General features: G+C 58.3%; 54 protein-coding genes and 16 pseudogenes (1 of these 70 running past the window's edge). 34 read left to right on the forward strand and 36 right to left on the reverse strand.

The features are described from left to right. From ATY29_RS08040 to ATY29_RS08050, 3 genes are all read left to right on the forward strand, one after another. Positions 1-261, forward strand: a 261-nt coding sequence (locus ATY29_RS08040) for a BON domain-containing protein (RefSeq protein ID WP_097536054.1), incomplete at its 5' end; no start/stop codon positions are given. Between the two features lie 128 nt (positions 262-389). Further along, entirely contained in the window at positions 390-785 is a 396-nt protein-coding gene (locus ATY29_RS08045; protein ID WP_097535784.1) for a DUF1236 domain-containing protein, read from the forward strand. Between the two features lie 96 nt (positions 786-881). Beyond that, the gene (locus tag ATY29_RS08050; protein WP_097535786.1) at positions 882-1679 is read left to right on the forward strand and encodes a DUF1236 domain-containing protein; all 798 of its coding nucleotides are present in this window, start codon (positions 882-884) and stop codon (positions 1677-1679) included. Positions 1680-2139: 460 nt separating this feature from the next. On the opposite strand, the pseudogene ATY29_RS08055 reads toward ATY29_RS08050, so the two are convergent. The 6 genes and pseudogenes from ATY29_RS08055 to ATY29_RS37510 all read right to left on the reverse strand — a co-directional run. Then, positions 2140-2616 (reverse strand): annotated as a pseudogene (locus tag ATY29_RS08055) (nucleotidyl transferase AbiEii/AbiGii toxin family protein); the annotation flags it as partial. Further along, positions 2609-3202, reverse strand: a complete 594-nt coding sequence (locus ATY29_RS08060) for a DUF6088 family protein (RefSeq protein WP_097535788.1) — start codon at positions 3200-3202, stop codon at positions 2609-2611. The gene ATY29_RS08060 and the pseudogene ATY29_RS08055, both read right to left, overlap by 8 nt. Positions 3203-3339: 137 nt before the next feature. Further along, positions 3340-3546: a hypothetical protein gene (locus tag ATY29_RS08065; protein ID WP_097535790.1), complete on the reverse strand. Its 207-nt coding sequence runs from the start codon at positions 3544-3546 to the stop codon at positions 3340-3342. 823 nt (positions 3547-4369) lie between these two features. After that, positions 4370-4804, reverse strand: coding sequence for a type II toxin-antitoxin system VapC family toxin (locus ATY29_RS08070; protein ID WP_097535792.1), 435 nt, complete (start codon positions 4802-4804; stop codon positions 4370-4372). Beyond that, positions 4804-5046 carry a type II toxin-antitoxin system Phd/YefM family antitoxin gene (locus ATY29_RS08075; RefSeq protein ID WP_003567966.1) on the reverse strand — a complete coding sequence of 81 codons (243 nt, stop codon included), beginning with the start codon at positions 5044-5046 and terminating at the stop codon, positions 4804-4806. The genes ATY29_RS08070 and ATY29_RS08075 overlap by 1 nt, the downstream gene beginning before the upstream one ends. 114 nt (positions 5047-5160) lie before the next feature. After that, positions 5161-5401: pseudogene (locus tag ATY29_RS37510) on the reverse strand (integrase); the annotation flags it as partial. Between ATY29_RS37510 and ATY29_RS38615 the strand changes: the two are divergent. Beyond that, positions 5368-5844, forward strand: coding sequence for a hypothetical protein (locus ATY29_RS38615; protein WP_445764749.1), 477 nt, complete (start codon positions 5368-5370; stop codon positions 5842-5844). The pseudogene ATY29_RS37510 and the gene ATY29_RS38615 sit on opposite strands and share 34 nt — an antisense overlap. 45 nt (positions 5845-5889) lie before the next feature. On the opposite strand, the gene ATY29_RS08095 is transcribed toward ATY29_RS38615, so the two are convergent. From ATY29_RS08095 to ATY29_RS08110, 4 genes are all read right to left on the reverse strand, one after another. Next, on the reverse strand, positions 5890-6891 hold the full coding sequence (locus tag ATY29_RS08095) for a DUF3618 domain-containing protein (RefSeq protein ID WP_097535794.1): 1002 nt from the start codon (positions 6889-6891) through the stop codon (positions 5890-5892). After that, positions 6891-7307, reverse strand: a complete 417-nt coding sequence (locus ATY29_RS08100; RefSeq protein WP_097535797.1) for a phage holin family protein — start codon at positions 7305-7307, stop codon at positions 6891-6893. Before ATY29_RS08100 ends, ATY29_RS08095 begins: the two co-directional genes overlap by 1 nt. Further along, a complete protein-coding gene (locus tag ATY29_RS08105; RefSeq protein ID WP_097535799.1) occupies positions 7304-7858 on the reverse strand; it encodes a nutrient deprivation-induced protein in 555 nt (184 codons plus the stop codon). The genes ATY29_RS08100 and ATY29_RS08105 overlap by 4 nt, the downstream gene beginning before the upstream one ends. 746 nt (positions 7859-8604) lie before the next feature. Then, positions 8605-9006 carry a YybH family protein gene (locus ATY29_RS08110; RefSeq protein WP_003567948.1) on the reverse strand — a complete coding sequence of 134 codons (402 nt, stop codon included), beginning with the start codon at positions 9004-9006 and terminating at the stop codon, positions 8605-8607. A gap of 131 nt (positions 9007-9137) precedes the next feature. Between ATY29_RS08110 and ATY29_RS08115 the strand changes: the two genes are divergently transcribed. Continuing rightward, entirely contained in the window at positions 9138-10040 is a 903-nt protein-coding gene (locus ATY29_RS08115; RefSeq protein ID WP_003567946.1) for a LysR family transcriptional regulator, read from the forward strand. Between the two features lie 762 nt (positions 10041-10802). Here ATY29_RS08115 and ATY29_RS08120 read toward each other — a convergent pair. The 7 genes and pseudogenes from ATY29_RS08120 to ATY29_RS08150 form a co-directional block, all read right to left on the reverse strand. Then, positions 10803-11270 carry a response regulator gene (locus ATY29_RS08120; RefSeq protein ID WP_003567942.1) on the reverse strand — a complete coding sequence of 156 codons (468 nt, stop codon included), beginning with the start codon at positions 11268-11270 and terminating at the stop codon, positions 10803-10805. Continuing rightward, on the reverse strand, positions 11270-12691 hold the full coding sequence (locus ATY29_RS08125) for a sensor histidine kinase (protein WP_003567940.1): 1422 nt from the start codon (positions 12689-12691) through the stop codon (positions 11270-11272). The genes ATY29_RS08120 and ATY29_RS08125 overlap by 1 nt, the downstream gene beginning before the upstream one ends. Positions 12692-13088: 397 nt before the next feature. Continuing rightward, a pseudogene (locus ATY29_RS38320) lies at positions 13089-13306 on the reverse strand (class I SAM-dependent methyltransferase); the annotation flags it as partial. A gap of 110 nt (positions 13307-13416) precedes the next feature. After that, positions 13417-13830, reverse strand: a complete 414-nt coding sequence (locus ATY29_RS08135) for a nuclear transport factor 2 family protein (RefSeq protein ID WP_003567938.1) — start codon at positions 13828-13830, stop codon at positions 13417-13419. A gap of 49 nt (positions 13831-13879) precedes the next feature. Further along, positions 13880-14482 carry an NADPH-dependent F420 reductase gene (locus tag ATY29_RS08140; RefSeq protein ID WP_097535803.1) on the reverse strand — a complete coding sequence of 201 codons (603 nt, stop codon included), beginning with the start codon at positions 14480-14482 and terminating at the stop codon, positions 13880-13882. Between the two features lie 31 nt (positions 14483-14513). After that, entirely contained in the window at positions 14514-15266 is a 753-nt protein-coding gene (locus ATY29_RS08145; RefSeq protein ID WP_097535805.1) for an SDR family NAD(P)-dependent oxidoreductase, read from the reverse strand. Between the two features lie 47 nt (positions 15267-15313). Beyond that, positions 15314-16048 carry an SDR family NAD(P)-dependent oxidoreductase gene (locus tag ATY29_RS08150; protein ID WP_003567931.1) on the reverse strand — a complete coding sequence of 245 codons (735 nt, stop codon included), beginning with the start codon at positions 16046-16048 and terminating at the stop codon, positions 15314-15316. Between the two features lie 228 nt (positions 16049-16276). Between ATY29_RS08150 and ATY29_RS08155 the strand changes: the two genes are divergently transcribed. Next, positions 16277-17173 (forward strand): LysR family transcriptional regulator, encoded by an 897-nt coding sequence (locus tag ATY29_RS08155; RefSeq protein WP_003567929.1) that lies wholly within the window; start codon positions 16277-16279, stop codon positions 17171-17173. 84 nt (positions 17174-17257) lie between these two features. On the opposite strand, the pseudogene rsgA reads toward ATY29_RS08155, so the two are convergent. Then, a pseudogene (gene rsgA / locus ATY29_RS08160) lies at positions 17258-17693 on the reverse strand (GTPase RsgA); the annotation flags it as partial. Between rsgA and groEL the strand changes: the two are divergent. Continuing rightward, a pseudogene (groEL, locus tag ATY29_RS08165) lies at positions 17694-18785 on the forward strand (chaperonin GroEL); the annotation flags it as partial. Positions 18786-18873: 88 nt separating this feature from the next. Here the strand turns inward: groEL and ATY29_RS37515 are convergent. From ATY29_RS37515 to ATY29_RS08185, 4 genes and pseudogenes are all read right to left on the reverse strand, one after another. Next, a pseudogene (locus tag ATY29_RS37515) lies at positions 18874-19150 on the reverse strand (cupin domain-containing protein). Then, positions 19143-19315: pseudogene (locus ATY29_RS08175) on the reverse strand (cysteine hydrolase); the annotation flags it as partial. The pseudogenes ATY29_RS37515 and ATY29_RS08175, both read right to left, overlap by 8 nt. 49 nt (positions 19316-19364) lie before the next feature. Next, on the reverse strand, positions 19365-20180 hold the full coding sequence (locus ATY29_RS08180; protein ID WP_342210722.1) for a transglutaminase family protein: 816 nt from the start codon (positions 20178-20180) through the stop codon (positions 19365-19367). Positions 20181-20280: 100 nt separating this feature from the next. After that, positions 20281-20670 carry a response regulator gene (locus ATY29_RS08185; protein ID WP_244597370.1) on the reverse strand — a complete coding sequence of 130 codons (390 nt, stop codon included), beginning with the start codon at positions 20668-20670 and terminating at the stop codon, positions 20281-20283. A 660-nt stretch (positions 20671-21330) separates the two neighbouring features. Between ATY29_RS08185 and ATY29_RS08190 the strand changes: the two genes are divergently transcribed. Further along, positions 21331-21963 (forward strand): NmrA family NAD(P)-binding protein, encoded by a 633-nt coding sequence (locus ATY29_RS08190; RefSeq protein ID WP_425299304.1) that lies wholly within the window; start codon positions 21331-21333, stop codon positions 21961-21963. A gap of 193 nt (positions 21964-22156) precedes the next feature. Here ATY29_RS08190 and ATY29_RS08195 read toward each other — a convergent pair whose 3' ends face one another. Genes ATY29_RS08195 through ATY29_RS08205 form a run of 3 tightly spaced genes read right to left on the reverse strand, consistent with a single transcriptional unit; the run spans position 22157 to position 25284 of the window. Further along, positions 22157-23188, reverse strand: a complete 1032-nt coding sequence (locus ATY29_RS08195; protein ID WP_097535809.1) for an ankyrin repeat domain-containing protein — start codon at positions 23186-23188, stop codon at positions 22157-22159. 20 nt (positions 23189-23208) lie between these two features. Then, the gene (locus ATY29_RS08200) at positions 23209-24216 is read right to left on the reverse strand and encodes an alpha/beta fold hydrolase (RefSeq protein WP_097535811.1); all 1008 of its coding nucleotides are present in this window, start codon (positions 24214-24216) and stop codon (positions 23209-23211) included. Positions 24217-24231: 15 nt separating this feature from the next. Further along, positions 24232-25284 carry a saccharopine dehydrogenase gene (locus tag ATY29_RS08205; protein ID WP_097535813.1) on the reverse strand — a complete coding sequence of 351 codons (1053 nt, stop codon included), beginning with the start codon at positions 25282-25284 and terminating at the stop codon, positions 24232-24234. Positions 25285-25344: 60 nt separating this feature from the next. Between ATY29_RS08205 and ATY29_RS08210 the strand changes: the two genes are divergently transcribed. Then, a complete protein-coding gene (locus ATY29_RS08210; protein WP_097535815.1) occupies positions 25345-25956 on the forward strand; it encodes a TetR/AcrR family transcriptional regulator in 612 nt (203 codons plus the stop codon). 303 nt (positions 25957-26259) lie between these two features. On the opposite strand, the pseudogene ATY29_RS08215 reads toward ATY29_RS08210, so the two are convergent. Next, positions 26260-26518: pseudogene (locus tag ATY29_RS08215) on the reverse strand (DUF4158 domain-containing protein); the annotation flags it as partial. Between the two features lie 559 nt (positions 26519-27077). On the opposite strand from ATY29_RS08215, the gene ATY29_RS08220 reads away from it, so the two are divergent. The 11 genes and pseudogenes from ATY29_RS08220 (at position 27078) to ATY29_RS38480 (ending at position 34688) form a co-directional block, all read left to right on the forward strand. Further along, on the forward strand, positions 27078-28052 hold the full coding sequence (locus ATY29_RS08220; protein ID WP_097535817.1) for a CobW family GTP-binding protein: 975 nt from the start codon (positions 27078-27080) through the stop codon (positions 28050-28052). 45 nt (positions 28053-28097) lie between these two features. Next, entirely contained in the window at positions 28098-28598 is a 501-nt protein-coding gene (locus ATY29_RS08225) for a DUF1097 domain-containing protein (RefSeq protein ID WP_097535819.1), read from the forward strand. Positions 28599-28624: 26 nt separating this feature from the next. Further along, complete coding sequence (nthB, locus tag ATY29_RS08230; RefSeq protein ID WP_097535843.1) at positions 28625-29356, forward strand: nitrile hydratase subunit beta; 732 nt, start codon at positions 28625-28627, stop codon at positions 29354-29356. 40 nt (positions 29357-29396) lie between these two features. Then, positions 29397-30014: a nitrile hydratase subunit alpha gene (gene nthA, locus ATY29_RS08235; RefSeq protein WP_097535845.1), complete on the forward strand. Its 618-nt coding sequence runs from the start codon at positions 29397-29399 to the stop codon at positions 30012-30014. A gap of 11 nt (positions 30015-30025) precedes the next feature. Continuing rightward, complete coding sequence (locus tag ATY29_RS08240) at positions 30026-30352, forward strand: nitrile hydratase accessory protein (RefSeq protein ID WP_097535847.1); 327 nt, start codon at positions 30026-30028, stop codon at positions 30350-30352. A gap of 60 nt (positions 30353-30412) precedes the next feature. Then, the gene (locus ATY29_RS08245; RefSeq protein WP_097535849.1) at positions 30413-30601 is read left to right on the forward strand and encodes a CbtB domain-containing protein; all 189 of its coding nucleotides are present in this window, start codon (positions 30413-30415) and stop codon (positions 30599-30601) included. Positions 30602-30612: 11 nt separating this feature from the next. Further along, positions 30613-31338, forward strand: coding sequence for a CbtA family protein (locus tag ATY29_RS08250; protein ID WP_097535851.1), 726 nt, complete (start codon positions 30613-30615; stop codon positions 31336-31338). A 13-nt stretch (positions 31339-31351) separates the two neighbouring features. Beyond that, positions 31352-31657: a hypothetical protein gene (locus ATY29_RS08255; RefSeq protein ID WP_097535853.1), complete on the forward strand. Its 306-nt coding sequence runs from the start codon at positions 31352-31354 to the stop codon at positions 31655-31657. A gap of 6 nt (positions 31658-31663) precedes the next feature. Next, entirely contained in the window at positions 31664-32740 is a 1077-nt protein-coding gene (locus ATY29_RS08260) for a GlxA family transcriptional regulator (RefSeq protein WP_097535855.1), read from the forward strand. A gap of 662 nt (positions 32741-33402) precedes the next feature. Continuing rightward, positions 33403-33609 (forward strand): annotated as a pseudogene (locus ATY29_RS37520) (GNAT family N-acetyltransferase); the annotation flags it as partial. Positions 33610-33834: 225 nt separating this feature from the next. Beyond that, a pseudogene (locus ATY29_RS38480) lies at positions 33835-34688 on the forward strand (AraC family transcriptional regulator). A 190-nt stretch (positions 34689-34878) separates the two neighbouring features. Here ATY29_RS38480 and ATY29_RS08280 read toward each other — a convergent pair. Continuing rightward, complete coding sequence (locus tag ATY29_RS08280; RefSeq protein WP_097535857.1) at positions 34879-35775, reverse strand: LysR family transcriptional regulator; 897 nt, start codon at positions 35773-35775, stop codon at positions 34879-34881. Positions 35776-35881: 106 nt separating this feature from the next. On the opposite strand from ATY29_RS08280, the gene ATY29_RS08285 reads away from it, so the two are divergent. The 4 genes from ATY29_RS08285 (at position 35882) to ATY29_RS08300 (ending at position 39602) form a co-directional block, all read left to right on the forward strand. Further along, entirely contained in the window at positions 35882-36964 is a 1083-nt protein-coding gene (locus ATY29_RS08285; protein ID WP_097535859.1) for a 4-oxalomesaconate tautomerase, read from the forward strand. A gap of 45 nt (positions 36965-37009) precedes the next feature. Next, positions 37010-38008 (forward strand): ABC transporter substrate-binding protein, encoded by a 999-nt coding sequence (locus tag ATY29_RS08290; protein ID WP_165779406.1) that lies wholly within the window; start codon positions 37010-37012, stop codon positions 38006-38008. A gap of 63 nt (positions 38009-38071) precedes the next feature. Next, positions 38072-38839, forward strand: coding sequence for an ABC transporter ATP-binding protein (locus tag ATY29_RS08295; protein ID WP_165779412.1), 768 nt, complete (start codon positions 38072-38074; stop codon positions 38837-38839). Beyond that, a complete protein-coding gene (locus ATY29_RS08300) occupies positions 38826-39602 on the forward strand; it encodes an ABC transporter permease (RefSeq protein WP_097535863.1) in 777 nt (258 codons plus the stop codon). Before ATY29_RS08295 ends, ATY29_RS08300 begins: the two co-directional genes overlap by 14 nt. A 6-nt stretch (positions 39603-39608) precedes the next feature. Here the strand turns inward: ATY29_RS08300 and ATY29_RS08305 are convergent, their stop codons facing one another. Both ATY29_RS08305 and ATY29_RS36795 read right to left on the reverse strand, forming a co-directional pair. Further along, on the reverse strand, positions 39609-40166 hold the full coding sequence (locus ATY29_RS08305; protein WP_097535865.1) for a DedA family protein: 558 nt from the start codon (positions 40164-40166) through the stop codon (positions 39609-39611). 6 nt (positions 40167-40172) lie between these two features. Continuing rightward, the gene (locus ATY29_RS36795; protein WP_165779407.1) at positions 40173-40349 is read right to left on the reverse strand and encodes a hypothetical protein; all 177 of its coding nucleotides are present in this window, start codon (positions 40347-40349) and stop codon (positions 40173-40175) included. A 403-nt stretch (positions 40350-40752) separates the two neighbouring features. On the opposite strand from ATY29_RS36795, the pseudogene ATY29_RS37535 reads away from it, so the two are divergent. Then, positions 40753-41010, forward strand: a pseudogene (locus ATY29_RS37535) (cytochrome C); the annotation flags it as partial. A gap of 149 nt (positions 41011-41159) precedes the next feature. Continuing rightward, positions 41160-41651: pseudogene (locus ATY29_RS08320) on the forward strand (autotransporter outer membrane beta-barrel domain-containing protein); the annotation flags it as partial. Between the two features lie 219 nt (positions 41652-41870). On the opposite strand, the gene ATY29_RS08325 reads toward ATY29_RS08320, so the two are convergent. Next, positions 41871-42464, reverse strand: a complete 594-nt coding sequence (locus tag ATY29_RS08325) for a TetR/AcrR family transcriptional regulator (RefSeq protein WP_097535869.1) — start codon at positions 42462-42464, stop codon at positions 41871-41873. Positions 42465-42571: 107 nt separating this feature from the next. Between ATY29_RS08325 and ATY29_RS08330 the strand changes: the two genes are divergently transcribed. The 3 genes and pseudogenes from ATY29_RS08330 to ATY29_RS38485 all read left to right on the forward strand — a co-directional run. Next, positions 42572-43597, forward strand: coding sequence for an SDR family oxidoreductase (locus ATY29_RS08330; RefSeq protein WP_097535871.1), 1026 nt, complete (start codon positions 42572-42574; stop codon positions 43595-43597). 930 nt (positions 43598-44527) lie between these two features. After that, entirely contained in the window at positions 44528-44914 is a 387-nt protein-coding gene (locus ATY29_RS08345; RefSeq protein WP_310856056.1) for an SOS response-associated peptidase family protein, read from the forward strand. 4 nt (positions 44915-44918) lie between these two features. Further along, a pseudogene (locus ATY29_RS38485) lies at positions 44919-44999 on the forward strand (SOS response-associated peptidase family protein); the annotation flags it as partial. Positions 45000-45093: 94 nt separating this feature from the next. Here ATY29_RS38485 and ATY29_RS08350 read toward each other — a convergent pair. Continuing rightward, the gene (locus ATY29_RS08350; RefSeq protein ID WP_165779408.1) at positions 45094-45978 is read right to left on the reverse strand and encodes a DUF72 domain-containing protein; all 885 of its coding nucleotides are present in this window, start codon (positions 45976-45978) and stop codon (positions 45094-45096) included. Between the two features lie 146 nt (positions 45979-46124). Next, complete coding sequence (locus ATY29_RS08355; protein ID WP_165779409.1) at positions 46125-47009, reverse strand: patatin-like phospholipase family protein; 885 nt, start codon at positions 47007-47009, stop codon at positions 46125-46127. A 635-nt stretch (positions 47010-47644) separates the two neighbouring features. Here ATY29_RS08355 and ATY29_RS37540 point away from each other — a divergent pair. Beyond that, positions 47645-48259: pseudogene (locus ATY29_RS37540) on the forward strand (type IV toxin-antitoxin system AbiEi family antitoxin domain-containing protein). Then, positions 48252-49122, forward strand: a pseudogene (locus ATY29_RS08365) (nucleotidyl transferase AbiEii/AbiGii toxin family protein). Before ATY29_RS37540 ends, ATY29_RS08365 begins: the two co-directional pseudogenes overlap by 8 nt. A 222-nt stretch (positions 49123-49344) precedes the next feature. On the opposite strand, the gene ATY29_RS08370 reads toward ATY29_RS08365, so the two are convergent. Then, complete coding sequence (locus ATY29_RS08370) at positions 49345-50253, reverse strand: LysR family transcriptional regulator (RefSeq protein ID WP_003567881.1); 909 nt, start codon at positions 50251-50253, stop codon at positions 49345-49347. A gap of 99 nt (positions 50254-50352) precedes the next feature. Here ATY29_RS08370 and ATY29_RS08375 point away from each other — a divergent pair. Continuing rightward, positions 50353-51349 (forward strand): annotated as a pseudogene (locus ATY29_RS08375) (NADP-dependent oxidoreductase). 56 nt (positions 51350-51405) lie between these two features. Next, complete coding sequence (locus ATY29_RS08380) at positions 51406-51828, forward strand: hypothetical protein (protein ID WP_097535875.1); 423 nt, start codon at positions 51406-51408, stop codon at positions 51826-51828. Positions 51829-52401: 573 nt separating this feature from the next. On the opposite strand, the gene ATY29_RS08385 is transcribed toward ATY29_RS08380, so the two are convergent. Together ATY29_RS08385 and ATY29_RS08390 are read right to left on the reverse strand one after the other, a co-directional pair. Then, positions 52402-52875: an SRPBCC family protein gene (locus ATY29_RS08385; protein WP_097535877.1), complete on the reverse strand. Its 474-nt coding sequence runs from the start codon at positions 52873-52875 to the stop codon at positions 52402-52404. A gap of 38 nt (positions 52876-52913) precedes the next feature. Then, complete coding sequence (locus ATY29_RS08390) at positions 52914-53783, reverse strand: SDR family oxidoreductase (protein WP_097535879.1); 870 nt, start codon at positions 53781-53783, stop codon at positions 52914-52916. A gap of 104 nt (positions 53784-53887) precedes the next feature. Here ATY29_RS08390 and ATY29_RS08395 point away from each other — a divergent pair, with 104 nt between their 5' ends. After that, positions 53888-54778, forward strand: a complete 891-nt coding sequence (locus ATY29_RS08395) for a LysR family transcriptional regulator (protein WP_097535881.1) — start codon at positions 53888-53890, stop codon at positions 54776-54778. Positions 54779-54826: 48 nt separating this feature from the next. Here the strand turns inward: ATY29_RS08395 and ATY29_RS08400 are convergent, their stop codons facing one another. Next, positions 54827-54956: the 3' portion of an AraC family transcriptional regulator gene (locus ATY29_RS08400; protein WP_097535883.1), read on the reverse strand. 770 nt of this gene lie beyond the right edge of the window; the window shows 130 of its 900 coding nt (coding positions 771-900); its start codon lies off the right edge, out of view; its stop codon occupies positions 54827-54829.

Here is a 54956-nt window from a genome sequence, read left to right on the forward strand (position 1 = left end):
TCCGACAACACCAACCATGAAGAGTGCTGCTCCCAAGGCCATAGTTCGGCCTCGACCATCGCGACGATCAAAGCGGCGCTTTCCGCTGATCAGGATATCGACAGCAGTGCCATCGAGATCAGGATGCTCGGCGCGGTGGTCCTGCTCGAAGGCTATATAACGAACGCCGCAGACCGCGAGAAAGCCATCTCGCTTGCAGCGATGATCGTTGGCCACGAGAACGTCCAGGATCGGATGCTGAGCCGCTTCCCCATTCAGTAGCGAGGGATTGGCGTGGGTAAGACCAAGGTCTGGCTTAGTCCCGGTACGAAGTCCCGGTACTGGAACACTTCCTCCACTCAACGGTTTGGCTCTGCAGCGGAACCAACCGCATCCAAGGAGGAAAACAAATGAATATCAAGGTTGTAGGTATTGCCGCAGGTATCCTGCTGGCATCGACATCTGCCTTTGCGCAGTCATCGACAGTCACCGGTGCGGCGGGTGGCGCTGCAACGGGCGCGATTGTCGGCGGCCCGGTCGGTGCGGCTGTCGGCGGCATTGTTGGCGGCGTGGCAGGTAGCGTTATTGATCCGCCGCCGCAGCAGGTGGTGACCTATGTTCAGCAGGCCCCGGCCCCGACCGAACGCGTCGTCGTCAAGGAGAAGGTCGTCGTCGGCCAGCCCCTGCCGGAGACCGTCGTCGTGACGCCAATTCCCGATGATCCGAAATATGCATATGCGATCGTCAACGATCAGCGTGTGATCGTCGAACCTTCCTCGCGGAAGGTCATCCAGGTCATCCAGTGACCGACGGGCGGCTCCAGCCGCCTCTTCCAACCATGAGGGCATGCTCGCACCGCATAGATGCGCGGGCGTCGTATGCCTAAACCTCGGAGATCGATCATGAAAAGCAACAAGTTCGCCATGCTCGTGGCAGCACTGTCACTGAGCGCGTCCCCACTTGCAACATTGCCGGCGGCGGCCCAGCAGGACACAAAGAGCAGTGGGCAGGCCCAGTCCGGCGCTGACGCCGGCTCGCAGTCGGGCTCCGCCAAGACTGGCACCGACTGCACCCCCGACGCTTCGGGAGCTTGCCCAGGCAAGGGCCAGTCATCGCAGCAGAAATCCGGCCAGGGCTCGGACATGAAAAAGAGTGCAGAGCAGCCTTCGACCGATGGCGCGACGAGCGGTGCGTCCGGCAAGACTTCGACAGAAACCAAGCCTGCATCGAAGGACGCCAGCGGTGGCACCACGACAGAACAGAAGCCCGCCGCCAAGTCCGGCACCACGGATAACAACGGCTCGGCCACCACAGGCACGAAGAGCACTACGGAAAGCGGCGATGCGTCGAAGCAGTCGACAGATCAAAACGCCACGACAACAAACAAGAGCTCTTCTGACACCAACGTCAACAAAAACACCACGACGAACACCAAAACCAACGTCAACATCTCGGTCGAGCAACAGACCGAAATTCGAACGGTAGTGAAGGAGGTTCATGTTGCGCCTGTAAAGGAAGTCGACTTCACGGTTTCCGTCGGAACGAAAATCCCGAAGAAGGTCCGGCTGGAACGACTGCCAACGCGCATCGTGAAGATCGTTCCGCAGTATGACGGCTACCGCTTCTTCATCCTTGCGGATGGCAGGATCGTCATCGTCGATCCCGATGCTCTCACGATTGTCTACATCATCGAGGCCTAACACGCGTTTCCCGGCGGCGTCCTATGCGTCGCCGGGCCGCAGGAGCAATCAATGATCTACCATGAAGATAAGCCGTCCGGCCTCGCGTTTCCCATCATCGTCATCCTGATTGCCATGGTCGCAATTGTCGGCAGCCTGGTCCTGTCATCAGGCCATCCAGCATCGGCTCGGGTCTGGGTTCCTGCTACTTCGGCAGGGCCTTGATCCCGCGAGCCCAAAGCCGTACTCCCATCCCGCCCTTTCCGGGAGACCGATCGAGCCTTATGATGCAGAGCACCTGCGTGAAAACAAGGCAGATTGGAGAGAGCGATGCCGAAGTGTGTAGGCCTGTTAACGGCAGGAGTTTTTCTTCTCCAGCCGTGCTTCGCCAACGCACAGGAACCGAATGCGCTGGAGAGGGCCATCGGAGATGCGCAGCCATGCAGGTCGTTGAAGACCAAGGTATCGAGCTTCGGCATCCATAGCCGGATCCGCTGCTCACCGCTTCATGGTTGAGGTAGAGCGTATCGTCCTCGAGGCGGATTGCCGCCGGAAGAGATTGATCGCGCAACGCGCTGGCGATAACTGGCTCCACCGTGTCCGAGACCCAAACCGGAAGGCGCTTTCGCACTTCGCTGGTCCAGCGCTTCTCCTCGCTGCGGGTTTTCGGCAGTGCTTCGTCATTGTCGCCGACCAGGTCCGGCGCCAGGGCGCGGATATCGTAGGTCAGGTCGACATCCTCGGAGAACCTTTTGATGACCCCATAGGCTTTCGAAAGCGAGGTGCCGCCCTTGAAGACGAGATGCTCACCGAGCGTGGACGAAAAGAGCGTCTGCAGCGTCCGGACGACCCAGACATCTTTATCGAGCAGATGAATGGGCCGTCCGGTGCGGTCGGCGGCCACGGCCAAGGCTTCGCGCCGGTCATCCTTTGACAAGGTCAGGAACGGATCAGCCATGCGCAGCCCTTCCCACGCTTCTTGCAAGCCAGGTCGGGAACTGCGGAGCCGCCGCCACCAGCTCGCCGAACGCGTCTGGCGGCAGCTTTCGCTTGATCCGCGATAGTGCTTCATCGGCCTTCTCTGGTCCAAGCCAGGCGAGCGCACGGACCGCCACGCCGGCGGGCCGATCGGCCAAGGCCAATTGCCAGCGAGGCACGTGCCTGAGCTCGACCGACTGCTGTCCAAGGTTCATCGTCCGGCTGCGGCCGGATGTCAGGTAGACGGACCGGACCGGGACCTGGGTGGTCAGGCCCAGGGCATTCGCAGCGGCGGCGCCGTTTGAGACGATGACCTCGCCGCGTTGCTGCGCCACCGCCTCCACCGCTTGTTCAACTGTCGGCGGCCGGCTGCCAAAACGGCTTTTGACAAGCCGCATATAGATGCCGCGGCCGGCCCGGACGAGCTCGCCGCGCTCGACCAGGCGCGATAGAGCCTGGTCCAGGGCGGCACGATTTCCGAGATGCAAAAAGCTCTTTGCCGAAAGCGCGGATCCTTCCGGCAGTCGCTCAGCATGGTCCATGATTTGTGACGTCAGCTTTTGCATGGCATTTCTCCTGTCAGAAATATATGTGAGTTTCTGACAGTTTGCAACGAAAGGAGAATGGCAGGGGAGCCGAACCGCGCTGACAAAAATTTATATCGAAATATTGGTTAGTAGCCCGCGTATCGCTCCACCCAGCGCTACTCACCTATCAGGCCATCAAACACTTCCAACATCGCATCACTGATGGCCTTGCCGAGCGCGGCTGCAGTGTTTGCCAACGCCTCCTCGTTCATATCGCGGGCGGCCATGGCAAAAGCAGCTCCCTCGGACGTTATGATTTCGCGGGCCCGCTCGATTGCCCATAGGGCGAAGTCACTACGGTAGCTGATCTCCACGGTTTCCATGTCGTCTCCTGATTCTTGTTCCGGGATGGCTTATACCGATTTGCCGGAGAATGCAGACTGGAGAGTCCGTCCTACGCCCGGAAACGAGTGACCCAGCAGTTCGATTGCTTCTTGAGCGCATCTCCATGGGAGCGTGCTCTATTGCGCCGCACCGTCTCCCCACTTCGCTCTGACCAGGCCCTACTCCACCGAACCCCGAAGCGGGTTTCGGCCCATGCGGGTCACGAGACCTTGCGCAGCTCGCCAAGGCAGGCTTGGACGAGATGGGGAGGGCGCCGGCGCGCCCGCTTCCGCCAGGAGCATCCGCCTCGAGGCTGATGCGCTTCTGCACCGTGATATTGCCGCTCTTACATAGGGCGCTGATCAGGCCAATGGGCAAGCGCGCGATGGGGCTGTCGGCTGTCGAAAAATAGGCTTTCAACGCTCCGCGCCGAACCTTCCGATTTTTCCACCGTCCGACCCATGACCTGAGCGTGGACGTCGCCTTTAGGAGCGGACCGAACCGTGTTCGCACGAGCCATGCATGGCTTATTGCTAGAATGTTCATCTTCTGGGTCAAAATGATCGCATAATGTATCGACTGGTAGTGGCTGCGTGCCGACGACCGAGAAAAGACCGATTGCCAAAGATATAGCTAGAGTCGGAAGGAAGTGTCTCCCATAGCGACGAAACAACGCGTCATCGACATTGGCTCTGGCGATCAGCCCCCGATCCGACCGGTTGGGGCGGGTTGAAAGCGGCAGCATGGGAAGCCGCCGGGATCGTCTCCGTGTCAATCTTACCAAGGCGGCGGGGCTGTAGTAGAAAGATCCCTCCTCTGCCCCTACAGCTTGGGCAGCGCTTTGAATGGATCGAGCACTCGAGCTCCTAGAGGTTCGAAATGGCGCAAGTTGCGGGTCAAAACGATCAAGCCATGTACCTGGGCTGTGGCGGCTATCGCAATGTCCCCGAAGCCCGGCTGGTGGGCGCGAGCGTCATCGAGAATCTGACCGGCAGCATGCGCGCATCTCAGATCGAACGGCAACAGCTTCTGTGCGTATAGATGTTCGACGCTCTCCCACCATTCTCTCAGCTGCCGCGCTTTCGTGGTTGCGCCTTCGCGCTCAGCCTTGACGATTCCGGATTTAACCTCTGCAGCAGAAATAACGGATAGGAACAGCTGCGGACTGGCTTCGTCAAGCCATTCAATAAGGGATCCATGCCTCTGGCGTTTCGATGGAGCAAGTGCAGATATGACGTTCGCATCGATCAGAAACATCAGAGATCGATGGGCCGGCTTGGCTTAGTGCTCCGCGGCGGAATATCGCCTTCGTCGCCAGGAAAGGAAGCCAGCAGTCGTCCGAAACTCGGAACCTGCTTCAGCTTTTCATACTCCTCGAACGACAGTACCACGGCTTCCTTTCTGCCATGTCGAGTGATGATCGCAGGATTGCCATGAACAGCCTGATCGACAACGGCAGAAAGCGTTGCCTTAGCATCCTTAAGCTGGATCTCTCTCATATAGGCCTCCAAGCTATGACTACAGTAGTCATATAGCGAAGGCTACTCGTTTGAGCAAGAGCCCGGAGAGCTCAGAGAGCTGCAAAAGGAGATCACCCATACAACTGGCCAAGGTCAAAAGCATACTCGAAGCCGCCTCTGGTATCGACGGGTCCTTTCGGCGGAAGCATGATCAAGCTGCTTGGACGTACCGTTCGTCCACCTCGGCCGAAGAGGCGGGGCCGGCGCGCAGCGAGTGCTCAGCAAATTTCAGCCTCCGCTCGATCTCCGGTAGATCGCCGCCACCAGAACGCGCCACCTCCTGATTGTTGAGGCGATCAGATGGGCGGATATGAGCCGTCCCGCCGCTTCGACGCCTGGCTTCAGGAAACGCTGGTTCACACGGCCTGCGACGAGCGCACCGAGCGGCTGCTCGAATGGCAGCAAGCGCCCGCTGCCCAGGCGGCCCATCCGCGCGAAGACCATCTCATCCCGCTGATGGTGGTCGGCGGCCGCCGAGAACGAAGCCGCCGCCACCACCACCTATCACCAGAAGGATTTTGCCGGAGGGCTCACCGCATCGAGCTTCCGTTTCGGCCGCGCCCCCTCATCTCCCCGATCACATGGAGAGGCGCAATGACCAGCGAAGCCTTCAAGCCGATCGTCTACCTCAAGGAAAACTGCCCCTTCTTCCTGAAGGTTGCCTCTTCCTTCCGGAATCGGGCCTGGCATCGAACGTGGAAAGCCGCGACTTCGTTGCTGGAACCGAACAAGAGGAGACGATGCGGGCGGAGCTTTCGCTGCGTCTCGACAAGGTAAGTTTTCCCGCGGCGCAGCTCAAACCCTGGCCGCTATGTCACGGATTCAAGTACGGGGTGGGACGCTCGCCAATCCTTCTTTGAACGAGCCTACCTCGCTGACGACGCTCTCCTTGACCGTGTCGTGCGCTTCGGATGCGGCCTCCGCTGCGGTTTCATACACCTGGGATGCAACGTCCTTTCCTCGTTCAACCAGGACCTGTGCCTGGGAGCTCAGCTCCTCTTTCGTACTGTCGGCAGCATCGCCCACCAACTGATCTTCTGTCTCGGTGTGCGGAAGCGCTGCCCCGATCGCTGCTCCAAGGGCAAAGGCCAGTGCGCCTCCGACGAGAGGCTGGTCCCTGAACTGGGTCACGATCAATTCGTTCAGCTTGCCTGTCTGTTGCTGAAGACTTGCGGCCGCAGATGCCGATCGATCAGACAGCGAGTTTGCGGCAGTTGAGGCGCGACCGCTGATGTCGCCCACGGCAGCTTTGGCCTGCTCCCACTTCTCCGCAGCCCAGCCGCTCGCCGCGTCCAGCATCGCTCCCGATTCGTCCATAATACTATCGATACGTTTGCCGTTGGCATCGACGAAACCTCGGTAGGTCTTCCCGGCCTCGTCGATGAAATGGCCCGCGCGGCGTCCCGTTTCATCGGTAAGGGCCTTCAGCTTGTTGCCCGAACTATCGGCGAAGTGGCTGTAGCTTACGCCGCCCAATTTCTCAGGAGGTCCGAGCCTTCGAACGGGTCCGGTGACGGGGTACAACGGGTAATCCGGCTCGGCCCAGGTGCTGCTGGACGATGATGGTTCCGACCCTTTAGCCATCAACCAAGCAAGACTCACCCCAATCAAGGCCACCGGTAGTGGGTTTGCCTTCAATGCGCTCCCGAGGTTGGTGACATACTCGCCGCCACCGCTCCCCTTGGCGTAAGCAATAACTTCGTCGACCAGTTGTCCGGGCGACATTCGTTCATGGATGGCGTCAATGCGGCTCTCAATGCGCCGCCGATCCTGGTCGATTTCGTGCTGCAGTTCCGCAGATGATCTATCGCTGGTGTTTTCCATCACATTTTATCCTTCACCATGTGGATGTCACGGCGAAGCGATGTCGCGGTTCGGTCCAGTTTCATGTTACTTTCACGCAGGACGGCGACGCCGCGGGCGATCAGCGCCCACGCGATCAGCGCGATGCCAACGCCGACAACGAGGGACGCGATCGCGCTGGCGCTTGTATCGGAAAGGCCCTGTTTGACAAGAAAGGCCGCGAGGCCGCCAACTAGGGCGCTGAGCAAAACGCCGACTGCACCGATTGCGAGCACGAGCCCGACAACGAGAACTTCGGCTCCGCTCAGCGCTCTGGAAAGCTTTTCCGACGCCTCCGTCTTGGCGAGGTCGATTTCTTTCCGCAGCAGTCCAGTGACATCGGATATCAGTCCCCCGAGGAGTTCGGAAAGGGGTGTGTTGTCGTTCGATTTATTCATAATTCGGTCCCCCCAGCATTCGCGGATGGAGGCGGATTATTTGACCCGGCAGCGCCAAGGGTCTCACGAGGGCGCTCGGCCGAGGCGGTAAGGAAACGGCTGGCAGCCAGTCCCGCTAGAGCTGCGATTCCGAGGAACGCAAGCGGTTGTCTGCGACCGAAATCTTCGGCCATGTTGGCGATTTCGCCCAAGTCTTTGCCTTCCATTTGCCGGGCGAAGCTTTGAACGCTTTGCCCGATCTGCCTGGCGTATCGCCCGACCTCGGCCTGCTCCGAGCCCTCGAGTTCCGCGCCGACCTTCTCCAGCGCCTTCGCAACCCCGCCAACTCTTCGCGCAGCGAAGCTGGTCTGTTCCGTTGCCACCTCCTTGACCTTGTCAATGGCAGAGTCCGCACCTGATCTAATGGTTTCGCTGGCGGCGGAGATGTCCTCACTGACTTTGTCCTTCAGGTCGGCGAAAGACGCGGAACTGTAGGTGGTTGATGACGACGTCGGTAAAGCATGTGGCGTGACGGATAGTCCGCCCGCAGATTCTCGGAACTCATTTGACATGTCGGTCTCCCATGGAAGGAATCAGCGGCAACGGCCGTATTCCCCAACCTCGATTGACCCTGTTTGTTCCGTGTCCTCCAACTGCTCGCCCGAAGAAACAGCACCGGCACAACGGACGGCGGTTTACGGACTTGCACCCTCTATAATGTTTTGAATTTCGGGGCAGAATTTGCCAGCAACCCGGGACGGCGCCGCTCCCCGCCACGCTCCTGACGGAGTCGATGAGCCCGTAGCGATTGGCAGCTCTTGGAAGCCCTAATATCCTAAGCCTGGAAAAATAAAGACCTCTCCATTTGACGAAGCCATGCCAGGCAATTTAGAAGTTCTATTTCTAATAATCCGTCATTGGTCCGTACGCAAAAGCAGCACGTCTGAAATGACCGGCCAGTTCAACAAATTACTGTTTAGCCACTGACATTGAATAGCTGGTCAACAGTCCTGGCACGGAAGGAGAGCTTTCGAGGCCAGTAGTGTGCGACTTATTGCCATAACGTTCACGGTTTAGGCCAGGAAAATCGCATAATGGATCGAAGGGAACCTCTCCGGCCGGCGAACAGATATCACGAGTGGTCGTCTACAGTTCGAATCTTTTCAAGGCGGCCGAGTTCGCTGTTGGACATACGGGAAGGGCGTCCGCTGAATCCGGGACGCTCACGCGCATCAGGCGGGCGCTTCAGTGCACACCGGTGCCGAGCGCCCGCAAAACAAGTTCGCTATTCAGGCTACGGGCCTCCTTCGTGGCCGAATTATGGAGAGCTTGGCGTCTTATTAAACATGTATCGCGCGATCTTCCAGTCACTGCCGTCCTTTTTGAATATGAACAGTTCGCGGTTCTGTTCGGAATGGGAATCATTGGTCTGCAATATGGTGACCCGCACCTGCGAATGCGATCTAGCGAACGCATAGTGTTCGGTGACGACGATCTCGTCGATATAGATCTTGGGCTCGAGCCTGATTATACCGAAGCCGTGATCAAAGAAGGCCTTGAGTTGCTCCGCTCCTTCCATCGTCGGAGCGTCCACTCCCATCAGCACGCCGTCCTGGGTAAACAACGAAACCACCATATCGGTTTTCGACCGATTGAGCGCATCGATATATTTTTCGATAAGCTGCTCGATCTGATTTTTGTCTGCCTGAATCTGTGACATTTAATTCTCCTTTGTCTTCAGCCTCGTCGTTTCGGCTTGAGTGCTAGAGATAGACCGCCACAGCAGGATGGATTAGCCCGTATATTTCGATTATATTATCCGCCTTGTCGGATAGTTTTGGGGGATGATTTGTGGATCTAAATGGCGCGATGATATTCGTGCGAGTTGTGCGACTGGGGAGCTTCACAAAGGCCGCGCTGGAGATGGGCCTCCCCAACTCAACGGTGAGTGACAGGATTTCGGACCTTGAAAAAGCTCTCGGGGTAAGCCTTCTTGTGCGCACGACAAGAAAGCTTCGTCTTACGGACGCAGGAGCGATATTTTTCAAGAAAGCCGAGCTCGCTGTGGCTGCCCTGACGAGCGCTGGCGAGGAAGCTTCGTTATTCCAGAAATTCCCCACGGGAAGGTTGAAGATCACAGCGCCAGTCGAGTTCGACTACACGCCGATCTGCGAAGCAGTCACAGAATACGTTGAGAGATTTCCAGAGGTGACGGTCGAATTGCTTTTGACGGATCGCGTCGTGGACTTGGTCGGGGAAGGGTTCGATATAGCCATCCGGGCAAGTCCGATCAAAGATTCTGGTTTCACAGCGAAGCGACTGGGGATAGCCGGACTGATCCTGGTCGCTGCCCCCCAGTATATAGAACGATCAACCGCGATCGGTCGCCCGAGCGATCTGGCGTTCCATCAATGTCTTGTCATCTCTCCCGAAGTGGATGCCAGCAGTCTTGCCACCTGGAACCTGGTTTCCGCCGACGGCGAGAAAGCCAGGGTAGTTCCACAGGCCCGCATTTCATCGAACTCCGTTGGCGCAATCAAACATCTCTCCTTGATGGGCAAAGGCATTGCCCTCATGCCGCCAACTTTGGTTCACGGCGACGTGTTAAGGGGCCGATTGGTCCAAGTCCTTCCGGATTGGTCAACAGCTCCGTGGCCTAGCTATCTCGTGCATACGGCTCACAGAAACTCGTCCCCGAAGGTGAAGGAGATGATTCCTCTCCTCGAACCCCGTCTCCGCAGCATTATCAAGTAGTCCGATGTTCTGTGTGCTGACCGCACCTCGGAGCCGACCGCCACCCAGCCGATCTCGTTTCAATCCTCAATAAATAACAGTGTCCGATGTGTCGGGGCGCCCGCTCAATGATCAGGCCTGAGGGCTGGCGCCTATGCCGACGTCGGAATCGGCCCGACCGCGCAAGATTGAGGTTCTGCATCAATACAAATTTTGGAAGTCTGGTGACCGCCGTTTGCGGTCGCTCAAACACCGGCTCGACCAATAGCAGCGCGATAGCATTCTAGTAGATGCGCACGAAAGCAGCGGCTCCGCTTTGCGTCCCGCATCTATCCAGCCCGTCAGAGCAGTGCATCTTGTCGCAGCCCATCGCCATGCGACGGCGCAGACAACGGAGGACGGTGAAACATGTCAGCTTACGCCGCGAGTGACGTCCATCTGCACGAGGGTGCGGCGCCGTCAGATCAGCAGCCTTACCAAAGCTTCCTGGTCCTTTACCCCGTGCCGAAAAGACTGGATGATCCGGTTGGCTAGTTCCTCACGCTGGGTCAGTCATGATCTGCTTTACCGCAATGAGGTGGTCATAGACCCTTTGACAGAGAGCAACGTCGGCGTTGTTCAAGGTGCGATGGAAGCGTAGCGGCCCTCACTTTCCCCCCAGGGTAGGGCGAAAGCGAAGGCATTCAAGCGTTTGACGGCGGCAACACGAAGTCGTGAGGTGCCGTTGGAGTCAAATGACCACCGGTTCGTCTGCAACGGGCCGACAATCTTCGATGTCATTGTTCACTCGGCCACTGCTGAATATCCCCGATGCTGTTTGATGAGCTTGATCAACGCCTCAGCGGTGTAGGGTTTCTGCAGCCAACCGATCGGCGAGGCCGCCGAGCCTCTTTCGCGGGTTTTGGCATCTGCATGGGCAGAGGCAAAAACCGAGCGGACACCCAGCTTTGTAAACAACTCGATCGCGGCCTGCACGCCATCTTTGTGACCGGCCAGCCGAATGTCCATGATCGCTAGATCCGGACGGTCTGATCCTGCCATGGAAATTGCCTCGTCGGCCGTCACTGCAATGCCGGTGACCTCGAAGCCTGCATCGCGAAGGCGATGTTCGATCTCGAGCGCTATAAGATACTCGTCTTCGACGACGAGGATACGTGTCGGTTTTCCCCCTCCCGCGGCCTTTTTGGCCTCCTCGACGGATCCAGGGGTGGAGCTGGTTTCATTGTTAGCAGGTGGCTCTAAGGCGATCATTAATCAAGGCTGCTTTCCGATTGGAATTGACCGGCGAACCGGACGGTGCATCGTGCACCGGGGCCGGGAGCGACGGAGAACGAGCCCCGCAGTTGCCGAACCAGTCCAGAGACCAGACCTGTTCCGGACGAACGTCGCCCCGTGACTTTGAAATCGAAGCCAGGGCCGCTGTCGCGGACGGTCAGGAGGAAGTCGCCGTCCGAGCGTGTGAGCGAAACCCAAATTTCGCAATTGCCTGCGTCGTCACAGCCGTGCTTTGCCGCATTTGTGAGCAGCTCGTTCAGAACGAGAGCGAGAGGCATTGTAACGTCATTCGTCAAGCTTCCGGCGTCGGCGGCGACGTCTATGTGGAGAGTGACGCTTTCTGAGAACGCTTGCCTTGCGCTGTCGCACACGGCATTTACAAAATTGCTCGCGTCGACTTCGGAGCGGTCATGCTCCGTATAAAGGGCCTGCTGCGCCGCAGCCATGGCGCCGACGCGTTGCGCAGCATCATTCAGCACAATGCGTGCTTCGTGGCTGTCACTCTCGCGCTCGGCCGAACGGATCAGAGCGTAGAGCATCATCATGTTGTTTTTGACGCGGTGATTGAGCTCGTCGAGGAAGACCCGCTGATTGGTCTCGGCCAACTTGCGGTCGCTGATGTCCACGAGCATGTTGACCGCCCCGGTCAGCTCACCATCATCGTTGCGCATCGGCGTCGGGAAAGGAAGGAAAGGAAACATCGAGCCGTCGGGACGCTGAGCCATTGCCTCCACGCCTCGCACCGGGCGATTTTCCTTTAGGGCAATTGCCATCGGGCATTCGTGGTGCGGCAACGGCTGCCCATCAGCAGTAAATAGCCGAAAGGTTACACACCACTCATCCTCGCCGACGATCGGCTCCCTGCCGGCTAATTCGACCGCTGCACGGTTGAAATAAGTGATCTTGCCGTGGGCGTCGGTCGTATAGACGGCCGCCGGAAGCGCTTCAAGAACTTGGCGCATTTCTTCATCCTTGCGCGCAAGCTGGCGCCTTACATCGACAACCTCCGTAACGTCTATCGTGAAGCAGCGGGTATTTATGAATTCGCCATTGCGGAACTGGCCGCTGGAAGTGGTTTCAACATGCTTGATCGACCCGTCCTTAGCCCGCATCCGGGCGGCAAAACGAATGAGCTTTTCTCCTGCCTTTAGGCGAGCAAGCATTTCGCTTATGATGTCGGCGTCCGCATGAAAATCAGAAATCTGCCGGCCTATGTATTCGTCTGCGGCGTAACCGAGCAGATCCAGTTCTGCCTGATTGGCGCGCAGGATCGTGCCGTCAGCCCCGATCAGATGCAGGGCAACAGCTCCATTTTCAAAAAAGTCTTCGTAATCATCAGGAAAAACATTAGTCTGAGAGACGATGGGACCGCCACTCACCAGTTCGACATTGCCCATCCATCCCTCGCTTGCGTCGTTGCGGCCGAATTAACTCAGCTAAACCCGGCCGAGTGGCCTTTGGTTCCAGCGGGGCAATAAAAAGCAGTTGGCGAAATGGCTACGCCCGATCGCACAGCACTCCCTTTATCGAAAATAAAGTTGGATGATCCTGACGGCATATTCGGAGGGCATTAGCTGTCGCAGTTTGGGCGCCGCAACCACTGCCGACGCGCCTTTGCCTAAGCGAAATGAAACGACACCCACTGCGGGCGACTGTCGTCGGAAACGCTTTGCGTTGGACGCAGCGAGGAGGGTCGGGATGCATCCCAAAGCGGCTACGACGAGATCTTCCTGAACTCAAGAGATCCAGAAAACCGTCGACCCGCATTCCGGGCAAAACTTGAACTCGATCCATCTCCCGCTGTGGCTCTTGCGCGAGCGTTCGCATGAGGCCGACCGGATCGTTCTTGAAGTGCGCGACTTCGGCCGGCACGAAGCTGGTGACTTGACCTTCGGGCCCGACGATGTCGGAGAACGGGCGCGTCCAGTCGCCTTCGCCTGGGTAAACGTCAATGACGGTGGCACCGGCATCAATGCGTGCGAACCGAATCACTCGGATAGTTTGGATTGGTCAACATCGGATCTCCTTTACGGTTGGGTATTTGACGAGCGCGTGGGACGCGAGACGCCGATCCGCGGCTCATTCACCTTCGGCAAAAGCCGATGGTTGCAGAAGGCCTGCGCTACGTGGGCCCGGACGCGTCCATCTGCGCGGCCCGAGCCAGCGCTTGCGTGTCGACATATTCCCGGATGCTGGCCAGTCTGCCGTCCCGGACCGTGATGGCAAAGATCCAGTCGTCCTCGAACGGCTTGTTCGTGACTTTGACCTTCCCGCTGGCGAAGCCGACGACGAGAACCCGGTCTCCTTGTGCCACAAACTCCCGGGGCTCCGTGGAGGTTTCCATCGACCTGGATGCCGTCTCCAGCAAATCTGCCAGTCCCGCGTGCCCCCGGTAGGTGCCGGCCAGCGGCCAGTCCTTGCCCGGAATGATCCACTCGATATCTTCCGCGACCAGCGCCAGCAGAGCCTGTCTGTCGCCCCGGCCGATCGCAGTGAAGAAGTCCTTCACGGTCTGGATGTTTTTTTCAATACTCATGGGAATGTCTCCATCCGTACATCGTGGTCCTGTCGGTGGGGCTGTCTTTTTATCCGTCGAACTTGACCAGATCCTTGAAGATCAGATGACCCCAGCTCTTTCCGCGCGCCTGGACCAGCAGGCCGCCTTCCGACAGCCCGCCAAGCTTGATCGGCGCGAAGCCGAGATTTTCCGCGAGCACGCCAATCTCGTCTGCGGCAGTGTCGTCGTCGCTCGCCAGGAACACAACTCGCCTGCCGCCATGCGCGGCTGGATCTTGGGCAAGGGTGGCGGCGATCAAATGGTTGAAGCCCTTGACCAGCCTTGCGCCAGTAAAGGCTTGCGCGACGGCCTTGGAAGAAGGCTGTTCTCCCAGCTCCTCAGGGGGCACGCCGTAGGCATTGGTCACATCGATGATGATCTTGCCATCCCAGTTGGAGAGCGCCCTTGCGACATCCGGGTGCGCCTCGAAGCGGACAGCCAAAAAGATGACGTCCGCCTTGACGGCTTCCGCCAGGGTCTTGGCTATGACCTTGGGCCCGATCGCGGCCGCATCAGCTGCGAAGCTTTCCGGGTCCCGCGTGGTTGCAACAGATACTTCGATGCCCTTGCGGGAAAACGCTTTGGCCAAAGCTCGGCCGATATTGCCTAAGCCAATAATTGCGTAGCTCATAATGCTTCTCCGATCCTGTGTTGACGCCGGGTCAGACTTGCGCCCAACCACCATCGACGGCGAGATCTATACCGGTGATGTAGGAGCTTTCATCGGAGGCAAGGAACGTGAGCGCAGCCGCGATTTCCTCTGGCTTGCCCCTGCGACCCATTGGGATCTGTGACGCAAACTGGGCAACCGCCTCCTCGGCTTGCTCAGCGGTGAGGCCGGTCGTTGTCGCCAAGGCGGGAGTCTCGATCGCGCCGGGGCTCATCGTGTTGACGCGGATATTGCGATCCTTCAGCTCCTGGGTCCAGGACCGCGAGAAGCTGCGAACAGCCGCCTTGCTTGCTGCGTAGGCGCTGAACGCTGGCAGCCCCATTACATTCGAGACCGAAGAGTTCAGAATGATCGAACCGCCGTCCTTGAAGAGAGGAAGGGCCTTCTGCACCGTAAAGAACAGACCCTTCACGTTCACATCGAAGGTCTGGTCAAAATGGGCCTCAGTCGCTGCCCCGAGCGGCGCGACCGTACCTGCGCCCGCGTTTGCGAAGAGAATGTCGATGTGACCATGTTTCTCCTTCACGGTGGCATAGAGCCGGTCCAGATCTTCCAGGCGCGAGACGTCGCCCACGACTGTTGTCACGTTTTTCCCGATAAGGGCCGCTGCCTCTTGTAAGGCTTTCTCGCGTCGCCCAATGATCACGACCTGCGCACCTTCTTCCACGAAACGCTTGGCTGTGGCCAAGCCAATCCCACTGCTTCCGCCCGTGATGACTGCGATTTTACCTTCGAGTGCTTTCACAATCTTTGCCTTTCGCTGTGTGTAGTTAGGCGCGAACCGCGCCGGGGTCAGAGTTGGGCGAGGCCACCGTCGACGGCGACTTCGCTGGCGGTCATGAAGCTGCTGTCGTCCGACGCAAGGAAGGCGGCAGCGGCCGCGATCTCCGCCGGATCGGCCATGCGTCGGAGCGGGGTCATCGCGCCGTAGGCCTTCTGGCCCTCCTCTCCGAGCGCTTCCTTTGCAAGTTCTGTCGCCGTCGCGCCGGGCGACAGCACGTTGACCCGGATGCCGGTGCCCTTGAGGTCTTCCGCCCAGGTCCGTGCAAGATTGCGCACGGCTGCCTTGCTGGCGCTGTAGGCGGTGAATGCCGGGGCGCCGGTGGTCCCGGCGCTCGATCCGGTGAGGATGATCGAGCCGCCTGGACCCATCAGCGGCAACGCCTTCTGGACTGTGAAGATCGTGCCCTTCACATTGGTGTCGAAAGTATCGTGGATGTGCTTGGCGGTGATCTGGCCGAGAGGAAGCGGGCTTCCGGCCCCGGCATTGGCGAAGATGACGTCAAGCGTTCCGCGCTCGGCTTTCACCGCCGCGTAGAGCCGATCAAGGTCGTCCTCATCCGAGACCGAGCCCTTAACCGCGCGGGCGTTGGGGCCGAGCTCGGCCACAGCCGCATCGAGTGCTTGCTGCCGACGGCCGTAGATGAAGACGAAGGCACCCTCCTCGATGAAGCGCCTTGCAGCGGCGAGGCCGATACCGGTGGCGCCGCCCGTGATCACGACGGTCTTTCCATTCAGTCTGGTCATGTCATGCATTCCTTGTGTCGCGTGTCGGGTCATCGCTTTGCGGAGACACATCCTCCGACAGCCTCGATATGGGTTCGCCGGCGCCAGGGTGTGAGTGCGCAATCGCGCGTATCCGTGGTGCGAAAACGATCCACCTATGTGATTGAACGCAGCGATGATCGCGCGCGATCCGGCCCGGTATGGTAGCCTAGTCTTCGGAAGCCGCCCCATGCGGCGCGAGAATGGACCATGATCGACTGGGATGACGTTCGCTACTTTCTTGCCGCCGCGCGTGGCGGCTCAGTGCGGGCTGCCGCTAAACGTCTGGCCGTGAACCACGCGACCGTGCTGCGGCGCATTGCCCAGCTCGAGGATCGCCTCGGGGCGCAGATGTTCGAAAAGCTACCTTCGGGCTATCGCCTGACGGCCGCGGGCGAGGAGGTTCTGGAGTTCGCGAACCAGATGGAAGCCTCATCGCACCAACTGGAGACGCGCGTCCTCGGGCGCGATCAGAGCGTACGCGGGCTTCTGCGGGTGACGCTGCCCCCGTTCCTTGCGACACACCTGCTCATGCCGGATATCGCCGATTTTGCCCGTCTGCATCCGGACATCGAGATGGAGATCGTATCGACCGGCGAGGTCGTGAATCTGACCAACCGGGAGGCGGATGTGGCGATCCGGATGGTCTCCAATCGCAAGACCCTGCCGCTCAATCTTCATGGCTTGAAAGGTCCGGATCTGCTTGCGGGTGTTTATATGTCCCGCGATAGACTGGCCGCGTGGCGTACGGGTGCGCTGGATCCAATCCGGCCGATCGTCATCGGCGGTCAGGCTCTTCCGGACTGGGTCGACCAAGGGGAGGTTCACGCTACAGGGGTTCCGTTCAGGACGCCGGACGCCGAGGCGCAGATCGATGCGGCAAGGCAAGGGATAGGCATGACCAAACTGCCCTGTTTCGTCGGAGATGCCGATCACCTGCTGGCGAAAGTCCCGGGCATCGATTTGAAATCACCTGCGACGATCTGGCTTCTCACGCAGGGGGAGACACGCAAGACGAAGCGCGTGCGGCTTTTCACAGAGTTCATATCCCGCCGACTCGCCGCGTACGCTCCGATCCTCGCCGGGCGGTCCATATCGCGCGGCTGATGTCACGTGCCAAACCACAAATGGCTAGGGAAATTGCTGTTGGAGATTGGCATCCCCAAGGGGGACAGGCCGAGGAGTGGCCGCTCAATATTTTTTCTTGCGAACGATCTTGTTGCCACGTGGTCCGCTGATGACCGGTGTTCTATCGCGGTTTTCAGCAAGCAGGCTTCGCCAGCGTTCAAGACGGTCGGCAGCCAAGGTGCCGCTTTTGACAGCTGCCTGAACCAAGCAGCCCGGTTCATGCGCGTGGGTACAATCCCGAAATCTGCAAAGCGGTGCCAGTTCCGTGATGTCGGAAAAAAGCATGTCGATCCCGTCGGTGACATCGCTGACGTGAAGTGTTCTTATTCCCGGCGTATCTGTAACCCAACCGCCACCGGGAATGGCATGAAGCGATCGTGCGGTGGTGGTGTGTCGGCCCTGCGCGTCATATTCGCGGACAGTTCCGGTTTTCTGTGCTGAGCTAGATCCAAGTCCGGTCAGCGACCAGCGTCGACTTTCCAACTCCCGAGGATCCCAAATAAGGAAGCGCGTCGATATTCTTGCCGATGCAGTGAAGGTCACGCTCGGTCCGAAGGGCCGCAACGTCGTGATCGACAAGTCCTTTGGCGCACCGCGCATTACCGAGGACGGCGTCGCAGTCGCCAAGGAAATCGAACTGGACGCGACAAGTTCGAAAACATGGGCGCCCAGATGGTCCGCGAAGTCGCTTCGAAGACCAATGACGTCGCCGGCGACGGTACCACCACAGGTACCGTTCTCGCCCAAGCGATCGTTCGCGAAGGCGGCAAGGCCTCGGAAGAGATTGCCCAGGTCGGCACCATCTCCGCCAATGGCGAGAAGGATAGGCCAGTATATCGCCGACGCGATGCAGAAGGTCGGCAATGAGGGTGTGATTACCGTCGAGGAAGCCAAGGCCGCCGAAACCGAGCTCGAAGTCGTCAAAGGCATGCAGTTCGATCGTGGTTATCTTAGCCCCTATTTTGTCACCAATGCCGAAAAGATGGTAGCTGAGCTGGAAGATGCCTATGTGCTGCTGTACGAAAAGAAGCTCTCCAACCTGCAGGCCATGCTTCCTACTGGAAGCAGTCGTTCAGAGTGGCAAGCCGCTGCTGATCATTTCCGAGGACGTCGAGGGCGAAGCTCTTGCGACGCTCGTCGTCAACAAGCTGCGTGGCGGCCTCAAGATCGCCGCCGTCAAGGCTCCGGGCTTCGGCGACCGCCGCAAGGCCATGCTGGAGGATCTGGCGATCCTGACCGGCGGCACTGTCATCTCCGAAGACCTCGGCATCAAGCTCGAAAACGTCACGCTCGAGATGCTCGGCCGCGCCAAAAAGGTCTCTATCACCAAGGAGAATACTACCATCGTTGATGGTGCGGGCACCAAAGCGGATATTGACGGTCGCATCGGCCACATCAAGGCTCAGATCGAGGAAACCCGGACTATCACCGCGAAAAGCTGCAGGAACGTCTTGCCAAGCTCGCTGGCGGCGTTGCCGTCATCCGCGTCGGGGGCTCGACGGAAGTTGAAGTGAAGGAAAAGAAGGACCGCATCGACGACGCCCTCAACGCAACGCGTGCAGCGGTCGAAGAAGGTATCGAGCCTGGCGGCGCGGATCGTTGGGCAGACCTTCCAAGACTGCCATCGGCGTCATGCTATTTGCTCTTCCAGATTTTTGAGCGACACAGCCGGTATCGCTTCAGACCGAATGTTGGAGGCCGGGCGCGTTGACGATAGAGTTGCCGCGTCCGCAATCTTGCGCCTCGTCGGATTGTAAGCCATCGAGAACGAGAGTGGTTTCCAACCCTCATGACGGTGGCGAGGAACGCTCGAGCCTGCATCGTATTCAGGAGGGCGACGCTTGACTGGTCGTCCTCGAGCGGACGATCCAGTGAATGGTCACCTGATCGCGGAAGGGATCGAACTTAACTCCTTCCGCCACCTGATGTTAGAAGATCGTCCGTGGTTTCAGGTATCGGCGTTGCCTTTTAGAATGTCGTCGACATGGGCCGTCCAGCCAACAATTGCGCCTTGCGCGCAGATCATCGCGATGGCTGCGGTCTTGAACTCGTTAAGATAGCTTTCCGTCGGCTCCTCTGCGAGCAGGCACATTCATAGCCGCGGTCGTTTGCCTCACGCATGCGCGGACCAATGATCTGACTGAGTAGAGCAGGCGAACGTCATCTGCCGCTATTCTCGTATCTCGACCACCTTGACCGACACGTCCAAATCCAGGAAATCGTCCGGCATTCCCGTATATCCGCCGGTAACAGGCATTATCTGTCCATTGTTGCGAGCAAACGCTACGGGAATAAGGAAGGCTTCTCCCACTCGTCGATGGGTGGGATCAAACGCAATCCAGCCGGCTCCCGGAAGATAAACCTCGGCCCAGGCATGTGTCGATCCGCCGTCGTCGACAGATGCTCGCGGGTCGTAGATGTAACCGGAGACAGCACGTGCACCAAACCCTAAGCAACGAACAGCTTCAATGAAAAGCGCTGCGATGTCCCTGCATGAGCCACTGGCCTGCTCCAGTGTTTGTTGCGGCGACTGTGTGCCTTCCTCGTCTCGGATGCGATAGCTGACACTTGTCAGAATGCCAGCATTGATGTCTTTCAGGAGCGAAAGCGTGTCGGTCGGGCGGCTGCCCACAAACGCTCGGGCCCAATCCGCCACATGGTTACCAGGAGAGGTCGCGGCAGCAAACGCGCCAAGGTCGATCTCGTCTTCGGTCGAGTAGGTGAAGGGGTAGGAATGCGCCGAGATGTCTATATTGAAGACCGGCCAGGGGTCGGCGGTCTGCTCGACAACGGCAGCACTGGAGATCGTCAGTTCGGAGGTCCGTCCAGAAAACGTTACTGTCGCGATCGCGTTGCCGAAAACGTCCTTCGCCCAGTCGATCGACCCGCTCGCAGAACAGTCAATGCTGAAAGACAAGGTCCGAAGCTGTTGGTCGGTCCTGGGCGACAGGATCAGGCGGTGCGCAAGCAGCCCGACGGGCCGCAGTAACGATAGGTCGTTCGATGCTTGATCTGAAGTTTCATATGATTCCCCGGCCGCCAGATTTTCAGCCTATCTCAGACGGCACTCGCAAAGTGTTCCCGCCCTACGAACTCCATTGTGGCGAGGAGACTTCTTCTCGATGTTCGGATTCGATGAGCACCTTGAAGCATGTCATTAGGGGCTTGGTAGCGTACGGCTTCCTGACAAATCTAAAGCGGTGGGGTAGCAACGACTGTCGCAGATTTACGATCCCGGACGTCATAACAATCGCTAGCTTTGGCCATTTTGCATGAACGCGGACCGCGAGTTGCACACCATCTATTGCGCCTTTCATATTAACGGAGGTGAACACGAGACTGATGTCGTCTCGCTTTTCCAGGATCTCCAACGCATCTGCGCCACCGGACGCCTCGACTGTCGCGTAGCCAGATCCTTTGCACGCAACGACCGCTTCCGCGCGAAGGATCCGGTTCTCTTCGACAATCAGGATCACGTGTTTTTGAGCATGGCCGTCTAACAACTTGACTACCCAGCAAAGAGTTTAGCGATGAGAAGCATCAAATCATCAATGTTGCGGCGCAGCAACAAGATATTCGCCGGTGGCACACACGATGTCTCGTTCCAGGCCAAGAGCAGTCGGTTTCGGCTGGATGTATGCCCGGTCTCAGAACGAGAACGTTGAAACTGCAATTCCTCCAGATGAAGCCAAGAGAGAATAGTTTTCATCCCCGTTGTTGGGCGGGAAATTGGCTACTCTTTTGGCGCCTTCTGAGGAAGCAATGCCTCCGGCGCATAGCTGTACCCGCAGCATGAATCTTGCGGCCGATCGCGGCCGGAGTTCGATGACCTCATCGAAACAATGCACTTTCACCCGCAGAGCTTCGAGTCCAGGCGGCTCACTCCTCACTCCCAAGGGGCGTCTGAGGGAACGGCGGCACTCCTCCTCCCAGTCGCTGTTCTTTCATTAAGAAAGCCTGCCGCAACTCCTCCCGCGGCAGGCTTTTTCGCCCGCGGCGCGCGCCCGCGGCATGATGGTCCCGTCACCCTCTTCACGATCGGCGGCGAGTAAGGCATCCTTTCATTTAACGAGATCGAACCCCGACGGCGATCTCGAAGTCGTCCTTTGGTGGCTCATTGAGCCGACACCTGCCTTTTGCCGCGCCGCTTGCGAGCGGCAGGCAAGCGCCGGGTTTTACTTCAGCGTGCTCGATCCGCTCGAGGTTGTTGGTCGGCATTTGTCGCCGCGCTCGGCCGCCTCGATTTCGTCGGCCGTCAGGCCAGTCGTGATCGCCAGATCTTCCAGACTGTAGCCCTTGGCAAGGCAGTCTTCCTGCAAGGCAGTTGCAAACCTGATTTGAAGATGCCCTGGGTGGCGACCGATGACATCGCGTGGCTGGCAGCGAAGGAACTGACCAATCCGACGGGCAGACACCGCGTCTATCGCGAAGTAGGCTCTGAAGATGTCTCGATGAACGAACTGGCCGCGATCATTGGCAAGGAAATCGGCAAGCCGGTGGAGTACCGATACATCGAGACGACCCGCAAGGACGTGGAAGCTGAATTTCTGGCGCGGTTCGGGACGGTGGAGAAATGGCAGGACGACACCCAGAGTGCCGACGCTTTGAACAATGGCATCGTAAGGTTCCATGGGGAGCACGAGGATCGTCCGAAATTGCCCACGACGATGGAGGCATTCATTGGTGACGTTTGGAAGCCGCGTTACCTGGAGGCGGCCAGAGCGGGAGACGAACGAGAGACGTTTTCCATGTGGACCGCCGGGGACTAGCTGGATGCCAAGCTGGTTTTTTTGAACCCTCCCAGCAATCTGGAGTCCTTGCTGGATGCTACCGCAAATCGTTATTTGCGGTAGCTATATGACCGCGATGCGCAGCATGGCCATCAAACCGAGATAGCACCACGGCGCTACGGATCAGTCTTCATCTTCCATAGCAGCGCCCGTATAAGCTCAACGAGTTAAGTCAGAGGACTTCTGGTTGGGATCCAGCTTGCTGACTGTCGCTGCTCAGGATTTTAATGATCCGGTCATAGCCGTAGAGAGTAGCGAGGCTTAGTGGTGTCAGGCCCGAATGAGTTTTCAAATCACGGCGAGCACCAGCGCGTACCAGGGACGCAACGGCATCTACGTATCCATGCCACACAGCATCGTGCAAAGCGGTCAAACCATTATAAGGACCCTGCGCATCAAGCTCAACCTGAGTATCACCCTGCTTTGTTGATGAGGTCAAAATATCGATGTGATCCGCCTTTCCGAAGTAGGCAGCATCGTGAAGTGGCGAACCACGCATGAGACCGATCGTACGGCGAGGATCTGCGCCAGAATCCAGCAGTACGCGCACTATTTCGGCATGACCTTCGCGAACTGCGAGACCGAGAGGCGTGTAGTCGTCATCGAACGTCCCGGTTATTGGCACCCGAACCTCAAAATCAGCGCCATCTGCAATCAGCCGCTTCACCTCCTCAATATTTCCGGCCTTTACTGATGAGACGATCGACAAGCTGGCAATGTGCTTTTCATCGGCCTGATCTCGTTCCTCAATAAGCGTTGCGATTGCTTTCAGGTCGTCATGCCTGGCGATTTCGAGCGCTGTCTGTTGCCAGTAATTCCTTATAGTGGTCCGAGCGCGCCGAGACAGCAAAACCCGCACGACAGCTTCGTGCTTGTGGAGCACGGCGTCCATCAAAGCGGTGTTACCAAGAACTGGCGATTGCTGATCGATGAAGGCACCGTGGTCGAGGAGAATCCCGATTATGTCGGCGCTGCCGGACTGTGCCGCCTTGTGGATTGCCGTTGCTCCCATTCGAGGTTCCGCCGCCAGTACGTCGGCGCCGGCAGTAAGGAGCAAAGCAACAGCTTGTGCCTGCCCAAGCGCAGACGCGACCATCAACGGCGTGAGACCGTCGGGGCCTCTAGCATTAACATCTGCCCCGGCGTCGATCGCTCCTTCGACTGAAGCAAGATCACCTGTACGAATAGCGTGAGAAAGTAGCATCGTTTATGTTCCTTGATCGGTTAGACAGTTGCTGAAACGGTGGCGTTGAGGCCGTTCAGGAATTTGATGATTTCGGCATTTACGCGTTCGCGGGCCTCATGATGGGGCCAGTGACCTACACCTTCCAGGCGCACGACATCGACGAGCCCGGGCGCTGTCTCGCGCATCTCTTCCACGGTCGGTGGGACCGGGTGGAACAGTCGGCACAACCCATCTGCATCGCCCCAAATATAAAGCGATGGCTGCTTGATAAGCACATCTTTGTAGGCAGCGAGATGCTCAAACGTCGCCTGCACCCCACGGTACTGGTTCAGACCGCCTCTGAATCCCGTACGCTGGAACGTTTCGATGTTGTGCTTCACATAGGCTGGATCGGCCCAGCTCGGCAGCACTTCAGGGGCAGGCCGAAACATATTCCGCTTTGCGTCGATGGGATCCCAGCCGGTTCCTTCGGCGGGCTCGCCCGACAGCCAATAAAGTGCACTGGGAATAGTCTTGCTGGCATCACGAATCCGGTCATCCGTCTCCGGCTTCATCATGTCGAAAGCATAATAGAGATCGCCGAGACCGCGACTGCGTAGCAAGTCCCACGTACTCAACTCGCCACGCGGCAGGAACGGTATGCCGAGCGTTATGATCCCGTTGAAACGATCTGGTCGCATGACCATTGCCCGTTGTCCGTGGTCCGCGCCCCAATCATGCGATACGATCGTTGCGGAAGGTACGTGCAATGCATCGAGGATGCCAATCAGGTCGCCAACGATTAAGGCTCCGCTATAAAGTGCTGGATCGTCCGGGGAATAGCTGTTGCCAAAACCCCTCATGTCGAGCGCAATCGCACGGTACCCGTTTTCCGCGACAACTTGCATCTGGCTACGCCACGTTTCGACTGTGTCCGGAAAGCCGTGCAAGAAAAGAACGACTGGACCACGGCCTTGTTCAACGACATGGAAAGAGGCGCCGTTGGCCACTTGCGAATGGTGTAGGGGATGATCCGGGGCGGCTGATACTTCATTAGGGGGACTCATTTTTTTTGCTCCAGGCTATGCTTGATTTGAGACTTGCGGCGCGTGTTGGATCGGCTCCAATTCAATGACTTCACCACCTGAGGCGCGCAGCCGCTCAAAGTATGTGGAGTGGTCGATGAGCTGGGCTGGGAAGTAGAGGCCCGGTCGAGGCGTATCGCCTGCGAGACCAGCCAGGCGTTCAAGAACGAGCGCGACACCCAGACCCGTTAGCGGCATCTGCCCACCGGGGTGAACGATCGCGTGACGTTCCCGAAGTTGCTGCCCGGCGTGATCCAGGCCCGAAAGATTGACAATGATTTCAGTCGATACCGGTCCGCCTTTACGGCGCGTCGAGCTTGCCCCAATCGCTAAGTCAAACCGGACGTCTGGTGCGCCGGTTGCGTTTGCCAGCAACAAGACGTCGTTCGGTGAAAACATGTTGGCCTCGATCTCCGTGCGATCTACCGCCCGCACCGTAGACCTGGTTTCGTCACCGCTGCACCAACGCCATGCGCCAGACCGTCTGAAGAGAGCCGCAGCGCCCGCATACATCTGGCGCTCAAAGTCGGCATTTGCTGCGGGTCCAAACGCGTCTTTCTCATCGAGGATCGCCTCGATGTGAATTCGCTCCAGACGACCGAATTTTTGGGCAAAGATTAAGGATGGCACGCTCGCCGCTCCAACCAACCATTCCGTACCAAGGACGACGGGCGCGGCGGCAGGTTTGTGCATGAATGTCGCAGCCTCCAAGCCCAGTTCGCTGATGCTTGGAGAGATGTTGATATGCCCGGCGCGCTTTTGCTGCGCCCAGCGAAGAGCTGCCCCCGTCTCATCGGTGAAAAGCGTTGCAACGGCCGAGACACGCGGTTCGCCTATGCCCAAATCGGGAGTGGTCAAATCGACCGTCACCGCAGATGCGCCATCTACTGCTGCAGCCGCTTGTTTCGCGCGTTGCTCGTTCCTGCCTCCAATCAACAAAGGAAGGTCGGGATGCCACTTACGCAAGAAGCGAGTGACCCAGCGCCCAACTTCACCGGCGCCGCCGATGATCAGTATGGGATCTTGGGGTTTTCCTAAAGCTTGTAACATCACGACACCTATGCTTAACTGACACCTACGAAACGTAAGTTACTAAACGTAGGTACGCAAGTGGAAAAAACTAAAAGCACCGTGGATAACAGGAGCGTGGGCCGCCTATCAAAATCAGAACGGCGTCAGCAGCTCCTCGAAACGGCGCGGCTTGTCGTCCGGGAAGAGGGCGCAGATAAGCTCACCCTGGCGCACCTCGCGGCGCGAGCGGGGGTTTCAAAGCCCGTCACGTACGAGCACTTCGAAACGAGAACAGGACTCTTGATTGAGCTCTATCGATGGATAGACACCGAACGCATCTCCGCCTTTCGCTCGCTAATGGCTCAAGGGAACCGAACGGCAAACGAGACCGTGTCGGCTTTGGCAAAAACCTACCTGGCCTGCGGCGCCGACCAAGGTGACGAATTTCATGCTGTTGGGTCGGCGCTTGCTGGAAGCGAGGAAAAGGCGGCTGTCTATCAAGAGTTAGTCGACGCTGTGATCGAGATGTTCGTGGAGGTTCTACGACCTCACTCAAGCTTTCGGCTGGAATCGTTGGCATTGGCCTGCGCGGCATTGGTTGCGTCAGGAGACGCGTTGACAAGCGCCGTTACACGCGGGAATTGCTCCGCTTCTGAGGCAGAGGAGGTGTTTTCGGTTCTTATTGGAGCTGTGGCCCGGGGGAAGGTATAAGAAGAGGTGCCGCTCAACACGGCCGAGGGGTATCAGGTTGATGGGAGGAGCATCCGACGGAGTAAACAATCGCCCCGTTCGTTGGTTTGATCTGTTTTGGCACAAAAACGTCACCTCACATTGTCGGATAGCCTCAAGTTGATTTAATCGAACTGGAGTCACAGTAGAGCAAGATAGGGTTCTGTGGAGGCTGGAGAACATGAAACTAAAAACCAGCTGTCAAAAGTCGTCCGTGAAGAACCCCGTTTAGCAGATCTGAAATGATGGATTTTCTCCGGTTTGCACCTGGAAGCTACCCCATAGCGTCGCGCTTCTCGTATCCAGATAGATCATCAGCCGCGCCATATGATCCCGACGAGTTTCTTCACGGCGTGCATAGAGGGCAAATTCGTCTGGAGCGGCGCCGATCTGATCAGCAACATACTTCAGCATGGCGCGAGGCGGAGTTTCTTCTGCTCCAAGCACTCGACCCGGGTATCGCATTAGACATAGCTGTATGGCAAAGCCGAGCCGATTGTGAATTACGTCTCGGCAGTTCGATCTCCAGGCGATCCGCCAATGATCCTCGTCCACGAGCTGATGGACCCTTGACGGCCGTTGTCTGAGGATCGGGCTGCGTCGCCGTATCGACGCGCGAACTTGAGCCTTGCCCGCAGACGGTCCGTAACTCATCTCGAACGTGAAAAAGAGCGCGCGAGATGCTCTGCGGGCACTATCGCGCTGGGATGACGTGCCGTGGCTGACGCAAGACGGTCGACGGAACGCGGACATAGGTTGCGGCCCTAATGTCTGTGTTCACCGAGATGGAACTGCCCATTCCAAGCCAAAACGGGATCTCATTAAAATTGACTACAATAAAATCACGATATGCCTCCTTTTTAAGCATGCAGTTTATTTAAGCAGCAGTAGCGGTAAAATGCGAAATTTTGGCGGTTTCTGCTGTTATTTTGGCCGGATATGCATGCCTCGGCCCTATTGCGCAATTGACCGGTTTTACCTGTAATGCAGGTCAAGCAAGCCTAGCGGCTCGCCAGTAATAGTACCTCTAGATCGAGAATTGGCTGAGATCAAACTCGCGTTAAGCGGGACGGCGAAGCTATGCAAACACGGAGCAAGCGGCAATGTCGAAGTTGAGAACAACAATCCTGACGGGGTTTTTGGGCGCGGGAAAAACTACCCTGCTGAACCGGATCTTGACTTTGGGAAGCGCCGAGCGTGTCGCCGTCATCGTCAATGAGTATGGGGAGGTCGGGATAGATGGACAGCTCGTCGTTCAGACCAAGGATGAAATCGTCGAACTCAACAATGGTTGCATTTGCTGCACGGTCCGTGACGATCTTATCGCCGCCATCCGCAGCCTGCTCGCATCTGGACGGCCAATCGACCGTTTCATAATCGAGACGTCAGGGCTCGCCGACCCCGCCCCGGTCATACAGTCGTTCATCCTCGACGAGGTTCTATCGGCAAGGCTTGAGCTCGATGCGATTGTGACAGTCGTCGACGCGCGTCACATATCGCGCCAGCTCTCGCAGGAGGAGGCGGTCGAGCAGATTAGTTTCGCCGACGTCCTCTTGCTCAACAAGATCGATCTTGAAGACGAATACCGTTTGATCGAAATCGAACAGGACCTGTCAAGACGCAACCCGTTGGCCCGGATCATCCGCACAAGTTCCTGCAACGTGGAACTGGCCGACGTTCTGGGGATCGGCGCCTTCGATCTCAAGAACATTCTGGCGATCGATCCGAACATTCTGGACGAACATGACCACGAGCACGATCAGACGATCGGTTGCGTCGCCATCCGCGACTACGAGGCTCTCGACCCGGACGCCCTCAATCGTTGGCTCACCCAACTTGTCCAAGAGATCGGTACCGATCTTTTTCGCATGAAGGGCGTGTTGAACTTCGCAGGCGAGGCGAGGCGATACGTCTTCCATGGCGTCCATATGACCCTGGAAGGACGCCCAGGCAAGGTGTGGCAGCCCTTCGAGACTCGCGTTAGCGACATGGTCCTTATCGGTCGCAATCTCGACGAAGGCGGCTTGCGCGAGGGCTTCAGAAGCTGCCTTGCCGAACCTCATGCGCTTGCTTCCTGACCCCTTCATTCCGGAAATGCCACCTGTCCCTCAAGGAGAACAACCATGCCCCCTCTCGTTGCCGCAATGATCAGCCTTGGCGTCCTGGGCGCGATCGACACCTACATTACTGCAACCGTATTTCCCGTTCCCGTCTGGGTGACGTTCATCGCCTGGGCTTCCTTCTTCGCTTGCGGCGGTGGCCAGCGCGGACTGATCAAAAGCATTGTTTCGAACGGGACGGGCATCATCATCGCCACGATCACGCTCCTGATCATCCAGTTCGGACCAGCCTATCCAATCTTCGCTTCCGTCCTCGTCGGCCTCGGCACGTCGGCAATGGTACTTGCTTCCTCCATTCCGATACTGAGCTTCACACCAGCAATCGTCTTTGGCTTCGCCTCCTTTGTTGGCACGACGGCTGCCACCAACACCACCGTTGTGGCCTCCGGCATCAATCATCCAACACTCGTCGCGATGGCCGCCATGCTGCTGGGGGGCGTCTTCGGGTTGCTCTCCGAAATGGGCACCAATCTCCTGGCGGCCAAGAAGCCGGTCACCGCCTAATTCCGTAACGCAGAAAGGACAACGTTATGAAACTGCAACACTATCTGGGCGGACTGGAGGGTCTAGGCCCTGTGAGTACCGAGACTCGCGTTTTCGTCGAGACCTGGGAAACCCGCATCTTCGGCATCCATACCGCGATGATGGCGCTTTCCTCACAACTGTCACTTCCCCCGACACCGTCCAATTTCACGACTGTTTGGACATGGGCGGACCTTCGAAAGGGTGCCGAATCCCTGAACCCGTTCGATTATTTCAAATTCCGCTATTACGAAAAATGGCTCGGCGGCATTTCCGGCTACTTCATCGACAAAGGATATATCACCGCGGAAGAACTCGACGCGTTGACGGAAGAATATTATCGCAATCCGTCGAAGTCCCTCCCGGCCGTCGGCGACGCAGCCATTGACAACCGGGTGGTGCAATATCTCGTCGAAGGCGACAGCCCGAAGCGCGACACCAATGTGTCTTTTGATTTCGCAGTCGGCGACTTGGTTTCAATCAAGGACGTACCCTCCATCGAGCACAGTAGACTACCGGGCTTTCTCCGCAACAAGAGCGGTACCGTCGAGACGGTCTATGACGGAGCCTACGTCTACCTTTGCGATACGGGGACAGACGGGATCGGCGCTGCAATGCCCGTCTACTGCATTCGGTTCGAACCGGCAGACCTCTGGCCCGGCAACACTGAGAAAAACTTCAGTCTCTATGCCGATCTGTATTCGCACTACGTCGAAACGCCTGCGGCAGCATCTGCCTAACAGGCGGCTTGGCCCGCCATCCAATAGGAGCACACATCACATGATCGACCGCTTTCAATATCGCGAGGATCGCGAAGCCTACAGCGCCGCACGGGTCAAGGCTCTCGAAGCCTTGCTGATCAAAAAGGGCATTATCACGGACAAGACCGTCGACACGGTCCTCGACTTCTTCGAAACGAAGATGGGCCCCTTCAACGGCGCAAAGATCGTCGCTCGAGCCTGGGTTGACCCGTCCTTCAAGGATCGGCTCGTGACAGACACGCCGGCGGCGATCGCCGAACTCAATCTGCCCGAGGGCATGGCAGGCGCCGAGGGCGAGCATATGCGTGCCGTCGCGAACTCGCCGGATGTGCACAACCTTATCATATGCACACTTTGCTCCTGCTATCCCTGGCCGGTCCTGGGGCTGCCTCCCTACTGGTACAAGGATCCCACCTTTCGCAGCCGCGCCGCCCGAGAACCACGCGCTGTTCTGGGCGAGTTCGGACTCAAGGTCCCCGAAACCATCGAAATCAAAGTGTGGGATTCCAGTGCGCAGATCCGCTGGTTCGTCGTTCCTGAACGTCCGGTTGGCACAGAAGGAATGACGGAAGCGGAACTCGAGGCGCTCGTCACTCCCGAGGCAATGATGGGCGTCGCCATCGCCAAGGCCGCGTGAGGCCGTCGACGATGCTAACCCAGTTCGAACACTTCGCAATCACTGAGATGATGGGGAAGACCGATAGTCCTCCTCGCGCCAACGGGTCTCTCTGCTTCGGTTCGCAGTGGGAGCGGTCCTCGTTCGGAATAGCCCTGGCGCTCGCCAAGAACGGCGTCTTCGAATGGGATGAATTTCGCGACGAACTGATCTCGACGATCAAGGCCTGGGAGGATGCCCATCCTGTCGATCGCTCGACATGGAACTACTACGACCAGTTCCTGGCGGCGCTCGAGAAGGCAGTCGTCAAGGCTGGCATCATCGATCCCGAAGAGATCCGGGCCGTGCTCGCGGCCTGATCAAAAACAGCAACAGATACTTCGCAAAGGGCACCCCGCCCGTCTCGAAAGGTACGAAAAATGTCAGTATCCGTAACATCAACCATCTCGACCCCCGTCATAGCGAACTCCGCGGCCAGAATTCTTCAGGCGGCGATGGCCTTGTGCTTTGGCGCGATCATCGTCGGCTTCGTAGGTTTTTCCCATATCGAAATCGTCCACAACGCAGCGCATGACACCCGTCATGCCAATGCGTTTCCTTGCCACTGAGGGCCTCTGAAATGTCTTTGTTTCGCTCCATCGTTTTCACCGCTGCCCTTACCGGCGTTATCGTTGGTGTGTCCATAAGCGCGGTTCAGTTTGCCGGCACAAGCCAGTTGATCGCGAAGGCGGAGGTCTACGAAAAAGCGGGCGAAGTGGAGCCCGAGGCGGTCACCACGTCCCCCATGGTGGATGCCCACGTCCATGACGCTGGTCACGATCACGAAGAAGGCGCCTGGAAACCCGCAGACGGGTTTGAACGAATGGCGTTCACGGTGGCCGCCAACATGCTGACCGCGATTGGATATGCGCTGGTGCTTTGTGGCCTTATCGCGATGCGCGGAAAACCGGTAACGTGGCGCGAAGGCCTGCTTTGGGGATTGGCAGGGTTCGCATGCGTCATGATCGCTCCCATGCTGGGTCTGCCGCCGGAGCTGCCAGGGACACCCTCGGCTCCGCTTGGTGACCGGCAACTCTGGTGGATCGGAACCGCACTTGCAACTGCTGCAGGTATCGGATTGATTTCATTCAAGCGTGAGCCATGGGCGGCCCTGGTTGCCATCGCGCTGATCGCCGCGCCTCATCTGATGGGCGCGCCTGCGGCCCCGGAAGGAATGCACGCGCTGGCACCGGAAGCTCTTGAGCATCAATTCGTTGCCGCGGCGGTCATGACCAGCCTCTTGTTCTGGGCGCTCTTGGGCTCGTTGAGCGGGACACTCTTCAACCGCTTCGAACGCACGACGTGAGCAACGAAACGATATGATCTGGAGGGACGACCTCGATGCTCTGCAGTTTGCCGCCGGAAATGGTGGCAATTGCATCGTGCATCGCCGAGCATTCCGCGCAATGTTGCTCAAACCCCCAAAGCGGCACGACTGCATCGAGTTCTACGAACAGAACAGCGACGCGTTTGAGGCGGCAGCCAAGGCGAAGATCGACAATGGAGATGTGCATGAGGGATTTAACTTCCACCTCAACAGCAGGCAAATCCGAAACAGCCTGACGCGCGAGGACTGGCAGCGATCTTGCATGACCAATTTGGCGAATGACAAACCAGGAGACTAAAGTCCTATGCGAATCGTCATCCTCGCGCCACCCGGCGTGCAGTCCCTCGACATCGTTGGTCCCGCCGAGGTCTTCTGGGAGGCGGCAAGACGATTGGGCGACATGGACGCCTACGATATCCAAATCATGTCAACTGGCGCCCCTTCCGTGGCGGGAACGGGCCAGTTGCGGTTCATGGCCGATCGGACAATCTTCGATGAGGACGAGGATATCGACACCCTACTCGTAGCAGGCGACCCGGCCTTCTTCGAAATCGACCCAGCCGTCATCGCCTGGCTCCAGCGTCGAGTACCGACGGCCAGACGGTTCGGATCGATCTGCACTGGAGTGTTCCTGCTCGCCGCCGCCGGTCTTCTCGACGGAAAAAGGGTCACCACGCATTGGGAATGCGCCGCGAAGTTCAGCGACGAATATCCCAATATCGATCTGGATGCCGACGCCATCTACGTGCGCGACGGGTCTCTGATAACGGCTGCCGGCGTCACGGCAGGTATCGATCTCGCATTGTCGCTCGTCGAGGAAGACCATGGCAAGGACACCGCAATGATCGTTGCGCGCTACATGGTCATGTTCATGAAGAGACCTGGCGGACAGTCGCAGTTCAGTGCGTATCTCGTCGGCCAGATGTCGGAGACGACCCTGATCCAGAAGGCCCAGGAGTACGTTTTGTCGAATTTGAACCGCGACCTCGACGTCGAGAGTCTTGCCCACGAGGTCGGCATGAGCACCCGGAACTTCGCTCGGGTCTTCCGTAAGGAGCTCGGCTTCACGCCGGCGGAATTCGTTGCAGCCGCCCGCACGGACGCCGCAAGACGACTGCTGCAGGACACCACGCAGCCGCTCTTGAGGATCGCTACCACTTGCGGCTTCGCGGACGTGAATGCTATGCGCCGGGTCTTCGCCAAAACCATCGGCGTAAGTCCGAATGACTATAGGAGCCGTTTCCAGACATCGTCTAAACCATCGCAAACCATGCCTATTTGCGATGCTAAAGTGCACCCGCGGAGGGCTCTCGCGATGGAGATAGCGTTAGCTACCTCCCATCCGGGCGCGGTCAGCGGGCGAGGAGCGCGAGCGGTTTGAGTTCGAGTCTGTGGTATTGAATTTCTTCACACGCCAACCGACCCAGACAGCACAATATAGCGCCCCGTACCCACGTTGGAAAGGTTTGGTTCGTACACGCGGGCGTACGCGATTATCATCACTTCCACCCGCGACAATGGGACTGTACGAATTCAGAAAGGCTGCAGCGTCGAAGCGCTTCCAGCTCACGAGCCGGTCGAGATCAAGGACCCTGAAGCGCGTGCGCAACGTCAAGCCGCTCCGGTCGAAGCTCACGCGCTCGACGTCGGGGTCGGCGGTCTCGACATGTGGACGAAGCAGCTCTTCGGCCTAGCGTCCTTTGTGCCCCGGGGGCGGACAGCTTTGCCTTCCGGCCGGCAAGCCGATTTTACCGGCCGATCAAAAGTTCCATAAATACCTTTTGCGCCACTGAAACTGAAATAGCGGGTAAACGGGTCTGGCACTGCGAGGGTTTTTGAGGCGTCCGGCTTGTTGCCGTTGTTGTTCAAGTTCTGGGCGAAGAAGATCGCATAATGGTTCGACTGGAAGTGGTTGTGTGCCGACTCTAAAATTGCAGAGTTTAGCCGTACCGTGAATTAAAATCAGCCGGACGTCTACTTTAAATTAGCCGAGAGCTGATAGCCGATGACAGATTCGCCATCGCCGAAAAAGCTGGTTGAACGGGCCAGCTCCTGGCCACCGCAGCGCTCCGCTGCCTGCGACTTGCAGGAGAGGGCGGGGGACTTCTACTGATCATCGATGCCAAAGGCGAGCGCGCCGCCAACTGGTACGCTTCCTATGGCGCCGAGCCGCTGAAGGACAAGCCGCTAACTCTCGTGATGCCGCTCATCACCTTGGCGGCCGACTTGCGTGCCAAAGGTCTCCTCTGATCCCGTAAGCCGCGAAGACTCCTCATATTGGGAAAGCGATTTCTGAACGGATTGTGCCTCCGCGTTCAATGCGGCGATTGTGATCGTCAGCTCGGATTACCGAGAATCGATTTTTTGCCTCTCCGCCTCGGCCGCTGCGACGGTCACTGCGACATCGCCATGGCAGACCCCACTGGCATCGCACACCTGCTGTTCGAGAACTGAAAAGCGCTACCCGCCTCTCGGATACCAACCGCCATTGAAGGCTTCAACATCGTCCGCTCGTTTCAGTCGATGATGCCCATGCGAAACATCTATCGGCCATCGCTATGCGTCGTGCTGGAAGGGGCGAAGGAACTGCAGTTCGGCGACGAGTATCTCAATTACCGCAACATGGAGTGCCTGGTCGTCAGTGTCGGCGTTCCTGCGACGGGAAGGATCGTGGAGGCAAGTGCCGCAACGCCCTATGTCGGCGTCATGATCGACTTCGACGTGGCAACCGTCCGCGAGGTTCTCGAACAGATGGAGACACCGCCAGCGCAGTCCGACACGACCGGTCCTTGCGCGTTTGTCGCAAAAGTGGATCAACCCCTAGCCGATTGCATACTCCGCCTAGTTCGACTGCTGGCAACGACAAAAGCGATACCGATCCTGGCGCCTTCGATCGTTCGCGAGATTTGCTATTGGCTGCTAAGCGGCCCACATGGCGGCGAGATTTGCAAACTTGCCTGCCCAGAAACAAACATTGAACGTTGGTAAGGGCCGTAGCCCTGTTGCACACAAACCGCGGAAACTCTGCGCGTCGAACAGTTGGCCCATGTTGCGCGGATGAGCCCGTCGTCGTTTCACCAGCATTTCAAGGCATTGACCTCGATGACGCCGCTTCAGTTCCAGAAGCAGCTACGCCTGCTGGAGGCGCGCCGTCTCATTGTCACGAAGGCCGCCAATGTTGCCGAAGCGGCCTACAAGTTGGATACGAGAGCGGGTCGCAGTTCAGCCGAGAGTATACGAGAACCTTTGGCGTTGCGCCCAAACAGGATGCTCTGAACCAACAGCGCCTCCACAACGAATATGCCGGCCGCACCGTCCAGTCCGCGTAATCTCATCGGGAAGGTGCAAATGGGTCGAGGGTAGCCGTCGGGCTGCACGGGCTAAAAGAAGGGTCAGCCGGTTGATATTCCTTCAAGCGCATTGGAGGCAAGTGGTCGTAGCAACGCACGGCGCCTTGTCGCCATTTAACGGCAGATCCCCGGCGCAGGGCAGTGGTCGGCAATTCGTCCCGTTTAACGACTAAGGTGTTTTCCAAGTCTTCAACAGCATTTCCACGAATTTTTCCGCAGCAGGAGACAGTGCACTGCTTCGCCTTTGTACGATGCCGATCGTTCGGGAGACTACAGGGTTTACGATTGGTCGTGTGACGAGGAAAGGATGCTCATCCTGCGGCGTGGCCAATCGCGGCAGAACCGATATCCCAAGTCCGGCTTCCACAAGGCCAAGCGAAGTATTGAGATGGGTCACCTCATAAAACCAGTTCAGCTTTAGATTGTGTCGGGCCAGCGCGCCATCGAGGAGCGTCCTGTTGCCGCTGGAACGATCGACAACAACCAGCGGGTAGGGTTCCAGTTGATCCCATCGGACTGTTTCGAATGCCGCCAGAGGGTGGTCTTTCTTCATCGCCAATACAAATGGATCGTCGATGAGCGGCTCAAATGCAAGCTCTGGATCCGAATTTCCCATTAGGTTGACGCCGAATTCTACTTCGCCGCGAGCCACTGCCTGCAGGCCCTCGTTTGCCGTCAGGTCTCTGATACGCAGCCGAATATGCGGATATTGCTTGCTAAAGGTTTTGATGACCGTAGGCAGAAAATAAAACGCTGCAGTGGGAACGCAGGCCATGGTAATTAGACCGCGTCGCTGCGCACCGTCCTTCATCGCAAAAAGCGATCCATCGAACTCCTCCAGCATCCGCCGGACAAGCGGCATGACTTCCTGACCCATTGCCGTTGGAGCGACATGCCGAGTGGTCCTCTCAAGGAGTGGAGCGCCGATGGCCTGCTCCAGTTTCTGAATGCGGCGCGTGAGCGCCGGTTGCGAAATGTGCAGCGCATCCGCTGCTCTGTGGAAGCTTTCCAGTTCGACCACAGCCTGGAATGCCCGCAGATCAAGAATCTCGCAATTGATGCTCATATCGCAATAAATCCTCCGAAAATTGCATTTCACAGATTATGCTTCTTTGCCCATATTGCAACAACAAGCGAGATTAATCCGCGAAATGCAAGATTGAGGCAACGCCATGAATGATCTGCTCAAGATACCTTGTGTGCTGATGCGCGGCGGAACATCTCGTGGGCCGTTCTTTCTCGCCTCAGATCTGCCCCGCGAGCAAGGCGAGCGGGACGCCGCTCTTCTCTCCATCATGGGCTCGGGGCATCCGCTGCAGATCGACGGTATTGGTGGCGGCAATCCAGTCACCTCAAAAGTCGCGATCATCGGTCCGTCGACGATCAACGGTGCCGATGTCGACTATCTCTTCGCGCAGGTCCGTACCGACCGACAGTATGTCGACTACTCGCCCAATTGCGGAAACATGCTGGCGGCCGTCGGCCCCTTTGCGATCGAGGCCGGGCTTGTTGCATCTCATGGTAGAGACACGCTGGTGCGCATCCACAACGTCAACACCGGCAAACTCATCGAAGCAAAGGTGCCGACACGCGGTGGCGAGGTTATCTATCTTGGCGACGCGTCCATCGATGGCGTCCCAGGTCTGGCAGCGCCGATCGCGCTGACATTTATGGACGCTGCAGGCGCAAAAACGGGCAAGTTGCTGCCCACTGAAAGACCGATCAATGTGATCGACGGCGTTGAGACGACAGCGATTGATTGTGCCATTCCGATGGTGCTCATGCGTGCAGCCGACGTCGGCGTGACCGGCTATGAGGATCCGCAAGCGCTTACCGACAACAGTGATCTCATCGAACGTATGACCCGCATCCGCACCCAGGCCGGACGATTGATGGGGATGGGTGATGTGAGCGACATGGTCATCCCAAAACCGGTTTTGATTGGGCCGGCCCGTAAGGGTGGTACCCTTTCGGTCCGGTATTTCATGCCCTATGACTGCCACCCTTCACTGGCCACGACCGGTGCTGTCGGCATCGCAACGGCGGCTATCACCGAAGGCTCGGTTGCCTATGATGTGGCAGGACGTCTTTCCGTACCGGCAGAGGTCTGCATCGAACACCCTGCCGGGCGCCTCGACGTGCAGCTCGAAATGCGAAACGGTGCAATCACCGCCGGGCTCGTGCGAACGGCGCGGAGACTTTTCGAAGGCTTCGCCTTCGCTAAGCCAGCGGCTGCCATTGAAGACGCTGCCTAGAGACCGCCATACTTGCAGAAAACATGAAACCGGGAGGAGACCCTCATGCGTAAATACCTTGCAACAGCCGCACTCTGTGCGTTTGCAGCATCTGCGAATGCCGAATCCGTCAGAATGAGCGTAGGTTCGTACAACCTCAACAATCTGCCTTTTCCGGTGGCGGCCAGTCTCGGCTTTTACAAGGACGAGGGTCTGGATGTAACAACCGAGAACTTCGCCCAGGGTGGGTCGAAGGTGCTTCAGGCACTGGTTGCCGGTTCCACCGACGTCGCGGTCGGCTTCTACGATCACACGATCCAGATGCAGTCCCAGAATAAGCACGTGGTGGGCTTCGTTCAACTCGCCCGCAACTCGGGTCTTGTTCTTGCAGGCAAGAACGACACGGACTTCGACCCAGCCAAGCCCGAGACGATCAAAGGCAAGATAGTCGGTATCACGTCGCCTGGTTCGTCCTCGGACTTCTTCATTCGTTATTACATGAAGCAGCACAATCTCAGCGACAATGACATCTCCATCATCGGCGTCGGTTCCGGCGCTACAGCTGTCGCCGCCCTGCAGCAGGGCAAGATCGATCTGCTTGTCAACTACGATCCTGCCGCGACGATCGTAGTCGAGCGCGGACTGGGCAAGATCCTCATTGATGCCCGCAGTGATCAGGGCGCCAAGGATGTCTACGGCGGCATCTACCCGACCTCCGTGCTTTATGCGACGCAGGACTACATCAAAGCCAATCCGGAGGTCATCCAAAAGGTCACGAATGCGACGGTTCGTGCGCTGCACTGGATGAAGCAGCATTCGGCGGAAGAAATCGTCGAGAAGCTTCCCGACGACTACGTCTCCGGCGACAAGCAAACTTACATCAAGGCGGTCGAAGCGGCCAAGGCGATCTTCTCCGAGGATGGCAAATTCAAGCCTGACGACCTTGAGACGCCGCTGGCTGTTCTAAAGAGCTTTAACGAAGTGGTCGCCAAGGCGACCATCGACCTCAACACTACCTACACCAACAAGTTCGTCGAGGCTGCTTCCTCGAAGAGCGGAAACTGAGGGCCTGCCATGTCTTCCCCAGTAAGAAAGCTTGAGTCCGTGACGGAACTCAAACCCCAGCCAATGGTGACAATCGATGACGTGACCATGGCGTTTGGTTCGTTTGTTGCCGTCCAGAACGTCAACCTGAAAGTCGGTGATGGAGAGTTTCTCTCGATCGTCGGTCCCACCGGATGCGGCAAATCGACGATCCTTAACGCTATTGCGGGCTTGTTGAAGCCGGCACAGGGCAAGGTTTCGATCGACGGTTCAGCCGTCGAGGGCGTTCAGAACAACATCGGATATCTGTTTCAGCAGGAGGCGCTTCTTCCCTGGAAGACCGCATTTCAAAATGTCGAGCTGGGTCTAATGTTCCGCCGCGTGCCCGAAGATGAGCGACGCACCAAGGTTCTGGCCTGGCTTGAAAAGGTTGGCCTTAAGGGGTTCGGCGATCGCTTTCCGCGTCAGCTCTCGGGTGGGCAGCGCAAGCGTGTTCAAATGGCCCAGGCGCTCATTACAGAACCGAAGGTCATCCTCATGGATGAGCCCTTCTCCGCGTTGGACATCCATACCCGCCACCTGATGCAGAACGAACTGCTGCGGCTGTGGCAGGAGGACCGCCGCGCAGTAGTTATGATCACTCACGACCTGGAGGAGGCAATTGCGCTCGGAGACCGCGTCGTCGTTCTCGCTGCTGGCCCTAAAAGCCGTGTCATCGAGAGCTTCCCCGTCGATCTCGAACGGCCGCGCAATGTCGCCGAGATCAAACTCGATCCGAAATTCATGACGCTCTATCGCGATATCTGGGCGTCCCTGCGTGGCGAAGTGGAGAAAAGCTATGCAAGCCGTTAATGTTCGTATCACCCAGGTCGTTCTCCTGGTCGTGCTATTGAGTGGATGGCAACTCGGCGTAACGTCCGGTGCCATCGATCGCTTCTTCTTTCCAGCGCCCCTCGACATCGTCACGCAGGTGATCGACTGGGTTGCCGATCCAGGCTTTTATAAACATGTCGGCATCACCCTCAGCGAAACCGTGCTTGGCTATCTTATTGGCACGGGCCTCGGCGTCGGCGCCGGTGTCTGGCTGGGACTCAGCCCCCTTGTCGCCCGCGTACTCGATCCGTTCATCAAGGCCATAAACGCCATTCCACGCGTCGTTCTGGCGCCGATCTTCGTCCTTTGGCTGGGGCTTGGCCTTTGGTCCAAGGTCGCTCTAGCCGTCACGTTGGTCTTCTTCGTTACCTTCTTCAATGCCATGCAAGGTGTGCGCGAAGTAAACCCGGTAGTGCTGTCGAACACCCGCATCCTAGGCGCGAGGCGCTCGGATCTGCTGCGTCACGTCTACTTCCCGGCTGCCGCGACATGGATCTTGTCGTCGCTGCGTACATCCGTCGGCTTTGCCGTCGTTGGCGCAATCATTGGCGAGTATCTTGGTGCGTCCGCCGGTCTCGGCTACCTGATTGCCCGCTCGGAAGGCAACTTTGACGCTGTGGGCGTCTTCGCAGGTATCATCATCCTGGCCGTGTTTGTTCTCATCATCGACCTCATCCTCGACTTCGCTGAGAAGAAGCTGATCACGTGGCGGCCGAATGCGGGCGAGGAGCGGCCAGCATGATGCTTCCTACCAGAAATGAGATGAGAAGGACCGGCCAGTAGGCCGATCCTTTTTGTCAGCGTCCCTTTGTCTAAAACCCGATGTTTGGGACTGCCGCCTGCTTATCGCCATGGCGGCGGGGTTCGGCCCTGACAGTTGGATGCGGATCTTTTTCACCGACACGACCGCAATTAGCGCGGCAACCTCCGTCGCGACGAGCCCGGCGAAGATCCCGAGCCCCGTCTCCGAACCCGACCATCCCTTGAGATGCAAGATATAGCCGGCACCAGCCAGAGCGCTGATCCAGCCGAGCGCCGCGAGCGCGGTTGCGAGCACGAACGACCCAAACGGCAATCTGAGAACGCCGGCAGGCAGCGCGTGGAAAATGCGCACTGTTGGCACTATCTGGCCGAGAATGGTGATCATAAAGGGGTTTCTGCGATAGGATGCAGACATCTGCTCATGAAGCTTCGGCTTGAGAAACAGCCACCTTCCGTGCCGCTCGACGAAGGTTTTCACGCGATCCTCGCCGATTGCGACGCCCGCGGCATACCAGCCGACAGCGCCGCCGATCGAACCCAACACAGCAAATCAGGCATCTCCAGACCAGATCCACGCCTGTTGAAGCTCCGGCGCCAATTGCGGGAAACAAAATGTACGACGGCAGAACGGGGATGAACTTCTCACCAGAGATGCGAGAAACACGGTTCTCAGGTCGACCGCAGTGATGAGGGCATCGGCCCACTGCCCAAGAATTTCGATCGTCATGCCGTGGCCTTTCGTGCCTCAGCTTGGGGAGGCGCTCGTAACGTCAAGCGAGATCCGGTGGATGCGATTTGGGAATACAGCGGCACGTTGGCAGGGGACGGCTGAAACAGGCGCCGAAACCAGCCGATAGGCCGTTTTACCGTTGGTGCGTTGATTCCAGCGTCCGGTTTTTCGCGCGCCCTCCCAGGCTCTGTCAGCGCTTTCACCCGCGCGAGAAATGCCGCTTCGCGACGTTCGTGCGTAATCGTCGATGAATTGGATGAACCGGGCAAGGTCTTCGTTCTCTCGCTCGACCATTTTCGTCACGTCAACCCAAACACTGTCGCGGCGCCCATCTATCGCGTTACGCGTGACAAAGACATTTCCTCGACCATCTACTCCCGCATGAACGTTCTCGTAAACCCTCGAAGAGCGCGACCGGTTCGACCGCATCGCGAACGATCTGCGCGACTACGCGATCGCGTTTGATGCCGCCGCGGAGAAAAATCCCGGACAGATGCCCGCCAGCATGCGCATGAAACCTGGAGAGGCGATAGGTGGCGGGCCGCTCGGCACCCACCTCCGCAACGAGCAGGAGTTGTCGGCGATGCCGGCGGAACACGCGTTCCACCTCATGCTGCAGGCCTGCACGACCTGCCACGTCAGATTTAGGATGGAATGATGGCCGGACCGAGTGGTGCCGCTATTGCCCGCCGGGGTCCGTCTTCAGACCGTTCAGACCGAGGCGGGAATTGATCGGCGGGAGCGGCGCTTCATCGCTCTGGTGGGCGAACTCCTCGATGATCGGGCAGTCATCGCTATGTCGATGCGCAAAGCCAGGCCACTTGGTATGACACCCGACCTGAAATCCGATCTCCTCGACGACGCCATGGAGAGCGGCAACAACGGCTTCGGCTACTCGCTGAGCCTCGAGGCCGTCAGGCTCTTTGCAGCCTCCGGGCCGTGGTCGACACGCCGCAGGCCCAGCTCGTCTACTCTTCCGTCGATTTCGACACGTTCAACGACCAGTTCGGCGCACGCGTTTCGCTTCAGGACGGCGACAGCCTGCTCAGCCGGCTCGGCCTGGCGCTCGACCGCGAAGAGAGTTTGCAGCGGGCGGACGGCGAGACGGTCCGGGCGAAAATCTACGGCATCGCCAATCTCTACGGCGAGTTTCTGGACGGCACGTCACCCGATGTCTCCGGTACCGGTTTTAAAAGCAAGAACGACCCGGTCTGGGCTGGCCTAACCCTCGGCGGCAGCGACAGTTGGAGTGAGGAACGTTTTCGCTATACGGCGAAGCGGCCGCAAAATCCTCGCTAAAAGACTTCGGCGACAGCTACGCGCTCAGCGACACTGCGGGGCTGCGCGTGAGGTCGTAGCGGTTCATCCGTTCGTTAATGACCGCTCCTGCGTCTTTTGGGGCATGATTTTTGACTAGCAGGGAAGCGATCGTTCGTTTCCCATCAAGGCGTTCACCTTGAATCTGGCGTACTCATTTCTTCAGAACGGCTTTCGGCCTTGGTTGATACATTGGTCACTCTACTTTCCGGATTCTATCAGGCTTGAAATGACCGGCGTCAGCAGCTCGACGAGCAGAGCCGGTTTGGCTTTCGTCAGCGGCTCGAGTTCCAGCATCTGCCGCATCATCTGCACCCCGGCGACAATAGCGAGAAACAACGCTGCCCGCTCCGAGGCGTGATCCCCCGATATCGCCGCGGTCGCGGTTGCGTGATGTACGCTGGCAATACGCTCACGGGCAATGCGCGCGGCCGTTGCGCTGCCCGTCGAGCGGAACAGAATCAGAAAGCCATCGAGCGGCACTTTGCCCTGCGTCGTCACGCCCACGAGCGCCTCTGCGAAGGCGCGGGACAGCTCGGCCCGCTTCAGATTGTCCTGCGATAGGATGATTGGATCCCGCATCGTATCGGTAACGACCTCGCCGAACAGTCCCTCTTTCGATCCGAAGTAACGCCCGACCATCATTGCCGTCACACCCGCGGCCTCTGCTATGCCGCGCAGGCCGGCACCGTCATAGCCATGTTCTGCAAAGGCTTTTCGGGCAGACGCGAGGATCGCGGCGCGGGTCGCATCCGCCTTGGCGGCTCTGCTGTTGGCTGGCTGGGTAAATTTCATCACACACCTGTAGACTCAATTCCAAATTCAGTATACGACCGTATATCAAAATCACGCTCTGTTCGTAGCTTATATCGTCGATCGCTCAATATCCTCTGGAGTATCACATGAACGACCTTGTTCTCGTCACGGGCGGAACTGGCTTTATCGCGCAACACTGTATCATCGCCCTGCTAAACGCTGGCTACCGAGTGAAGACAACCGTGCGATCGCTGTCGCGCGAAGCGGAGGTGCGCGCCAGTCTGAGGACCGGCGGTGTCGAGCCTGGCGACCGGCTGTCTTTCAGTGCCGCCCATCTGAGTTCGGACGATGGCTGGGCCGAGGCAACGGTCGGCTGCACCTACGCTTTTCACGGCGCATCTCCGACTCCTTCCGGCACCTATGCAAGTGAGGATGAATGGATCAAGCCCGCGGTCGAGGGCAATCTCCGGGTCCTGCGAGCGGCCCGCGACGCCAGCGTCAAGCGCGTCGTGCTGACGTCTGCCTTCGGGGCGATCGGCGCCGGGCATAAGCCGCTCGGCCGGCCTTTTGTCGAAACCGACTGGACCGATTTGAGCGGCAATGTTGCGCCCTATCAGAAATCGAAGACATTGGCCGAACGGGCATCATGGGACTTCATTTCCCGCGAAGGCGGAGGTCTCGAACTCGCATCCGTCAACCCGACCATGGTGCTTGGTCCAGCGTTGGGGCCTGACTACTCCCACTCGATACGAACGATAAAGGAGATGCTGGAAGGCCAGCCTGGGTATCCGAAGATCAAGACCTGCGTCGTCGATGTCCGCGATGTTGCCGACCTGCATCTGCGCGCCATGACCGATCCTGCCGCAAACGGCGAGCGTTTTCTGGCAACCTCGGGCGAAGGACTTTGGCTCGCTGAAATCGCCAAGCTGCTGAAAGAGCGAATGGGGGTGGTAGCAAGGAAGGTTTCGACGCGGGTTCTGCCGAACCTGCTCGTGCGGTCGATGGCGCTGGCCAACCCGGCAATGAAGGGGCTGGTGCCGCTTCTTGGGGCCAAGCTGGATGCCAGCGGCGAAAAGGCTCAACGCGTGCTCGGCTGGGCGCCGCGCTCACGCGAGGAGGCGATTGTCGCAAGCGCCGAGAGCCTCTTTCGGCTCGGTCTGATCAAGGGCTGAACGCCGTCGGCATGTTGACCACGCTGTCGCTATGGTCTGCGAGGCGCAACATGCGGACCGGCTGGTCTATGATCGCAAACGCGCCTCCGACCCAGATCAGCATAGGCTCGATCGGAGCCGCAGATCGGACGTCAAATCCCCGGAGACACTTACGGCGAGGGGTTGCACCCTTCCAATTCCGCCCTGACCGCCTTCGATCGCTTCCCGGTCCTAATAGGATCTGATTGGTACATCTCTGGAGCAACCCATGCTGTAAACGCATGGCCGACCAAGGCGCATCGCCTCGATGTGGGCTGCATCTTCCTGGACGCGGAACGGGGCGCCAGTGACTTCGACAACACTACCGTGAGCCCACTCAGGCACGCCTTCCCATATTCTTCGAGATCCACCTGATGTTGCCAGACGTGCCGTCTTTCCAGGCCGCAAGGAGATCGCGTGACATATAGCCATGAACGAGGACGATGGTCCGTGGGCCGTCACCTACAGTACCATGGTGAAGGCGAACACCCGTCTACGGCTCGGCGCTCTCTTGAGCAAGTGCAGAAAAGTTCCTGGTCTCAGTCTTTGGCATGGGGCGTCCTTCCGTCGCTAATCAATGTGCTGTCTTGCCCGTAGACGATGATCCGGATTCGGGCCTGTTGCGATACGAAAGGGGCTGTGGCCAGGTTAATTCAGCGTCCGCCCGCACTCGCGAGCGGCCCTGAGAGACGGCTAGGTAGTTCATTGTTGGACTGTCATTCTGCCCAACGCCGGTTGAGTGCCTGGCATGTGTATCCAGCCAATCCGCCGATCGCCGTTGCACCCGTGAGGTGAAGGAATGACACGGCCGTCATGTCAAGCTCGGCGGCGAATTGGCGAGCAGAGCCCAGTCGTGCGGGCAAACGGAAACGTGGTCGAACTCGCGCAAATGACGTTTGGGTTTCCGCCGAAATGCCGTGGGGTCCAGTCTTCAACTTCCGCTCGGAGGGGCGAGACTTTTCCGACAGTCAGCGCTGCCTTGTCCTTGCCAGCGCGTTCTTCGAATTCACCGGCAAAAGGTATCCGAAGGCAAAACATCGCTTCACGTTGACCGATAGTCCGATGATGGCGATTGCAGGTCTTTGGCGCGACGGGAACGGTAATCAACCACCATCATTCACGATGGTAACGACAAGGCCCGGTCCTGTCGTCGCGCGAATCCACGATCGGCAGGTCGTGGTGCTAGCTCCGCGTCGACTTGCCGACTGGATCTACCTGTCCGGACCTAAAAGCGACGTCCTCGCCCCACTGCCTGCCAGCAGCCTCCGCGTCGACCAAGTCCGGTCGGGTAGCGATTGAGCTGATGATCTATTTTACAAGCGACACGCATTTCGGCGATCCACGCGTGCTTCGCATCAACCGACGCCGGTTTTCCAAGGGAGCTGGCAAATGCCGGATGATTCTGTTCCAGCGCCCATTCCAGTCTGTCCGGGCAGTTGTCTGTAGCGTCTATTTCGGGGAGGCGCGAATTCGGATAGTCAGTTGGAGCCGGTAAGTATGCCATCCAGCATCTTGGCGTTCTTGATCGCGTAGGCATTTCGGTCGTTGTTGAAGTAGGCCCATACCCGCTTCGCACCGCTTTGATGAATGCGTTCCGCCCAGGCCTGCAGCTCGCGTTGGCTGTAGTCGTGGCGATACCACTGCTCTACTCCGTGAAACCGTATATAAATATCGTCGGCTGTCTTGACTAGCTGGTCGGGCAGGCGCGGTCCGCTCGTGGAGCAGAAGATTGCCCCGGCGCTTTCGAATGCGGCAAAGACCTCGTCATTCCACCAGCTCTTGTGGCGGAATTCAACGACGTTGCGATGGCGTGGCTCCAATTGGCCCAGAATGGTGTCGAGCAGCACCGGATCAAACTTGGCGCTCGGGGGAAGCTGAAAGAGCAGACATCCCATACGCGGGCCCAGGGTGTCGGCGATAAATCCAAAATCCTTGATTAAGTCGGCCGTGCCATCGAACCGCTTGATGTGGGTGATGAGTTCGGAAACCTTCACCGTATAGACAAAGTCTTCGCGCGCCTGTCGGAGCCAGGTCCTGATCGTAGCCACTGTCGGCCAGTTGTAAAAGGGCGCGTTCAACTCGACGGTATCAAACCGGTCCTGGTAAATCGAGAACCACTCACTCCGCTCTGCCCCCTCCGGATAGAATTGGCCTTTCCAATGCCAGTAATACCACCCAGAGCAGCCTATGTTCACCGCCCTTGCCAGTGTCGTAGAGGGCTCTGGTGGCTCGATTGTGGAGTTGATACGCACGTCGTGCATTTTCGCGGCCCTGGCAAGGTTTGTTTGCCTCTGCGCCTCGCGGCGTTCCGCGCGTCGAAGCCGCCGCTGTTCGATTTCTTCCGGAGATCTCGTCGTCGCCATGCATTCGCTCGCGCTGTGATCCTAGCTGCTTAAACCAAACGAGTAATCCTTCATCGTTGAAGGAAGGCGGTCGTTTTCATCGTCGCGCTGATGCCGCCATCCGAGCGCCGTCGCGGCGTCGGCTTCTCCCGCTTGTCTACGGGCTTTCATGGATGGCGCAGAAAAGTCCAGCATCTTTCCACCGACTTCGCCGTGACCGTTGTTGGCGACATGCAATAAGGAGGCTCCAACCTGCCATTGCGAGGATCGCCAGCCAAGCATATCAACCGAGCGAGCACTTTGTGCGGAAAGGAGCAAGTCTTGCATCCGATGGATCGCGCTATCAACACTTTCAGGATTGCTGCCTCGGGCTGAGTCCAAATCAAAAGCCAGGCATCTAACACGCCGAGTGGGAGGCTCCTGGAATAGGGCAGGACCGGTAGATTTGCTGCTAGGCCTTCGTCCACCATGTGGTGGCCATCTATCTCTTCAGGCGGAAATATGACGGGAAATGCGGATGACGCAATCAGGTGGTCGACGGTGATTGTCATTTTAGCGGAGTCGTAGACTTGCTCTTGACCGGTGGTCACGTCGACAGCATTTATGATCAGCCGAACCCCTCCGTTGTTCAGATGGTCGAAATCCACCAGCCTTCGAAGCTCGTCCCTCAAGCCGGAGCGTCCGAACAGCGAGGGAGACGAGAAACTGAATAGCCGTTGCCACCAAACCGCCGCTGATGGCCGGAATAGCGGGGGGCGCCCCTGCATCAATGTGCCAAGCGAAGAGGCGATTTTAGAGCCATTCCAATGGGGCGCGACATTTGCAATCGTGAGATCATCAGTCGCAATCTCCCAGAACTCGTCCAGCCGCGCAACGCGGTTGTCCCAATTGTTTCCGGCAATGATCGCCGCGACAATCGCGCTTACGGATGTCCCAGCGATCCGCACAGGACGGATACCAGCTCGGTGGAGGACGCTGTAAGCTCCGGCATGGTACGCACCAAGGGCATTCCCTCTCGAAAGACATAACCATATCTCGGCTGGTTCTTCCATTTGCAATCCTTCGTGACCTGTACCCAGCACGCGCATGCTCGCTACTGTGGCACCGCCTTGAACAAGTCGCGCCCGTCATTGTTCCGCGTTGAGATGCTTTCCTGTTCGCGGAAAGGACCAGCCCGCGTGATTTCGAAGATGCCGAGACAGTCACGATTATCAGCTCAATACCGCGGGGCTAGCGACCCCGGGGATGCTTGAGCGCTAGTCGGTTCACAGAGCTTCAGAAGCCTCACAGGCGATGAGGTTATGCGATCATGGCGGGGCTCGCTCCGCTCCGGTGCCCATCTGCGCTATCATGATGGGCGGCGCTCTTGCCTCGCCGCTATGACAGCTTCGCACCTTCATTTCAGCCATTCGATCAACTCGGTCAGACGCCTTGAAGCAGCCCGTCCGCTTCTTGTGCTTGGACTTTTATCGCACGGCAAAAGTCAGGTGACGGCGTCTCAATGAATCCCTTCCGTAGGCCAGATCTGGTGGCTTATCAAAAAGGAGGCGCGTGTCGGCAGTTCGTATCCTTTCAAGACAACGGTTTGTTGTTGCTCACGGCTTCGCCAATCGACGCTTTTCTCAAGGCTAAGGATTGTGATACAAATCCTCGGATAATAGATTTTATCCTCCGAGTGTTTGTATCAATGCCGGCTTCCGTCACCCAACGCGAAATCGCCCGAACTGTGCTCGCTTCATGCGGGATAGCAAGTCTGGCGGACTGCGGAATGCAGGCGTAACGGCGGCCACCATGAGCCGGATGGAACGAGATGGCGAGGTCGTGCGGCTTGCCCGCGGTCTTTATCAACTCTCCGATGCGGAACTCGATGCCAACCACAGTCTGGCAGAGATTGCCAACGCGTCCCGAAGGCCGTTGTCTGCCTTGTTTCGGCCCTCGCTTTCCACGGCTTGACGGATCAACTTCCGAGGCAAACCTGGCTTGCCATAGGCCGCAACGACTAGGCCCCACAACTGAACGGCCCTGCTACGCGCATCGTCCGTTTCACAGACAACCTTCTCAACGACAGCGTCGAGACCCATATCGTTGAAGGCGTTCCGGTGAAGATTTTTGGAATTTCCAAGACGATTGCCGATTGCTTTGCTATCGCAACAAGATTGGCCTATCCGTGGCGATTGAGGGGCTGCAGGAGACGCTGCGGCGCCGAAGGGGTACTCCTGGCGAAATTGCTGATCAGGCCGAGCGCGGTGGTGTTGGCACGGTGATCCGGCCGTATCTCGAGGCACTAAACGCCAATGGCTAAAGAAATCAGAAATCCTGGCGCCTCGGTGCGCGCCCGCCTGTTGCAACTCGCCAAGGCAAGCGGACAAAGCTTCGATTTGGTTCTGACGCGTTTTGCGCTTGAGCGGTTATTATTCCGGCTCAACCGGTCACCCCATGCGGGCCGTTTTGTGCTGAAGGGTGCGATGCTGATGATGAGTTGGTTTGACGATCCGCACCGCGGCACGCGTGATCTCGACCTTTTGGGCTTTGGCAGTCCCGAGCCGGAGCCGATGCTGAAGACCTTTCGGGAGATTCTGGCGCAACAGGCCGATGATGGCGTCACGTTCGACGCAGAAAACTTTACGCGTAGATCGCATTCGCTAGGGACTGGAATATGGTGGGCTCAGGCCTGCGGGTGGTCGCCTCGATCAGCGGCACCCGGATCACCCTGACGATCGACATCGGGTTTGGCGATGCGCTCGAGCTTGGGGCGGAGGTGCTAGTTATCCCTCTGTGCTGGGTTTTCCGATGCCCCGGCTCCGAGCGTATGCGCGCGAGACGGTCCTTGCCGAGAAGTTCCAGGCGATGGTCATGCTGGGGCGTGCAAACAGCGGGATGAAGGACTTCTTCGATATCTGGATTCTCAGAAGGTCATTCGATTTCAATGATGACAGGTTGGCGCGTGCAATCACGGCGACTTTCGAGCGGCGCGACACTCCGATCCCCGCTGAGGTACCAGACGCCCTAACCGACCCCTTTGCAAAGGACGAGGAAAAGCAACGGCAATGGCACGCATTCATTGAAAGCGTTGCACACGAACCCGGCAATCTGACGGACGTCATCGCGGAGATTGCCACGTTCCTGGTGCTACACGCTGTTGCGGCTGCGAGGCTGGGTAAATGAGCGGGTCTAGTCACCACCGTCGGGCTATGGAGCGATTGCAAATCGATTGCGCTGATGAAGTAATAACGGGGTCGGCGGTTCGGTCTTCAACTGCAGAGAGTACTAATCTTTTGAGGCCGTCATTGCTGATATTTTGTGGGGTCGGATCAGCGGAAGTCCCTCAGGCCTCTTGTCCAGAATAACGAAAACCGGGCGCTTGCCTCGTTGCGCATAGCCTGACGCCTACTTGAGGAACGTCGCCTGAAGGTGGTCGATGAACGCGCGCACCGCCGGATTGGTGCGCCGACTTTCCGGCCACAGGGCGGTGATGTTGTGTCGATCAACAGCGTAGTCTGCAAGCACGGGAACGAGTTCGCCTCTTGCAACATAGGGCGCTGTCATGAATGTCGCGGCCATTCCAATTCCTCCCCCCGCTGCCACTGTGGCCATAACAGCATCGCTTGCATCAACGACGATCTGAGCCGACGGCAGGATCTCGATCGTCTTCCCACCGATCTGGAAAGGCCATCGAAACAGCTGGCCGCTGTTCTGGTACCGCATGTTGACCGTGTCGTGGCTGTGTAATTCGTGGGGATGGGCAGGCGTGCCACGTGCTTCGATATAGGCCGGCGATGCGTAGGCACAAAGACGAAGCGCGGACATCCGCTTTGACAAAAGGCTTGAATCCGGAAGCTCCCCTATTCGGATTGCGATATCGATCCCTTCTTCAACGAGATCCACGACCTGGTCGCTCAGTCGCAGATCGATCGACACGTTGGGATGTCGCCGCCGGAAGTCCGGTAGCGCAGCGGAAATGACGTGGATCCCGACGGGGAGGGAGGCTGCCACTCGCAAGGTCCCCGCGGGTTCGGATCGTGCGGCTATGGCGGTCTGTTCAATCGCTTCGGCATCCTGGAGCAGTTTGAGCGCACGTTCGTGTAACTCCCTACCCTCGGTGGTCAGCACCAAAGAGCGCGTTGTGCGCGTGAAAAGTGGAATCCCAAGTCGTTGCTCAAGGCGTTGGATGCTTTTGCTGACGGCGGAAGGGGAGATGGCCAGCGCGCGGGCAGCCGCTGTGAAGCTGCCAAGAGAGCCTGCCCGCGCAAAAGCGATGAGACCGGTGAGACGTTCCAGTGCGATTTGTTCCTTCATGGAATGATAGAAGCGATTTACGGGCGGATTATCAATAGAGCGCGAGACGATTATCTTGTGGCACTACGAAACGCCATGGAGGCTTGAGTGACAAACTTGATGAAGGCAGTGCAATTTCATCGCTTCGGCGGACCGGATGTTCTCCAGTACGAGGATGCGCCGAAGCCGCAGATCACGGAAAAGGACGTCCTGGTTCGTGTGCATGCTGTTGGGCTCAACCCGCCGGACTGGTATCTGCGCGAGGGCTTCAAGGCACTTACGCCGGAATGGCGTCCGAAGGTCGATTTCCCTGCCATAGCCGGCACCGATATATCGGGTGTTGTCGAAGCTGTCGGCGATGACGTATCCGGTTTTTCTGTCGGCGACGAAGTCTATTCGATGGTTCGCTTCCCGAGTGGGCTTGCCGGAGGAAGCCGGGGATATGCGGAATATGTGGCCGTCTCGCCCTCCGAGCTTGCCCACAAACCGAAAGGCATCGACCACGTTCGGGCGGCCGCCGCTCCGATGTCTCTGCTGACGGCCTGGCAGTTCCTGATCGATGTCGGACATGACGAATCGAACCCGCTTCAGCCTCACAGGCACAAACCGGTTCCGCTGGAAGGGAAAACGGTGCTGGGCGGCCGGCGGCGTCGGTCACTTCGCATTACAACTTGCGAAGTGGAGGGGGGCCCATGTCATCGCCGTTGCATCGGGAAAAAACGAAGCCCTGCTGCGTGATCTCGGCGCTGATAAGTTCATCGACTACACCAGGCAGGCGCCGGAGGATGTCGTCCGCGAGGTCGATCTCGTTGTCGACGGCGTGGGCGGTCCGAAATCTGGGCGCTTCCTGCGCACCCTGAAGCGGGGCGGAACACTGTTTCCGATTTTCTCTCTCGGTTTCGAAGGTGCAGACGAGGCGAGGGAACGGGGCGTCACCGTATCAACCACGCAAGTCAGATCCAGCGGTACGCAGCTGGAGGAAATCGCCCCGCTGCTGAGCGACGGCACGATCAAGGTCGTCATCGATGGCACCTATCTGCTGGAGCAGGCATCCGATGCTCACGCCCGCGCTGAGCAGGGTCACATCCAGGGCAAAATTGTCCTGACCGTTCGATAAATGAGGCGGCCACTGACTGCATTGTGGTCAGTGCCATCCCTTAACGAGAAGGCTTGATGAACATGGACCGCAGACTGACGCAAGGAACCGGTGAATGGTTTGCCATGGTCGGATCAATGATGTGTGATGCGGCGAGGGGCTTCGGCCTGTCGCCGGATCTGACCGTGTCTTTTGTCGAGCGCTATACGGACGGCGTCGTCCTTGCAGATGGGTCCATTCAAGGAATTCGTTTTGATATCACCAACGGCATCCCCACGTTCCGATATGGCGTCGGCCGCGGCGAGGGTGGGGATATTACGATCGAGATTACGTCTTCCGTCGCACGGAAACTCAATCTCGTGAAAACCACGGATCCTGAATACAAGGCCGCGGTAAAATCAGCCTTGCAATCGGGTGGTATGAAGGTCCAAGGCGATCCGGCGCTCTTGGGGAACTGGTTTAGCCAAATCCACGATCCTATTGTCGAGCTGACCATCTGATGTGACCGCAATGTCGGACCCGACGATATTCCGTTTCTTTCGGATAACGGCATGGCGATTGACGCCGATGGTCCCACACCAGCAGCAATCACACTCACCCGATTTAGACACGCGTCAACGAGCCTTCCGCAAGTACCGTTGCCAGCCCGGAAGGATTTTCCAGGCTCATCGAGTGACCGGCATCCGGGACCACATAGACCGATATCCCATACGCGGGCAGAACGTCTTGGTCGGGATCGGGAAGGCTGTGTTGCCCAAAGATAGTACGATTTTTGTGCCGGATGATGCAGGAAGCGAGAGCGCCAACCCGGACTGCTGCCTTCGACGAGAGATTTGGCTCCGCTATAGACCGCACTTGCGGACGCCGCCCGCATGGTGGCCGCCCAGCCTATATCGCCCGCCGCCTCTGTTGGGTGACGATGTGGCGGCCGGTCGGACGGGTTGCGCCGAGGATGAGGATCTTCGGTGCAGCGGTGTTTTGCGTTTCAGGGGCGAGGGAATTCATGATCTCAATCCTTTAAAAGACGGGCGCCTCCGCGAAGGCTGACCCGTTTTTGGTTTCGATTGCAGTTATCAGAGCCGGTTATCGGCGAGCAGTTCACGTGTCCGCTTCAGCGTCGAAAGCAAAGCTGCCTTGTAGCCTTTGTCGCTGTCGAACTGCGCTTGCTCGGCCTGCTCTTCGGGTCCGTTCGGCTGTTTGCCTCGAAGGCCAAGGTAGCAGCAGAAGCGAAGTTGAAGTGCGCCGGCTCCATCCTCGAACACTTCGTTGACGATGGCGCCTTCGCGAGGGCCGGTTGCCTGAAAGAACGTCACCTTACTCTGAGGCTCCAGAGTGATGATCTCCCTGATGGCAGAGCCGGCGATCGTGGCTTCGCGGACGAAATGGGTCGTGCTTTCCTCTAAGACATCGCAGCGGGTGCAGAGGCCCGGCGGCAGAAACAGGCGCGCATCGCGTGCCTTCAATTCCAGGCCCTTCCAGACCTGTTCCCTCGTGAGTTTGATTTCGCCTTCGGGATTTACGGCAACGGTCGCGGTCGAATAGATCATGACGATAGTCCTTGTTTTGAGATGTGGGGCAGCCTGCTTCAGGCGGAGGCCGCAGCTTCCGAAGCGAAGGCGCGATAGGAGCGAAGCGGGCGGCCAAGCAACGTCGTCAGGCGCTCGACATCGCCGCCTTCCGGCAGCATGCCATCGGTCAGGAACCGTTCGCCCATCATGCGCATGTCGTAGGCCATCCAGGCGGGCATGAACTGCTTGAGGTTCTGCTCAAAGGCAGCTGTATCGCCACCACCATAGTTGATTGGGCGTCCGAGGACGTCCGACCAGATGGCCGCGATATCCGTTCCGGCCAGTGTTTCGGGACCGACCAGATTGATGCGAGTGAGTGGAAGCGGCTGTGCAGCCTGCTCACGACGCATCAGTTCCAGGGCCGCGATCTCCGCGATATCACGCACATCAATCATTGCGAGGCCCCTGTCACCGACCGGCATCGGATAAACGCCATGGCCGGCGACGACATCCTTTATCGTCAGATCATTCTGGATGAAGTAGGCGGGGCGCAGGATTGTGGCGGCCATGCCCATCTGCTCGATCATCCGCTCCACGGCGAACTTGCCGGCGAAATGCGGTACGTTCACGTAGACGTCGGCGTGGATCACCGACAGGTAGACAATCCGGTCGATGCCAGCCGACCGTGCCACATTGAGTGCGATCAGAGCCTGGGTGAATTCGTCCGGTACGACGGCGTTCAGCAGGAAGAGCGTGGAGATGCCATCAAAGGCAGCGCGCATGGAGTCGATGTCGAGAAAGTCGCCCTTCGCAACTGCAACGCCTGCCGGAAAGTTTGCTTGGGAGGGGTCGCGAACGAGGGCACGTACATCTGCGCCGCGGTTGACGAGGTGCTGGATGACTTGCGAGCCAATATTGCCTGTGGCGCCGGTAATGAGAATGGTCATGGGAGTATCTCCGGGTTTGTTTGCTTGACACCACGAATATGGATGGTTCACTGACGACCCGATAGACGCATAATATAGACGCGCCGTCTCGGTGGTGGAACACTATGGACCTGCTTGCTCTTGCCGATTTCAACCTTGTTGCGCGACATGGCGGCTTTGGCAAAGCGGCCCGCGCCACCGGACGGCCGAAAGCAACACTGTCGCGGCGCGTCACGGAATTGGAGGCGGCGCTCCAGCTTCGGCTCTTCGAACGCGGCGCTCGCAACCTCAAGCTCACGGAAGAAGGGCGTGCGCTCTACGAGCGAACAGCCGTCTTGCTGATCGAACTGGACGAGACTGCGGCAGCGATCGCATCCGGTGCCGAAAAGCCACGCGGCCGATTGCGGATCAGCGCGCCACTCCTGCTGTCGCAGACAGCCATGGGCAAGATCGCGGCAGGTTTTGCGCTAAAATACCCGGATGTCAGACTTGAAATCACGACGGAAGATCGAGCCGTCGATATGATCGAGGAGGGGTATGACCTTGTGATCCGCGTCAACCCGGCTCCGGACGAAAGCCTCGTCGGCCGGGCCTTCCTGCATGACCGTCTGGTTGTCGTGGCACGTCCCGATCTCGCGCGCCCCACTGGCGGTCAGTCAGTTGCGGGCATCGTCCGGGGAGGGGCAGGCTCTGAGATCTGGAATGTCATGACCACCGAGGGGCCCATTAAGATTAGGATCGATCCGGTCCTCGTCCTGTCGTCCCTCATCATGGTTCGGGACGCGGTGAGGGCAGGCGTCGGGGCCGCACGCCTGCCGATCTCGCTGGTGAGCCAGGATCTCGCTGATGGGACATTGCAGCGCTGGGGCGACATCGAGGGTTCCGAGATCGCGCTGTGGGCGCTTTATCCGTCGCGGCGCCTTTTGAGCGCGCGGGTTTCTGCCTTCCTCCATTTCCTGAGTGAGGCTTTTCCCAAGGGTACGCCTGAGGAACTTGCTGCGTATATCGGCAGCTGAGCCGCCTAAGCTTCAAGATCCATACTCGAGACGTTCAACCGTGTTCCCTCATGCCGCAGCCATTGCCCGCGAAAAGGCACCGGGCGGCATTCCCACATGCCGATTGAAGGCAACGCTAAAAGCGCTTGTCGATCCATAACCGACGCGTTCGGCAATGTCCGCCATGGCGACCTCTTCG

This window comes from Rhizobium hidalgonense (assembly GCF_002914525.1).
GTDB classification, from domain to species: domain Bacteria; phylum Pseudomonadota; class Alphaproteobacteria; order Rhizobiales; family Rhizobiaceae; genus Rhizobium; species Rhizobium hidalgonense.

What these genes read in the sequence shown, in the direction of transcription:
- ATY29_RS08045 (WP_097535784.1), top strand. Translation starts at nt 390, where the DNA reads ATGAATATCAAGGTTGTAGGTATTGCCGCAGGTATCCTGCTGGCATCG.
- ATY29_RS08050 (WP_097535786.1), top strand. Translation starts at nt 882, where the DNA reads ATGAAAAGCAACAAGTTCGCCATGCTCGTGGCAGCACTGTCACTGAGC.
- ATY29_RS08060 (WP_097535788.1), bottom strand. Translation starts at nt 3,202, where the DNA reads ATGCAAAAGCTGACGTCACAAATCATGGACCATGCTGAGCGACTGCCG.
- ATY29_RS08065 (WP_097535790.1), bottom strand. Translation starts at nt 3,546, where the DNA reads ATGGAAACCGTGGAGATCAGCTACCGTAGTGACTTCGCCCTATGGGCA.
- ATY29_RS08070 (WP_097535792.1), bottom strand. Translation starts at nt 4,804, where the DNA reads ATGTTTCTGATCGATGCGAACGTCATATCTGCACTTGCTCCATCGAAA.
- ATY29_RS08075 (WP_003567966.1), bottom strand. Translation starts at nt 5,046, where the DNA reads ATGAGAGAGATCCAGCTTAAGGATGCTAAGGCAACGCTTTCTGCCGTT.
- ATY29_RS38615 (WP_445764749.1), top strand. Translation starts at nt 5,368, where the DNA reads ATGGGCGGATATGAGCCGTCCCGCCGCTTCGACGCCTGGCTTCAGGAA.
- ATY29_RS08095 (WP_097535794.1), bottom strand. Translation starts at nt 6,891, where the DNA reads ATGGAAAACACCAGCGATAGATCATCTGCGGAACTGCAGCACGAAATC.
- ATY29_RS08100 (WP_097535797.1), bottom strand. Translation starts at nt 7,307, where the DNA reads ATGAATAAATCGAACGACAACACACCCCTTTCCGAACTCCTCGGGGGA.
- ATY29_RS08105 (WP_097535799.1), bottom strand. Translation starts at nt 7,858, where the DNA reads ATGTCAAATGAGTTCCGAGAATCTGCGGGCGGACTATCCGTCACGCCA.
- ATY29_RS08110 (WP_003567948.1), bottom strand. Translation starts at nt 9,006, where the DNA reads ATGTCACAGATTCAGGCAGACAAAAATCAGATCGAGCAGCTTATCGAA.
- ATY29_RS08120 (WP_003567942.1), bottom strand. Translation starts at nt 11,270, where the DNA reads ATGATCGCCTTAGAGCCACCTGCTAACAATGAAACCAGCTCCACCCCT.
- ATY29_RS08125 (WP_003567940.1), bottom strand. Translation starts at nt 12,691, where the DNA reads ATGGGCAATGTCGAACTGGTGAGTGGCGGTCCCATCGTCTCTCAGACT.
- ATY29_RS08135 (WP_003567938.1), bottom strand. Translation starts at nt 13,830, where the DNA reads ATGAGTATTGAAAAAAACATCCAGACCGTGAAGGACTTCTTCACTGCG.
- ATY29_RS08140 (WP_097535803.1), bottom strand. Translation starts at nt 14,482, where the DNA reads ATGAGCTACGCAATTATTGGCTTAGGCAATATCGGCCGAGCTTTGGCC.
- ATY29_RS08150 (WP_003567931.1), bottom strand. Translation starts at nt 16,048, where the DNA reads ATGACCAGACTGAATGGAAAGACCGTCGTGATCACGGGCGGCGCCACC.
- ATY29_RS08155 (WP_003567929.1), top strand. Translation starts at nt 16,277, where the DNA reads ATGATCGACTGGGATGACGTTCGCTACTTTCTTGCCGCCGCGCGTGGC.
- ATY29_RS08195 (WP_097535809.1), bottom strand. Translation starts at nt 23,188, where the DNA reads ATGCTACTTTCTCACGCTATTCGTACAGGTGATCTTGCTTCAGTCGAA.
- ATY29_RS08200 (WP_097535811.1), bottom strand. Translation starts at nt 24,216, where the DNA reads ATGAGTCCCCCTAATGAAGTATCAGCCGCCCCGGATCATCCCCTACAC.
- ATY29_RS08205 (WP_097535813.1), bottom strand. Translation starts at nt 25,284, where the DNA reads ATGTTACAAGCTTTAGGAAAACCCCAAGATCCCATACTGATCATCGGC.
- ATY29_RS08220 (WP_097535817.1), top strand. Translation starts at nt 27,078, where the DNA reads ATGTCGAAGTTGAGAACAACAATCCTGACGGGGTTTTTGGGCGCGGGA.
- ATY29_RS08225 (WP_097535819.1), top strand. Translation starts at nt 28,098, where the DNA reads ATGCCCCCTCTCGTTGCCGCAATGATCAGCCTTGGCGTCCTGGGCGCG.
- nthB (WP_097535843.1), top strand. Translation starts at nt 28,625, where the DNA reads ATGAAACTGCAACACTATCTGGGCGGACTGGAGGGTCTAGGCCCTGTG.
- nthA (WP_097535845.1), top strand. Translation starts at nt 29,397, where the DNA reads ATGATCGACCGCTTTCAATATCGCGAGGATCGCGAAGCCTACAGCGCC.
- ATY29_RS08240 (WP_097535847.1), top strand. Translation starts at nt 30,026, where the DNA reads ATGCTAACCCAGTTCGAACACTTCGCAATCACTGAGATGATGGGGAAG.
- ATY29_RS08245 (WP_097535849.1), top strand. Translation starts at nt 30,413, where the DNA reads ATGTCAGTATCCGTAACATCAACCATCTCGACCCCCGTCATAGCGAAC.
- ATY29_RS08250 (WP_097535851.1), top strand. Translation starts at nt 30,613, where the DNA reads ATGTCTTTGTTTCGCTCCATCGTTTTCACCGCTGCCCTTACCGGCGTT.
- ATY29_RS08255 (WP_097535853.1), top strand. Translation starts at nt 31,352, where the DNA reads ATGATCTGGAGGGACGACCTCGATGCTCTGCAGTTTGCCGCCGGAAAT.
- ATY29_RS08260 (WP_097535855.1), top strand. Translation starts at nt 31,664, where the DNA reads ATGCGAATCGTCATCCTCGCGCCACCCGGCGTGCAGTCCCTCGACATC.
- ATY29_RS08280 (WP_097535857.1), bottom strand. Translation starts at nt 35,775, where the DNA reads ATGAGCATCAATTGCGAGATTCTTGATCTGCGGGCATTCCAGGCTGTG.
- ATY29_RS08285 (WP_097535859.1), top strand. Translation starts at nt 35,882, where the DNA reads ATGAATGATCTGCTCAAGATACCTTGTGTGCTGATGCGCGGCGGAACA.
- ATY29_RS08290 (WP_165779406.1), top strand. Translation starts at nt 37,010, where the DNA reads ATGCGTAAATACCTTGCAACAGCCGCACTCTGTGCGTTTGCAGCATCT.
- ATY29_RS08295 (WP_165779412.1), top strand. Translation starts at nt 38,072, where the DNA reads ATGGTGACAATCGATGACGTGACCATGGCGTTTGGTTCGTTTGTTGCC.
- ATY29_RS08300 (WP_097535863.1), top strand. Translation starts at nt 38,826, where the DNA reads ATGCAAGCCGTTAATGTTCGTATCACCCAGGTCGTTCTCCTGGTCGTG.
- ATY29_RS36795 (WP_165779407.1), bottom strand. Translation starts at nt 40,349, where the DNA reads ATGACGATCGAAATTCTTGGGCAGTGGGCCGATGCCCTCATCACTGCG.
- ATY29_RS08325 (WP_097535869.1), bottom strand. Translation starts at nt 42,464, where the DNA reads ATGAAATTTACCCAGCCAGCCAACAGCAGAGCCGCCAAGGCGGATGCG.
- ATY29_RS08330 (WP_097535871.1), top strand. Translation starts at nt 42,572, where the DNA reads ATGAACGACCTTGTTCTCGTCACGGGCGGAACTGGCTTTATCGCGCAA.
- ATY29_RS08345 (WP_310856056.1), top strand. Translation starts at nt 44,528, where the DNA reads ATGCCGTGGGGTCCAGTCTTCAACTTCCGCTCGGAGGGGCGAGACTTT.
- ATY29_RS08350 (WP_165779408.1), bottom strand. Translation starts at nt 45,978, where the DNA reads ATGGCGACGACGAGATCTCCGGAAGAAATCGAACAGCGGCGGCTTCGA.
- ATY29_RS08355 (WP_165779409.1), bottom strand. Translation starts at nt 47,009, where the DNA reads ATGGAAGAACCAGCCGAGATATGGTTATGTCTTTCGAGAGGGAATGCC.
- ATY29_RS08370 (WP_003567881.1), bottom strand. Translation starts at nt 50,253, where the DNA reads ATGAAGGAACAAATCGCACTGGAACGTCTCACCGGTCTCATCGCTTTT.
- ATY29_RS08380 (WP_097535875.1), top strand. Translation starts at nt 51,406, where the DNA reads ATGAACATGGACCGCAGACTGACGCAAGGAACCGGTGAATGGTTTGCC.
- ATY29_RS08385 (WP_097535877.1), bottom strand. Translation starts at nt 52,875, where the DNA reads ATGATCTATTCGACCGCGACCGTTGCCGTAAATCCCGAAGGCGAAATC.
- ATY29_RS08390 (WP_097535879.1), bottom strand. Translation starts at nt 53,783, where the DNA reads ATGACCATTCTCATTACCGGCGCCACAGGCAATATTGGCTCGCAAGTC.
- ATY29_RS08395 (WP_097535881.1), top strand. Translation starts at nt 53,888, where the DNA reads ATGGACCTGCTTGCTCTTGCCGATTTCAACCTTGTTGCGCGACATGGC.